Source organism: Pauljensenia sp. UMB9872 (genome assembly GCF_030212665.1).
Classification (GTDB): Bacteria; Actinomycetota; Actinomycetes; order Actinomycetales; family Actinomycetaceae; genus Pauljensenia; species Pauljensenia turicensis_B.
In genome coordinates this window covers 1-57,671 of sequence record NZ_JASOER010000011.1, presented here as the reverse complement: position 1 = coordinate 57,671, position 57,671 = coordinate 1, and the positions used below count along the sequence as shown (strand labels likewise).

51 protein-coding genes and 1 tRNA gene are annotated in these 57,671 nt (G+C 55.8%); 48 read left to right on the top strand and 4 right to left on the bottom strand.

The window, feature by feature from the left end:
* Positions 1-14 precede the first annotated feature (14 nt).
* The 7 genes from QP109_RS05815 to QP109_RS05785 all read left to right on the top strand — a co-directional run bounded on the left by QP109_RS05815 (position 15) and on the right by QP109_RS05785 (position 7,571).
* Positions 15-1,262, top strand: coding sequence for a carboxylate--amine ligase (locus QP109_RS05815; protein ID WP_285023952.1), 1,248 nt, complete (start codon positions 15-17; stop codon positions 1,260-1,262).
* Between the two features lie 43 nt (positions 1,263-1,305).
* Positions 1,306-2,343: a lipid II:glycine glycyltransferase FemX gene (locus QP109_RS05810; protein WP_270772815.1), complete on the top strand. Its 1,038-nt coding sequence runs from the start codon at positions 1,306-1,308 to the stop codon at positions 2,341-2,343.
* A 146-nt stretch (positions 2,344-2,489) separates the two neighbouring features.
* A complete protein-coding gene (thrS, locus tag QP109_RS05805) occupies positions 2,490-4,517 on the top strand; it encodes a threonine--tRNA ligase (protein ID WP_285023950.1) in 2,028 nt (675 codons plus the stop codon).
* A 5-nt stretch (positions 4,518-4,522) separates the two neighbouring features.
* Positions 4,523-5,083 (top strand): HIT family protein, encoded by a 561-nt coding sequence (locus QP109_RS05800; RefSeq protein ID WP_285023948.1) that lies wholly within the window; start codon positions 4,523-4,525, stop codon positions 5,081-5,083.
* Entirely contained in the window at positions 5,083-5,715 is a 633-nt protein-coding gene (pgsA, locus tag QP109_RS05795; protein ID WP_285023946.1) for a phosphatidylinositol phosphate synthase, read from the top strand. The genes QP109_RS05800 and pgsA overlap by 1 nt, the downstream gene beginning before the upstream one ends.
* 38 nt (positions 5,716-5,753) lie before the next feature.
* Positions 5,754-7,010 (top strand): PrsW family intramembrane metalloprotease, encoded by a 1,257-nt coding sequence (locus QP109_RS05790; RefSeq protein ID WP_285023944.1) that lies wholly within the window; start codon positions 5,754-5,756, stop codon positions 7,008-7,010.
* A 3-nt stretch (positions 7,011-7,013) separates the two neighbouring features.
* Positions 7,014-7,571 (top strand): NUDIX hydrolase, encoded by a 558-nt coding sequence (locus QP109_RS05785; RefSeq protein WP_285023942.1) that lies wholly within the window; start codon positions 7,014-7,016, stop codon positions 7,569-7,571.
* A 90-nt stretch (positions 7,572-7,661) separates the two neighbouring features.
* Here QP109_RS05785 and serB read toward each other — a convergent pair whose 3' ends face one another.
* Complete coding sequence (gene serB / locus QP109_RS05780; RefSeq protein ID WP_502929282.1) at positions 7,662-8,372, bottom strand: phosphoserine phosphatase SerB; 711 nt, start codon at positions 8,370-8,372, stop codon at positions 7,662-7,664.
* Positions 8,369-9,607 carry a glucose-1-phosphate adenylyltransferase gene (gene glgC, locus QP109_RS05775; protein WP_285023940.1) on the bottom strand — a complete coding sequence of 413 codons (1,239 nt, stop codon included), beginning with the start codon at positions 9,605-9,607 and terminating at the stop codon, positions 8,369-8,371. The genes serB and glgC overlap by 4 nt, the downstream gene beginning before the upstream one ends.
* A gap of 176 nt (positions 9,608-9,783) precedes the next feature.
* Here glgC and glgA point away from each other — a divergent pair, with 176 nt between their 5' ends.
* The 23 genes from glgA to QP109_RS05655 all read left to right on the top strand — a co-directional run bounded on the left by glgA (position 9,784) and on the right by QP109_RS05655 (position 36,615).
* Positions 9,784-11,007: a glycogen synthase gene (glgA, locus tag QP109_RS05770; protein WP_285023938.1), complete on the top strand. Its 1,224-nt coding sequence runs from the start codon at positions 9,784-9,786 to the stop codon at positions 11,005-11,007.
* Positions 11,008-11,049: 42 nt separating this feature from the next.
* The gene (locus QP109_RS05765) at positions 11,050-11,835 is read left to right on the top strand and encodes an ABC transporter ATP-binding protein (RefSeq protein WP_285023936.1); all 786 of its coding nucleotides are present in this window, start codon (positions 11,050-11,052) and stop codon (positions 11,833-11,835) included.
* 49 nt (positions 11,836-11,884) lie between these two features.
* A complete protein-coding gene (locus QP109_RS05760; protein WP_270772805.1) occupies positions 11,885-12,349 on the top strand; it encodes an NfeD family protein in 465 nt (154 codons plus the stop codon).
* 8 nt (positions 12,350-12,357) lie between these two features.
* On the top strand, positions 12,358-13,236 hold the full coding sequence (locus QP109_RS05755; RefSeq protein WP_195224444.1) for an SPFH domain-containing protein: 879 nt from the start codon (positions 12,358-12,360) through the stop codon (positions 13,234-13,236).
* Positions 13,237-13,308: 72 nt separating this feature from the next.
* Complete coding sequence (locus QP109_RS05750) at positions 13,309-14,643, top strand: glutamine synthetase family protein (RefSeq protein ID WP_285023932.1); 1,335 nt, start codon at positions 13,309-13,311, stop codon at positions 14,641-14,643.
* Entirely contained in the window at positions 14,643-17,582 is a 2,940-nt protein-coding gene (locus QP109_RS05745; protein ID WP_285023930.1) for a bifunctional [glutamine synthetase] adenylyltransferase/[glutamine synthetase]-adenylyl-L-tyrosine phosphorylase, read from the top strand. The genes QP109_RS05750 and QP109_RS05745 overlap by 1 nt, the downstream gene beginning before the upstream one ends.
* A gap of 47 nt (positions 17,583-17,629) precedes the next feature.
* Positions 17,630-18,319 (top strand): histidine phosphatase family protein, encoded by a 690-nt coding sequence (locus tag QP109_RS05740; protein WP_101627795.1) that lies wholly within the window; start codon positions 17,630-17,632, stop codon positions 18,317-18,319.
* Between the two features lie 224 nt (positions 18,320-18,543).
* Complete coding sequence (locus QP109_RS05730) at positions 18,544-19,038, top strand: SixA phosphatase family protein (protein WP_285023925.1); 495 nt, start codon at positions 18,544-18,546, stop codon at positions 19,036-19,038.
* Between the two features lie 134 nt (positions 19,039-19,172).
* On the top strand, positions 19,173-19,934 hold the full coding sequence (locus QP109_RS05725) for a YebC/PmpR family DNA-binding transcriptional regulator (protein WP_101627792.1): 762 nt from the start codon (positions 19,173-19,175) through the stop codon (positions 19,932-19,934).
* Between the two features lie 2 nt (positions 19,935-19,936).
* The gene (pdxS, locus tag QP109_RS05720; protein WP_285023923.1) at positions 19,937-20,839 is read left to right on the top strand and encodes a pyridoxal 5'-phosphate synthase lyase subunit PdxS; all 903 of its coding nucleotides are present in this window, start codon (positions 19,937-19,939) and stop codon (positions 20,837-20,839) included.
* Positions 20,833-21,426, top strand: a complete 594-nt coding sequence (gene pdxT, locus QP109_RS05715; protein ID WP_285023921.1) for a pyridoxal 5'-phosphate synthase glutaminase subunit PdxT — start codon at positions 20,833-20,835, stop codon at positions 21,424-21,426. Before pdxS ends, pdxT begins: the two co-directional genes overlap by 7 nt.
* 3 nt (positions 21,427-21,429) lie before the next feature.
* Complete coding sequence (ruvC, locus tag QP109_RS05710) at positions 21,430-22,059, top strand: crossover junction endodeoxyribonuclease RuvC (protein WP_285023919.1); 630 nt, start codon at positions 21,430-21,432, stop codon at positions 22,057-22,059.
* A gap of 57 nt (positions 22,060-22,116) precedes the next feature.
* Positions 22,117-22,716: a Holliday junction branch migration protein RuvA gene (gene ruvA, locus QP109_RS05705; RefSeq protein ID WP_285023917.1), complete on the top strand. Its 600-nt coding sequence runs from the start codon at positions 22,117-22,119 to the stop codon at positions 22,714-22,716.
* A gap of 25 nt (positions 22,717-22,741) precedes the next feature.
* Complete coding sequence (gene ruvB, locus QP109_RS05700) at positions 22,742-23,752, top strand: Holliday junction branch migration DNA helicase RuvB (protein ID WP_270772833.1); 1,011 nt, start codon at positions 22,742-22,744, stop codon at positions 23,750-23,752.
* 139 nt (positions 23,753-23,891) lie between these two features.
* Positions 23,892-24,266: a preprotein translocase subunit YajC gene (yajC, locus tag QP109_RS05695; RefSeq protein ID WP_285023915.1), complete on the top strand. Its 375-nt coding sequence runs from the start codon at positions 23,892-23,894 to the stop codon at positions 24,264-24,266.
* Between the two features lie 33 nt (positions 24,267-24,299).
* Positions 24,300-26,324, top strand: coding sequence for a protein translocase subunit SecD (secD, locus tag QP109_RS05690; protein WP_285023913.1), 2,025 nt, complete (start codon positions 24,300-24,302; stop codon positions 26,322-26,324).
* The gene (secF, locus tag QP109_RS05685) at positions 26,321-27,409 is read left to right on the top strand and encodes a protein translocase subunit SecF (protein ID WP_285023910.1); all 1,089 of its coding nucleotides are present in this window, start codon (positions 26,321-26,323) and stop codon (positions 27,407-27,409) included. The genes secD and secF overlap by 4 nt, the downstream gene beginning before the upstream one ends.
* A complete protein-coding gene (locus QP109_RS05680; protein WP_270772789.1) occupies positions 27,406-27,951 on the top strand; it encodes an adenine phosphoribosyltransferase in 546 nt (181 codons plus the stop codon). Before secF ends, QP109_RS05680 begins: the two co-directional genes overlap by 4 nt.
* A 66-nt stretch (positions 27,952-28,017) precedes the next feature.
* Positions 28,018-30,309, top strand: coding sequence for a RelA/SpoT family protein (locus QP109_RS05675; RefSeq protein ID WP_285023908.1), 2,292 nt, complete (start codon positions 28,018-28,020; stop codon positions 30,307-30,309).
* Between the two features lie 197 nt (positions 30,310-30,506).
* Positions 30,507-31,844: a DUF349 domain-containing protein gene (locus tag QP109_RS05670; protein WP_502929281.1), complete on the top strand. Its 1,338-nt coding sequence runs from the start codon at positions 30,507-30,509 to the stop codon at positions 31,842-31,844.
* A gap of 3 nt (positions 31,845-31,847) precedes the next feature.
* On the top strand, positions 31,848-32,564 hold the full coding sequence (locus QP109_RS05665) for an MBL fold metallo-hydrolase (protein ID WP_101627782.1): 717 nt from the start codon (positions 31,848-31,850) through the stop codon (positions 32,562-32,564).
* Positions 32,565-32,729: 165 nt separating this feature from the next.
* A complete protein-coding gene (hisS, locus tag QP109_RS05660) occupies positions 32,730-34,082 on the top strand; it encodes a histidine--tRNA ligase (protein WP_101627781.1) in 1,353 nt (450 codons plus the stop codon).
* A 241-nt stretch (positions 34,083-34,323) separates the two neighbouring features.
* A complete protein-coding gene (locus QP109_RS05655; protein ID WP_285023905.1) occupies positions 34,324-36,615 on the top strand; it encodes a DEAD/DEAH box helicase in 2,292 nt (763 codons plus the stop codon).
* A gap of 149 nt (positions 36,616-36,764) precedes the next feature.
* Here QP109_RS05655 and QP109_RS05650 read toward each other — a convergent pair whose 3' ends face one another.
* Positions 36,765-38,141, bottom strand: coding sequence for an MFS transporter (locus QP109_RS05650; RefSeq protein WP_285023903.1), 1,377 nt, complete (start codon positions 38,139-38,141; stop codon positions 36,765-36,767).
* A 121-nt stretch (positions 38,142-38,262) separates the two neighbouring features.
* Between QP109_RS05650 and aspS the strand changes: the two genes are divergently transcribed.
* The 17 genes from aspS to QP109_RS05565 all read left to right on the top strand — a co-directional run bounded on the left by aspS (position 38,263) and on the right by QP109_RS05565 (position 56,683).
* Positions 38,263-40,080 (top strand): aspartate--tRNA ligase, encoded by a 1,818-nt coding sequence (gene aspS, locus QP109_RS05645; RefSeq protein WP_285023901.1) that lies wholly within the window; start codon positions 38,263-38,265, stop codon positions 40,078-40,080.
* A gap of 221 nt (positions 40,081-40,301) precedes the next feature.
* Complete coding sequence (locus QP109_RS05640) at positions 40,302-40,919, top strand: L-threonylcarbamoyladenylate synthase (RefSeq protein ID WP_285023899.1); 618 nt, start codon at positions 40,302-40,304, stop codon at positions 40,917-40,919.
* A 201-nt stretch (positions 40,920-41,120) separates the two neighbouring features.
* On the top strand, positions 41,121-42,056 hold the full coding sequence (locus QP109_RS05635; RefSeq protein ID WP_285023897.1) for a hypothetical protein: 936 nt from the start codon (positions 41,121-41,123) through the stop codon (positions 42,054-42,056).
* A 5-nt stretch (positions 42,057-42,061) separates the two neighbouring features.
* Positions 42,062-43,405, top strand: a complete 1,344-nt coding sequence (locus QP109_RS05630) for a replication-associated recombination protein A (protein WP_285023895.1) — start codon at positions 42,062-42,064, stop codon at positions 43,403-43,405.
* Between the two features lie 123 nt (positions 43,406-43,528).
* The gene (gene rpsD / locus QP109_RS05625) at positions 43,529-44,152 is read left to right on the top strand and encodes a 30S ribosomal protein S4 (RefSeq protein ID WP_270772772.1); all 624 of its coding nucleotides are present in this window, start codon (positions 43,529-43,531) and stop codon (positions 44,150-44,152) included.
* 107 nt (positions 44,153-44,259) lie between these two features.
* Positions 44,260-46,962 (top strand): alanine--tRNA ligase, encoded by a 2,703-nt coding sequence (gene alaS, locus QP109_RS05620; RefSeq protein ID WP_285023893.1) that lies wholly within the window; start codon positions 44,260-44,262, stop codon positions 46,960-46,962.
* On the top strand, positions 46,959-47,441 hold the full coding sequence (gene ruvX / locus QP109_RS05615) for a Holliday junction resolvase RuvX (protein ID WP_101627772.1): 483 nt from the start codon (positions 46,959-46,961) through the stop codon (positions 47,439-47,441). The genes alaS and ruvX overlap by 4 nt, the downstream gene beginning before the upstream one ends.
* Entirely contained in the window at positions 47,438-48,715 is a 1,278-nt protein-coding gene (gene mltG, locus QP109_RS05610) for an endolytic transglycosylase MltG (protein ID WP_285023891.1), read from the top strand. Before ruvX ends, mltG begins: the two co-directional genes overlap by 4 nt.
* 4 nt (positions 48,716-48,719) lie before the next feature.
* Positions 48,720-49,547 carry a shikimate dehydrogenase gene (locus tag QP109_RS05605; RefSeq protein ID WP_285023890.1) on the top strand — a complete coding sequence of 276 codons (828 nt, stop codon included), beginning with the start codon at positions 48,720-48,722 and terminating at the stop codon, positions 49,545-49,547.
* A complete protein-coding gene (locus tag QP109_RS05600; RefSeq protein WP_285023889.1) occupies positions 49,544-50,251 on the top strand; it encodes a prepilin peptidase in 708 nt (235 codons plus the stop codon). Before QP109_RS05605 ends, QP109_RS05600 begins: the two co-directional genes overlap by 4 nt.
* 133 nt (positions 50,252-50,384) lie before the next feature.
* Positions 50,385-50,750 carry a phosphoribosyl-AMP cyclohydrolase gene (gene hisI / locus QP109_RS05595; protein WP_006681083.1) on the top strand — a complete coding sequence of 122 codons (366 nt, stop codon included), beginning with the start codon at positions 50,385-50,387 and terminating at the stop codon, positions 50,748-50,750.
* Between the two features lie 84 nt (positions 50,751-50,834).
* Positions 50,835-51,680: an indole-3-glycerol phosphate synthase TrpC gene (gene trpC, locus QP109_RS05590; protein WP_285023888.1), complete on the top strand. Its 846-nt coding sequence runs from the start codon at positions 50,835-50,837 to the stop codon at positions 51,678-51,680.
* A gap of 1 nt (position 51,681) precedes the next feature.
* Positions 51,682-52,983: a tryptophan synthase subunit beta gene (gene trpB, locus QP109_RS05585; RefSeq protein WP_285023887.1), complete on the top strand. Its 1,302-nt coding sequence runs from the start codon at positions 51,682-51,684 to the stop codon at positions 52,981-52,983.
* On the top strand, positions 52,980-53,789 hold the full coding sequence (gene trpA / locus QP109_RS05580; protein ID WP_285023886.1) for a tryptophan synthase subunit alpha: 810 nt from the start codon (positions 52,980-52,982) through the stop codon (positions 53,787-53,789). The genes trpB and trpA overlap by 4 nt, the downstream gene beginning before the upstream one ends.
* Entirely contained in the window at positions 53,786-54,715 is a 930-nt protein-coding gene (gene lgt / locus QP109_RS05575) for a prolipoprotein diacylglyceryl transferase (protein ID WP_285023885.1), read from the top strand. Before trpA ends, lgt begins: the two co-directional genes overlap by 4 nt.
* 9 nt (positions 54,716-54,724) lie before the next feature.
* Positions 54,725-56,170 (top strand): pyruvate kinase, encoded by a 1,446-nt coding sequence (gene pyk, locus QP109_RS05570; protein ID WP_101627764.1) that lies wholly within the window; start codon positions 54,725-54,727, stop codon positions 56,168-56,170.
* A 297-nt stretch (positions 56,171-56,467) separates the two neighbouring features.
* Positions 56,468-56,683, top strand: coding sequence for a hypothetical protein (locus QP109_RS05565; RefSeq protein WP_101627763.1), 216 nt, complete (start codon positions 56,468-56,470; stop codon positions 56,681-56,683).
* Between the two features lie 114 nt (positions 56,684-56,797).
* On the opposite strand, the gene QP109_RS05560 is transcribed toward QP109_RS05565, so the two are convergent.
* Positions 56,798-57,391: an ANTAR domain-containing response regulator gene (locus QP109_RS05560; protein WP_101627762.1), complete on the bottom strand. Its 594-nt coding sequence runs from the start codon at positions 57,389-57,391 to the stop codon at positions 56,798-56,800.
* A gap of 66 nt (positions 57,392-57,457) precedes the next feature.
* Here QP109_RS05560 and QP109_RS05555 point away from each other — a divergent pair.
* Positions 57,458-57,531, top strand: a tRNA-Leu gene (locus QP109_RS05555).
* Positions 57,532-57,671 lie beyond the last annotated feature (140 nt).

The window sequence follows — 57,671 nt, the reverse complement described above, 5'->3', positions numbered from 1 at the left end:
GGTGGTTTGAATTCATGGTCTCTTCTCGCTCACGAGTGATTCTTCCCGTGATCTTGGGTGGCGATTTTGGTGTTTACGGAATCGGTCGCTCTTTCAACGAGGCCTTTGGATGTCGATGCCTGTGCGTATCAAATGAGCCCACCGTGTCCATCACAGGCTCGAACTTCTTCGACGTTCATCACATCGAAGCAGACGCATCTGACGACGTTCTTCTTCACGAACTTCGTGCAATTGCCAAAGAAAACGCTGATAAAGCATTGATTTTGATGGCAAACCACGACCTGCATTCAACCTTCATCGCTCGCAACTACGACCAGCTCGGCGAATACTACGCGCTCCCGTTCCCATCCCTGGAAACGATTGAGGTTCTTACAGACAAAGTCGCTTTCGCGCAGGCATGTGAAGACGCTGGCATTGATGCCCCTCGAGGTATCGGTGTCGACATGTCTGACTATTCCGATCAGTGGGTTGCACCTTCGATTCCCTTCGACTTCCCGATTGTTGCCAAGGCTGCCAGAGCAGATGCCTATGATCGTCTGCACTTTGAAGGCAAACGTAAGATTTGGTTCCTCGAAGATGAGGCCGAATTGGCACAGATGTGGAGAATGCTCGGAGAAGCCGGATTCCGCGATCTTTTTCTTGTCCAGGAACTGATCCCTGGCGATAACACCGCGATGCGTTCCATTACCGCATACGTCGATAGCCACGGCGAGGTAACGTTGATCGGCTCGGCGCGAGTACTTCTTGAAGATCATGCACCGACCATGATCGGTAATCCGGTTGCCATGATCACTGAAGAATTCCCTGAACTGTGGCAACAAGCTGAACGCCTGCTGACACGTGCCGGATATCGCGGTTTTGCCAACTTTGACGTGAAGATCGATCCACGTGATAACCGCGCCGTATTCTTCGAAGTGAATCCTCGAATTGGACGCAACAATTGGTACATGACCGCAGGCGGAGCCAATCCGATGCTCGTCATGGTGGGCGATTTGATTGATGGTCAGCGCATGGAACAAAAGCGCATTTCGCGTGAAATTCTCTATTCGATGGTTCCAGACCGACTGCTGTTGCGATACTTGCGAGATGAACCTTTGAAGAAGCGTGTGAAATCGTTAATCAAGAACCATCGTCGCTTTGATCCGCTGATCAATCCGCACGAGGACAATGCAAAGCGGAACATGATTGTTCGCTTGCAACGTTTGAACCACTTGAGAAAATTTGCTCGCTACTATCCTCGACCGACTGACCGTTCATTCTGAGCCAGTGACTACGTGCTGGATTAATAAAGACGAAAGGCTTTACATGACTTCCACGAGTCTGCGACCGATTAGTGCACGCGACATGCAACATGCTGTTTCCGGCGTGGGCGGACTTCCTATCGAACAGTCGCAGCAGTGGGAAGAGTTTTCAGCTTCACAAGGACATCCTCTCTGGGCAGGGGAGCTTGGTCGCCTTGCTTGGTATGAGAACGACAAATGCATCGCCGTCATCGCGCTGTTTGAATACAAGCTTCGCGCGTTGCGCTACTTGTGGGCAAAATCAGGTCCCGTCTGGATTCGTGAGGCTACTCCTGAACGCGAGGAACGCCTGCGCAAGGACCTACTGAAGTTTGTTCGCAGTCGTGATCGCGGAATTGTCTTCATTCGTCTGCATTCGTGGTTTGCTGCCAAGGATTTAGAAGAACCGTTGCAGATCGTGACATATGACCGCACCGTTATCATCGAAACCGGACGCGGGGATCGCGATGCAGTGCTCGAATCATTGACTTCTGATGGCAGGCGCACGCTTCGTCGTTCAACGAAGAAAGCCGATGAGTCCGGCGTTCAGATCCACGAGGAAACCGAGGCTGCCTCAGCTGATTTTTCACCGTACTACGAGGTCCTGAAGCAAACAGCTGAACGTGATGGATTCCGTCCGCACCCCATCGGCTATTACCAGTCGCTGTTGCGCATCCTAGGGTCGCAGCACGCTCGCGTGTTCACTGCTCGCACGCAAGACAACGAGATCCTTTGTTGGGATCTGGTGTTGCTTAACGGTAAGAATGCTCAAGCTGAGTATGGTGCTTCTTCGGATCACGGTCGCCGCTTGGGAAGTCCTGCGCTCTTGGACGTTGAGGTTGCAATCCTCCTTGGCAGTGAAGGATTTAAAGGATTCGATCTTCGAGGCATTCATTCTCCGCGTAATTCAACGCTGTTCCACGTTGGCCGTTACAAGCTTGCTTTCGCGACTTCGTACACGGATGTTGCTGGCGCTTGGGATCTGCCGGTGTCGCGCCCGCAGTACACCATGGTGCGTTCGTTGCTGAATGCGAAGCGAAAGTTGCGTCGAGTTTCCCGTTAGTCACTTCTTTCGTTTCCGTCGGTTGTACACATTTCCGTCGAGATTTGTCCGTTGGTCGGTTCACTGAGGTGTTCGGGTGCGGTGATGAGGTGATCGGGCGAGTAGACTGTCAGCGGTATATTCATCGTTTGATCAAGGAGACATTCGTGTCCAGCATCGACCTCGTCATTGACCAAGAGAAGCAGACCGTGGAAAGTGGAACCACGGGTACTACTTGGTATGAGCAGCGTCGTGAGGTCGTTGCCCTCATGATTGACGGCACTCCTCGCGACCTGTTCACTGAATTTGAAGAGGGAATGACGGTCGAGGCAATCACTATTGATTCGCCCGCTGGCTTGGACATTCTTCGCCACAGCGCCACTCACGTGCTGGCTCAGGCAGTTCAGGACACCTTCCCGGATGTCAACCTTGGTATTGGTCCGTTCATTACCGATGGTTTCTATTACGACTTTGGCAATATCGATTCCGTGACCCCCGAACTGATGCGTGAACTCGAAAAGAAGATGAAGCGCATCGTGAAGGAAGGCCAGTTGTTCGTCCGTCGCGTCATTTCTGAGGACGAGGCGCGCGTTGAGCTCGCAGACCAGCCGTACAAGCTGGAACTTGTCACCACGAAGGGCTCGGGTGCAGAAGGCGCTTCAGTTGAGGTCGGTGGCCACGAGCTCACCATGTACGACAACGTTCGCAGAGACGGCACCGTTGCATGGAAAGACCTCTGTCGCGGACCGCACCTGCCGAACACCCGCCTGATCGGCAACGGCTTTGCACTCACCAAGGCATCAGCCGCCTATTGGAAGGGCGACCAGTCCGGAGATCACCTGCAGCGTATCTACGGCACTGCGTGGGCCTCGAAGGACGACCTCGTCGCCTACCAGGAGCGTATCAAGGAAGCCGAACGTCGCGATCACCGTCGCCTGGGCGCAGAACTTGATCTGTTCTCCTTCCCGGAGGAAATTGGCCCCGGCCTTGTCGTCTTCCACCCCAAGGGGGGCATCCTGCGTCACGAGATTGAGAAGTATGTGATCGAACGCCACGAGCAGTTTGGCTTCGACTTCGTTCACACCCCCGAGATCTCTAAGGGCGGTCTGTTCCACACTTCCGGCCACCTGCCGTACTACGCGGACACGATGTTCCCACCCATGCAGGTTGACGAGGAACGCGACGAAGAAGGCAACATCACGAAGGCTGGCCAGGAGTATTACCTCAAGGCCATGAACTGCCCGATGCACAACCTGATCTTCCGCTCACGCGGTCGGTCCTACCGTGAACTTCCCGCACGATTCTTCGAGATGGGCCACGATTACCGCTACGAGAAGAGCGGTGTTGTCCACGGCCTGACCCGTATGCGTGGCTTCACTCAGGATGACTCGCACACGTACTGCACGCCCGAGCAGGCAGGCGAAGAAATTCGCTCGCAGATCAACTTCTTCCTGTCCATCTTGGAAGCATTTGGCCTGAATGACTTCTACCTTGAACTGTCGACGCGCGACGAAGACGGCAAGAAGAAGGACAAGTTCATCGGTTCTGATGAAGACTGGGCGAACGCCACGAAGGCTCTTGAAGACGCCTGCTCGGCAACCGGTCTGCAACTGGTTCCAGATCCGGGTGGCGCAGCATTCTACGGTCCGAAGGTTTCCGTGCAGGTCAAGGATGCTATCGGCCGTACGTGGCAGATGTCGACCATTCAGTACGACTTCAACCAGCCCGAGCGTTTCGACCTCGAATACACGGCTGCTGACGGCTCACGCCAGCGCCCGGTCATGATTCACTCGGCGAAGCTTGGCTCCGTCGAACGCTTCATCGGTGTTCTAACCGAGCACTACGCGGGTGCATTCCCAGCATGGCTTGCTCCAGTCCAGGTGAAGATTGTCCCGGTTGCCGAGGCGTTTGCTGACTATGTCGACCAGGTCGCCGCCAAGCTCAAGGCCGAAGGCATCCGCGTAGAGGTTGACCACTCCGACGATCGTTTCGGTAAGAAGATCCGAAACGCATCGAAGGAAAAGGTCCCCTTTACCCTGATTGCTGGTGGCGAAGATGTTGAAGCCGGTGCGGTGTCCTTCCGTTTCCGTGACGGCTCGCAGGACAACGGCGTGGCTATCGACGATGCTGTTGCGCGTATCGTGAACCACGTCCGTAAGCGCAATAACTCGGACCTTTTTGCCGAGCAGGACTGAACATCATGAGTGACGTTGAGCCACTGGTTGAAGATTCCCGTGAAATAGCGGGCACTCCGGATGCCTTCAAACGTTTCTGGACGCCGTACCGCATGGCATATATCAATGGCGAAGGCAAACCATCAGACTCAACAGATCACACCTGCCCGTTCTGCGTAGCTCCATCGAAGAGTGATGAAGACGCCTTGATCGTCTATCGCGGTCGCCGTGCGTTCGTGCTGATGAACCTGTTCCCTTACAATTCTGGGCACCTTCTGGTCTGTCCGTACCGTCACGTCGCTGACTACACGGATTTAACCGATGAAGAACGCATTGAAGTGGGGGAGCTGGCGGCTACCTCTATGCGAGTTCTTCGCGCTACCAGTGGGCCGCAGGGCTTTAACCTGGGGATGAATCAGGGTGATGTCGCTGGAGCGGGAATTGCTGCTCACCTGCATCAACACATCGTTCCGCGCTGGCTTGGGGATGCTAACTTCCTGCCGATTATTGCTCAGACGAAAGCTGTTCCCCAGCTTTTATCAGATGCGCGCCAAATGCTCGCTGACGCTTGGCCGAAGGAATCCTAATGCTTGGAAATCACGGTCGTTCACTGACGAAGACGATCTTTACACCGCTTGCACGCCTCCTAGCCAAACTTGGGGTCAGTGCGAATGCGGTGACGATCATCGGAACAATTGCCAGCGTTGGTGTCGCGTGCACGACTATTCCATTCGGCTACGTCTGGCAAGGTGGCATTGCGCTGGGCCTCGTTCTTTTCGCAGACTCAGTTGACGGCACACTGGCACGTATGACGACAGGCGGGTCGCGCTTCGGCGCCTTCCTTGACTCAACGCTGGACCGTATTTCCGACGGCGCAGTATTCGCATCCGTGTGCGCGTGGTTGATCTTCGGATGGGAGCCCTCAACCGCGCGCACGGTTGGACTGGTTGGAGGACTCATCGCCATCGTCGGTACCGGAGCCGTTCCCTACGCTCGAGCACGAGCCGAATCCATCGGAGTTCTGGCCAAAGTTGGTATCGCGGAACGAACAGATCGGTTGATCGTTGTCCTCGTCGGGGCTGCTTTGACCGACTGGGGATGTGGACAGTGGTGGGGAGTCGCAGGCCTCATCTGGGTCGCCTTCGCCTCTCTATTCACCGTCGGCCAGCGAATCGCATTTACTGCCGGTGCACTGAAGAAGATCGACGGCCATATCTGAGAAGCCCCGCGTCTACGTAGGCAATTAACGGAGAATCAGTGACATACGAAAGTGCATCATCCGGTCCTGGAGAACAGTTCCGACTTTCGCGTATTCGCCCCGACGTGCCCAGAGCAAACATGGTTTCTCCGACGACGCATTATTCAGCGCCAATGTGGAACGTACCCCAGCCTCAACATTTTCGCCTTCCGCGTTTCGAAACGTCAATCATTACTGTCTCAGCGATCTGTATCGCGCTGAGCATTTACGGATACATTTCGCTGAGCGACGCATCAACCACCGCCTACTTAGCATTCCTTGCTTCCTTCCCTCTGGTCGTTGTTCTGGGGTTCTTCATTCACTTGGATCGTCACGAGCCAGAACCCTTGTGGACGAAAAGTGTTGCTTTCGTCTGGGGTGCGGGCGTCGCCATTGTTGGGGCATCCGTATTGAACTCTGCACTGCTCCTCAACGCCACGCTGGTACTTGGCGACGAAATGGAAGCAATGCGGTGGACAGCCGTATATGTTGCTCCTCCGGTCGAAGAAACACTCAAAGCACTCGGTGTTCTGTTCATCATCCTCGCCCGTAGAAGCACCATTCACTCCCTGATTGACGGTATTGTCTATGCCGGCTTTTCCGGCGCAGGCTTCGCTTTCATCGAGAACATTCAATACTTCCTGCAGGCAAGCCAAGAAGGATCAGCGGCCCTGACCGTCACTGTCATCCTTCGTGGGGTTTTCAGCCCATTCCTGCACCCGATGGCCACATCATTCACCGGCCTTGCTCTCGCTTTTGCGCTGATTCGCATACGCTCCTGGCTACCCCGTACCATCGTCAGTCTTCTGGGATTAACCATCGCAATGTACGTTCACGGATTGTGGAACTATGCGGGAACCTCAGAAGCTGCCAGTTTTATTACCAACTATCTTTTTGTCGAGATTCCACTGTTCGTTGGCTGGATGATTGTGCTGACCTGGATTTCACGACGCGAATTGAAGACCGTCCGTGAAGGGCTCATTCCCTACGTTCAAGCCGGATGGGTCCTTCCCGCCGAGGTGGTCATGGTCAGTGAGAAAGCCGGTCGCAGAACCGCAATGAACTGGGTGAAGCCTGCGGGCAAGGACGCGCAAAAAGCAATGAGACGATTCCTTTCTCATCTTGCCGCCCTGGGGCTTGATCAAAAGCTCCAAGAACGTTTGGGCGCCGATGATTCTCGCATCGAACTCGACCGACAATTGGTTGCTCAGGTTAGTCAAGATCGTCAGTTCTTCCTCAATGCGATGACGCAGACGACATTGAATAACGCGAGGTAATCCATGTCTGGTCTTGATGAAAACGAATGGCCTGTGGATGTAGACGGCTACCCGCACCGACAAGCGGCTCGCGTGATCCTTTTTGATGAGAATGGCAGATTGCTCCTTGCCAAAGGACATGATCGCGATCAGCCGGAACGCCAGTGGTGGTTCACCATCGGTGGCGGAATTATGGAGGGGGAGAATCCCGCAGAAGCAGCATGTCGAGAGCTCTTTGAAGAAACGGGGATTGTCTTAGAACCTGATACTCTTGTTGGCCCCGTGATCTATCGTGAAGCAACCTTCGACTTTTTATCCATCACCGCCAAACAGGACGAGTGGTTCTTCATCGCTCACACTCAATGTGTCACACTGAACGATGATGGGTGGACCGACCTAGAACGCGACGTGATTGACGAACAGCGCTGGTGGGATCTAGATGAGCTTGCTCAACGGGCGCTGAACGGTGAGGTCTACCCCCTCAATCTTGCGACTCTTGCCCAATCATGGGTGAACGGTTGGGACGGTCAGCTTCACCGTATTCGCGAATCAAGTGCCTGCTCAGGAAGCGGCGAAGAGTGAACGTATCAGATCGGATGAACATTTCCGATCCGATACGCCTTTAATCAGAAGCTCCGACAATTGAGAATCTGTTGGTACTCAGTGTGCGCCTTAGGTGCGAGGAACCCCAGATAGTCCCAATGGCTCAATCAAGAGATCCAGTTGTGCAACGTTCAGTGAATACTTTACTTGCTCACGAACTGTGGGCTTCGCGCAGAAAGCGATTCCCACACCTGCCTGTTGGAGCATTGGAATATCGTTTGCTCCATCTCCGATGGCGACTGTCTGGTTAACATCCAGTCCGTGCAATAGACGCCACTCTTCCAACGCCTGAACCTTGGCGTCCGCGGTCACGATTGCCCCCAGGACCTTACCCGTCAAGAAGCCGTTGGTGACCTCAAGTCGGTTAGCCAAGTAATGATCGATGTTCAGCTGGTGACAAAGAGGAGAAACAACTTCCTCGAAGCCACCTGAGACCACACCGAAAAAACCGCCGTGGGCATGAACCGCATCAATCAGATCGCGAACACCGGGGGTGGGAGTGATCGAATGAAGAACCTCGTCGAACACCGTAGCGGGAACACCCGCCAAGGTGGAGACACGGAGGCGCAAAGATTCGGCGAAGTCTATCTCGCCGTTCATTGCCCTCGCGGTGATGTCAGCAACCTGCCCGCGCGTCCCAGCGAAATGCGCCAACTCTTCGATGACCTCTTGGGCGATCAAAGTCGAATCAACATCGGTGACGATCAGGCGAGGCAGGGGTGAAAATGCGTCTCTCCCGAACGCCGAAGCGTCCGGGAGAGAACAGGGTGTATTACTCAACGGGTAACAACCGTTCCCTTGGGGACAACGGTGATACCGGAATCCGTGACCGTGAAGCCACGTTCCCGGTCGCGCGTGTGGTCAAGACCAATGACAGCGCCTTCTTCAAGAACAACGTTCTTGTCGAGGATTGCCTTGGATACCACTGCATGGCGACCAATACGGCAGCCATCCATGACAACCGAGTCAGTGACTTGAGCCCAGGAGTGGATGTAGCAACCGGGGGAGATAACCGAGTGGTAGACCTCGCCACCGGAAATGATGACGCCGGGGGAGACGAAGGAGTCAACCGCGTGACCCATTCGCGAGTGCTCTTCGCCGTACACGAATTTAGCCGGTGGCAGGGAACCGTCGATCATCGTCATCGTCGGCCACTTGTGGTTGTACAGGTTGAACACGGGGTGGACTGAAATCAGGTCCATGTTGGCGTCATAGTAGGCGTCGAGGGTACCAACGTCGCGCCAGTAGTTACGGTCGCGGTCGGTCGAACCCGGGACGTCGTTGTCTTGGAAGTCGTATACACCGCACTCGCCACGCTCGACGAACCACGGGATGATGTTGCCACCCATATCGTGCTTGGACTCGGGGTTGTGTGCGTCTTCGCGGAGAGCCTTGATCAGGTCCTTCGTGGTGAACACGTAGTTGCCCATGGAAGCGAGCACCTTGGTGGGATCATCGGCAAGGCCGACAGCGTTCTTTGGCTTTTCGAGGAACTGGTTGATCTTGCCGTCTGCCGAGTCGATCACGCCGAGAGCGGAAGCAAGTTCGATCGGCTGACGGATACCTGCGACCGTGGCCGGGAGTCCGGAATCGATGTGGTGCTGAACCATCTGAGAGAAGTCCATACGGTAGATGTTGTCGGCACCAATGATGACGATGTAGTCGGGTTGCTCATCATCGACGATGTTCAGGGACTGGTAGATAGCGTCAGCGCTACCCAAGTACCAGTGAGGCCCGCGACGCTGCTGAGCCGGAACAGGGGCGATGAAGTTACCGAGAAGAGGAGACGTGTACCAGGTCTTGGTGACGTGGCGGTCAAGCGAGTGGGACTTGTACTGGGTCAACACGATGATCTTCAGATAACCGGAGTTCACGATGTTGGACAGAGCAAAGTCGATCAAACGATAGTGTCCGCCGAAGGGAACAGCGGGCTTAGCGCGGTCGTCGGTCAGCGGCATCAGTCGCTTTCCCTCACCACCTGCAAGAACAATTGCGAGAACATGATTTTTGGCCATGGACTAAGCCTATGAGAGTCAGTGTGATCTTGCACGCACATTCCACTGTGTGGCGCCCATCACATATGGTCATTGAATTCGCAACTATGTGCACGCATGTGGGGGTTCGCCGGTGAGTGCTCTGTGCTCGCGGTAGGCTAGCCCAAGAAGTTTGTGCCTTCCCTGAAAGGACCATCATGCGCGTTGACCTGCTGACCCGCGAGTATCCGCCCTTTGTTTATGGAGGTGCAGGTGTTCACGTTACCGAACTTGCTAAAGTTCTGCGTCCCCGCCTCGACGAGGTTCGCGTTCACGCGTTTGACGGGCCTCGTGAACCCGGAACCGAAGGAGCCGAAACTGGAGTTGTCGGCCACGCTGACCTAGCGGAACTGGCAGGAGCGAACGCGGCACTGAAAACGCTCGGCGTAGATCTTTCCATCGCTGCCCAGACCGAAGGCGCAGACCTAGTTCACTCGCACACCTGGTACGCAAACTTTGCCGGCCATCTTTCGGCTCTGCTTAACGATATTCCGCACGTCATTTCAGCACACTCTCTGGAGCCCTTGCGCCCCTGGAAAGCCGAGCAGCTGGGTGGTGGCTACCGCATTTCTTCCTACATCGAGAAGACGTCGTACGAGGCCTCGGCCGGCATTGTTGCAGTTTCGAACGGTATGAAGGCCGACATTCTGCGCTGCTACCCGAACATTGACGACGCGAAGGTTCACGTCATTCACAACGGCATTGATCTGGCGAAGTGGCGTGCTCCGTCTACCGACGCTGAACGCGAGAACCAAGAACGCGTTCTGAAGACGTATTCGATTGATCCGACCAAGCGAACCGTTGTGTTCGTTGGACGCATTACGCGTCAAAAGGGTCTGCCCCATTTTCTGCGCGCAGCGAACCTGCTTCCCGATGACGTTCAGATTGTTTTGTGTGCGGGTGCTCCCGATACTCCGCAGATTGCAGCCGAAGTTGATGCGCTTGTGAAGGATCTGCAGGCGAAGCGTCAGGGCGTCATCCTCATCTCTGAGATGCTCCCGCAACCTGACATTGCAGCAATTCTGGATGCATCGACCGTGTTCATCACCCCGTCGGTCTACGAGCCACTCGGTATTGTGAACCTCGAAGCGATGGCGCTGAGTCTGCCCGTTGTTGGTACGGCAACGGGCGGTATTCCCGATGTCATCGTCGACGGCGAGACCGGGTATCTGGTTCCGATCGAACAAATGGATGACGGCACCGGCACTCCTCTGAAGCCCGATACCTTCGTTCATGATATGGCCGAGCGCCTGATCGCAGTCCTCGATAACCCTCAGGGCGCCAAGACGATGGGAGTGGCAGGCCTGACGCGTGCTCGCGACCACTTCTCTTGGGATGCCATCGGCCAGAAGACCGCGGCTCTGTATCGCACACTGGTGTGAGTCAGCCGATTATATTTCGGCGACAAAGGTAGGCTTATAGGTATGACTTATGTCCTTGAATGTGTGGATGCAACTGTAAGGAAACGTGGAACTGCGATGCTTGATTCGGTGTCTTTTAGCACCGAACACGGCCAGCATTGGGTGATTCTTGGCCCGAATGGCGCGGGTAAGACAACTCTTATCCGAGCGCTAGCCGGTCGTGAAGCATTGGCGCAGGGCGGGGTGAAACTTGATGGCGAAGACGTTTCTGCTCTCGACCGTCAAGAACTTGCTTCCCGCGTTGCACTTGTTTCGAAGTCTCTTGCCTCCTCCATTCGTGCACACCAAACTGTTCGCGACCTTGTTCGCACGGCAGCGTGGGGTATCGCAATTCATCGCGACGAAGAATACGAAGCTCAAGATGATGCGCGTTGCGACAATCTGCTTGTCGCGTTCGGTATTGACCATTTGGCGGATCGTCAGTTTGGAACTCTCTCTGAGGGCGAAGCGCAACGCGTGTTGCTTGCTCGAAGCCTGATGACAGACCCGGAGATCCTGATTCTTGATGAGCCTACCGCTGGCTTGGATCTTGGCGCCCGCGAACTATTAATCGGAGCTCTTGAAGAGATCATTTCCGGTCCGCATGCTCCGCAGGTCATTTTGGTTACACACCAGGTGGAAGAAATTCCCAGCGGAATGACGCACGCGGTCTTGATGGATGGAGCAAAGGTCGTCCAGTCGGGCGCAATTGATTCCATCATTACCGGAGTGAATCTGTCAGCGACGTATTGTCTGCCTCTGAGTGCCGGTAACGACAACGGACGCTGGTGGGCTCGCGCCGTCAGGTAAGTCTCTTAATAGGTATCACCGTGGACACGTCGAGTGAAGGGGAGTGTGTATGACGCACGCTTTGTGGTGGGTGATTGTTGCCATCGTTCTTGGACTGATTGAGATGGCAACGGTTGACCTTGTGTTCCTCATGCTCGCCATCGGTGCTTTGGCAGCGGCGTTAACCTCTCTTGTTGTTCCTGGGCTCTGGCCCGAAGTCGGCGTTTTTGTGGTCTGCTCGCTGGTCTTTCTTTGTGCGCTTCGTCCGTGGCTGAAAATGCGTATGCTCTGGTCGCAAACGAACGTGAAAACCAATGTGCACGCCTTGATTGGGCGACAGGTCGATGTGATTGAAACCGTGAACGCCAGCAGTGGTCGCGTGAAACTTGAAGGCGAAGTCTGGTCTGCCCGCACAATCGACGAAAAGCCCCTTCTTGTGGGCGAACATGCGTATGTGTGCGAGATCGACGGTGCTACGGCGGTTGTTACCTCCGTCGAGAACCGTAGTAAATCATTCGAAGAACAGAAAGGTTGAGTGTCGCCGTGGACATTAGTATTGGTCCCTTCGTTGCTGGGCTCCTGCTGATCCTTGTTGTAGTCATCCTTGCCAAGAGCGTCCAGATTGTTCCCCAGCCTCGCGCGTTGGTGATCGAGCGCCTCGGTCGTTTTCACACGGTGATGTACGGTGGTTTGCATGTGCTGATTCCGTTCTTTGACCGTATTGCAGCACGCGTTGACCTGCGTGAACAGGTCACCAGCTTTCCTCCACAGCCGGTGATTACCGCCGATAACGTCGTGGTTTCCATCGACTCGGTGATTTACTACCAGGTTACGGATCCAATGCACGCGACCTACGAGATTGCGAACTTCATTCAGGCAATCGAACAGCTGACGGTGACGACGCTCCGTAATGTCATTGGCTCGCTCGACCTCGAGCAGACGCTGACGAGTCGCGACTCGATCAACACTCAGCTTCGTGGTGTTCTTGATGAAGCAACAGGACGCTGGGGTATCCGCGTGAATCGCGTTGAGCTGAAGGCAATTGATCCGCCACCGTCGATTCAGCAGGCAATGGAACAGCAGTTGCGAGCCGAACGTGATAAGCGTGCAGCGATTCTGACTGCCGAAGGTGTCCGTCAGTCGCAGATCCTTCAGGCTGAGGGTGAAAAGCAGTCCGCCATCTTGAAGGCTGAAGGACAAGCTCAGGCGGCTGTCACTCGCGCCCGCGGTCAAGCAGAGGCTATCGGTACCGTCTTCCAGTCGATCCACGAGGGCAATCCAACGCCCGATCTGCTGAGCTACCAGTACTTGCAGATGCTTCCGGAACTTGCCAAGGGGGATTCGTCGAAGGTGTGGGTTGTTCCCACCGAACTGACGGCTGCTCTGGATTCCATTGCGAAGGGTTTTAACCCGAACAAGTAAAACTGTCCGGTGTGGACCACGTGTTCTTAGCTATCACCCCTCACCGTCGCCCCCGATTGAAAGAAGAGACTCATGGACCCCATCCAGGAAAAGGTTCTGCGCGAGGTTGCTGCCCGCGACATTCGCTTTATTCGCCTGTGGTTTACAGACGTCGCTGGTGTCTTGAAGTCTGTAGCAATTGATCCGGGCGAGTTGGAAGATGCCTTTACTGAGGGTATCGGTTTCGACGGTTCGGCGATTGAGGGCATGACCCGCGTACACGAGTCCGACATGTTATTGCGTCCGGATGCTTCGACGTTCCAGATGTTGCCGTGGCGAGGGGAAGAAGATCCCGTTGCTCGAATGTTCTGCGACGTGTTGACCCCCGATGGTCAGGCTTCACGTAGCGACCCGCGCGGCGTGTTGGAACGCGTTGTTGAACGAGCCCAAGAGCGCGGCTTCACTGTGATGGTTCACCCTGAGATTGAGTTCTATCTGCTCCAACAGCCGATCAGTGTCGACAACTTGAAGCCTGTTGATTCTGCGGGTTATTTCGATCATGTTGCGCGTGGGCATTCGAATGATTTCCGTCGTCGCGCGGTTCGCATGCTTGAAGATATGGGCATTGCGGTCGAGTTCTCCCACCACGAAGGTGGCCCCGGTCAAAACGAAATCGACCTGCGTGCAGTCGATGCGGTGAGTGCTGCCGACAACATCATGACCGCTCGAACCGTCATCGAAGAGGTCGCGTTGCGCGAGAACCTCGCCGCACTGTTTATGCCCAAGCCCTTCATTGACCACCCGGGTTCGGGTATGCATACGCACCTTTCGCTGCTCGAAGGTGAAGAAAACGCTTTCTACGATCCGTCAGGTGAGTATCAGCTGTCACGCACGGGACGCCACTTCATTGCTGGGCTCTTGGAACATGCTTGCGAGATCGCTGCTGTCACCAATCAGCACGTGAACTCCTATAAGCGCCTCTGGGGTGGGGGCGAGGCTCCGTCTTACGTGTGCTGGGGTCATAACAATCGCTCCGCGTTGGTTCGAGTCCCGCTGTACAAGCCTGAAAAGCGTACGGCAGCGCGCATTGAATACCGTGCCTTGGATCCGGCTGCGAACCCCTATCTTGCACTCGCCGTTCTGATCACTGCAGGTCTTGACGGCATTGAACGTCGTCTCGAACTTGTCGACGAAGCTGAGGACAATGTGTGGGATCTGACGGATCGCGAACGTCAGGTGATGGGGATCGAGGCTCTGCCGACCTCATTGGCTTCCGCGGTTCGTTTGATGCGTGAATCTGACTTGGTTGCCGATGCTCTTGGTGAAGAGGTCTTCGACTACGTTGTGCGCAACAAGGAAAAGGAATGGCGTGAGTACCGCCAGCAGGTGACGCCTCAGGAGATTCGCCAGTTCCTGAAGGTCTACTGATGGAGGTCGCCCCTAAGGACCTCCGCGGTAGCGGTTTCTTGGATCCGGTGCGAGCAGCGTCATTTTTCGCTGACCTGCCCGGCGAGCTAGGCGAGTGGCTACCGCTGTTCAACGCCTGCGCCGATCCAGATTCCGCGTTGGTAAGCTGCCTGCGTTTTCACGAGGCCGCCCCCACTCAATTAGCCACAGTCGCTGAACAAGGGGGCGATGGGCTTCGGCGCCTGGTCGCGGTTTTTGGTGCATCTTCCTGGTGGGGCGATTACCTGATTTCTGACCCTTCACGCATTGATGGCTTGCTTGTTGAACCCGGCGAACCGTTGACGGAGCTCCTTCACGCAGTGGGGGCTGATCCAGCGTCGAAGACGCCCGTTGCGGGTCCCGGCTACAATGGCGACGATCTGCGTAGTGCGTATCGCAGAGTTTTGTTGGACCTCGTTGCTGACGATGCTACGCACCCGAACCCGCCCGAATATATGCCGGAAGTCGGTGTGCGCCTTGCAGCGCTTGCTGACGCTGCACTCGAAGCTGCCCTCGCACTGGCACGACGAGATATTGATCCGCAGGGCAATGCTCGTCTTTCGATTATTGCGATGGGAAAAACGGGCGCTCAAGAACTCAACTACATTTCCGACGTTGACGTAATGTACGTTGTTGCCCCGGCTGAGGGTGTTGATGAGCGTAGTGCCATCGAACTGGGTACGCGCATGGCGGCGCTTTCGGCTCAGGCATGCTCAGGTCCGGGTAATGAACAGCCACTCTGGAGCGTGGATGCGAATCTGCGTCCCGAGGGGCGTCATGGCGCGCTTGTGCGAACACTTGACTCGTTCAAACAGTATTGGGATAAGTGGGCTGAAACGTGGGAGTTCCAGGCTCTTCTTAAAGCTCGCCCGGCAGCTGGTGATACGGAGCTTGGTCAGGCCTTTTTCCGTGTTGCTTCCCCGTACATTTGGAATGCTACGGGGCGTGATGGCTTTGTTGAAAATGCTCGAGCAATGCGACGTCGCGTTGAAAACACGATTCCCCGTCGTGAAGCTGACCGTGAACTGAAGCTCGGGCGAGGTGGCCTGCGTGATGTCGAGTTCACCGTGCAACTGTTGCAACTGGTCCACGGTCGTACCGATGATTCGCTTCACGTCAGATCAACGTTGGATGCGCTGTCTCGCCTTGGCGACGGTGGTTATGTGGCGCGTAGTGATGCTCAAGAACTGCGTGAATGCTACTGCTTTCTGCGTGCTGTTGAACACCGTATTCAGCTTCAACGCATGCGTCGCACCCACCTGATCCCTACGTCAGCGAACGAACTTCGAGCGGTGGGCAGGGGAGTTGATCTTGAGCATTGCGGTAGTTCCGAGGCTCTGGCGAAGGAACTGAAACGCATCCGAGATCGCGTTCGAATGCTCCATGAGGACGTGTTCTATCGTCCGATTGTTCAGGCAACTGCGGGCCTGAGCCCAGATGAAGCTACGCTGGACTCCGATGGTGCTCAGGCTCGTCTTCACGCCATCGGCTATCGCGATCCGCGAGGAGCTCTTGCCCACATTACGGCGCTCTCGCAGGGCACAAGCAGGCGTGCGAAGATCCAGCGTCATCTTCTGCCCGTTTTTATTTCGTGGCTTTCCAACGGTGCAGATCCAGACCTTGGTCTGCTGAACTTTAGAGCTCTATCGGAGCAAATCGGTGATTCTCACTGGTATTTGGCTCTCCTGCGTGATTCCGGAGTTGCCGCATCCAGGCTCTGCGAGATGCTCCCGAACTCGAAGTGGATCGCTGAGGCTCTGTCACATCGCCCTGAAGCAGTCGCCTGGCTGGATCTTGATAAAGACCTCGCCCCTCGTGAAGCTGAGGCTTTGAAAGTCGAGGCGGCCTCGTTGATTGACCGCCACGGAGATTCGGATAAGGCCGCATATCGCGTGCGGGCCATGCGTTCGCGTGAACTTACTCGTGCTGCGATGAGCGATTTGGTGGCTGGAATCGGAGCCAGGCGGCAGGCAATCTCCGATGCTACGGACGCAGCAGTTGTCGGCGCATTAGCGATTGCAACGCGCGAAGAAGAACTCAAGAACGGTCACCGCGTCGACGTTGGGTTCGTGGCGATGGGACGTTACGGTGGACGCGAATCAAACTATGCCTCCGACGCTGATGTCATGGCTTTTCATCGCGCGGCCAATGGTGTGAGCGATAGCGACGCTGCGAACGCTGCAACGGCAATCATCAACCGCGTGAAAGCATTGCTGGGGACGGTCACAGCGCAGATGAGTGTCAGCGTTGACCTAGACCTACGCCCAGAAGGACGCAACGGACCGATGTCCAGAACCGTCGAATCGTACGCGGAGTATTACGACAAGTGGGCATCGACCTGGGAACGCCAAGCGCTCCTTCGGGCGCGCGTATTCGCCGGCCCCGATGATCTGATGCTTTCGATGGGGGAGTTAATCGACCGCGTGCGCTATGGTAGCGCGATTGACGAGGCCCAGATCAGAGACATTCGTCTGCTCAAAGCAAGAATGGAAAGCGAACGCCTGCCTCGTGGCATCGAACCCGCGCGTCACGTGAAATTGGGGCCGGGTGGCCTGTCAGACGTCGAGTGGATTGTTCAGCTTCTTCAGCTGAAACATGCTCATGCCGATGACTCTTTACGCACCTCGTCAACGATTGATGCACTCCACGCATTAACTCGTTCGGGATGGATTGCTCCTGATGATGCGAAGACGTTGGAAAATGCATGGAGCCTCGCATCACAAATCCGGGCGGCGAACGTGCTGACAACCGGGCGAATGTCGGGAGTTAAACTCGATACCGTTCCCAGAGACTTCAAGGACCTTATCCCGCTGGCACGCGTTCTTGGATATGGTGTGACAAGCGAGTTTGAGCTGGAAGAAGAATGGCTTCGTCGATCGCGCAAAGCGCGCGCATTGATGGATACCTACTTTTGGAACTGAATACTGCCTTGCACACCAGGGCATGAAGAAGAAACGGAAACACACAGGTGAAAATCGTCCTCGTGCGTCACGGACAGACCTACGCCAATGAAGCACACGCTCTTGACACCTCCAGGCCTGGACTACCGTTAACCGCCGGTGGGTTGGCTCAAGCCGCCGATCTTGCTTCGCGCTGGGAATCTGAAGTCGGGCAGGCTCCAACAGTGGTTGCTGTTTCACCTCTTTTCCGCACTCGTCAAACCTGCGCACCCCTATGCGCTAAGTACGCCCTGACTCCGCTGGTCAGACCAGGAATTCGTGAATTACGCTCAGGTGACGTTGAGATGAACGCTGACCCGTTCTCAGACTCCGTTTACGTTGAAGGAACGGGAAACTGGTCGCACGGTGCAACTCACATTCGTATGTCTGGCGGTGAAACGGGGGAGGACGCACTTGCGCGTGCGTTGCCTGTTATCGCCGAAGTGGCTGGCCTCGTACTTGAGGAAGATCCGGACGGCGTGGGTGTGATCGTCGCCCACGGAGCCCTACTGCGCCTGCTGGCATCGACGCTTGCGCACAACATCTCCGGCACTCTTGTGATGACTCACTTCATGTCGAATACGGGAACCGTCATTTTGCAGTGGCCCACCGAACGATTCGGCACCTCCGTTCCTCACAACCCCGACGACCTGCGAGGTGCATTCACTGGTCTGACGTGGAATAGGCGTCCGGTTGATCAGTGGGATCTAGAGGATTGATCTCAAAAGGGAAACCCCGGTATTTCATGTAATCGGACAGAAATTCGCGGTGTTCGTTGCATGACAGCCATGTCTTGGAATCCGCCCACGGGATTTTCGGGTTTGACCAGGTGATGGTCCACACCGCCTGCGCATTACACTCGCGCGCCTGACACACACCGTCAGCGCGGCCTCGTCCCAATGCCATTGAACCTCCTCGATCCCTCACACTGTAATCTTTTCGCATGAGTCAATGCACGCTGATCCTTGTTCGCCACTCTGACCCGGAGTATTTCGCAATGTCGGATCACTTGCGCCCGTTGACTGATTGTGGTCTCCGTCGGGCGCACGAGCTTGGTATCAAACTGCGAGCCGAAGTTGGAGACATCGAACTAGGGGTCAGTTCAACAGCAGTGCGTGCATGGCAGACCTTCGACGAGATCGCGAAGAACCTGCCAATGAGGACCACGTACAAGGATCGTTCAATCTACGATGCCGGGGCAGAGTCACTCATCGAAACGATTCACTCCCTGCCTGGAGAATCTGCACTGATTGTCGGACATCAGCCAACAATCGGCCATGTTGGATACCTGATCGGAGACGATAGCGCGAAAGCCGATCTTGGCCTTGGGGTCGGTAAAGCGACTGCTCTGATCATTCAAAGCGAAGGAAGCTTCGCTGATTTTCGTCCCGGCGCGAACCTACCAGTACGGATTGTCACCGTCCCGCGCGTGCTGTAATCGCTAAGTTCAAGGCTGACGGGCATTGGCATCGAACGTTTACTGTGTCCCATAGCCCACCTTTGAAGACGGTGACCTTTTACTAATCCCGCTAAGATATACGGGTACGCAATCCACCCTTCAAGGGAGCAGTAATGTCGGGACACTCTAAATGGGCGACCACCAAGCACAAGAAGGCCGCCATTGACGCGAAGCGCGGAAAGCTCTTCGCTCGTCTGATCAAGAATATTGAAGTTGCAGCACGCACTGGCGGTGGCGATCCCGCAGGTAACCCGACCCTGTATGACGCCATCCAGAAGGCAAAGAAGAACTCCGTTCCTGCTGACAACATTGATCGTGCTGTCAAGCGTGGCTCCGGTGCAGAAGCCGGTGGCGCGAACTACGAAACCATCATGTACGAAGGCTACGGCCCGAACGGTGTTGCATTCCTTGTCGAATGTTTGACCGACAACCGTAACCGTGCAGCTTCCGACGTCCGCCTTGGCTTTACCCGTCAGGGTGGTTCGCTGGCGGACCCGGGTTCGGTTTCCTACCTCTTCTCCCGTCGTGGCATCGTCGAGGTCGGCGCAGCAGACGGCGTTGACGAGGACACGATCATGGAAGCCGTTCTGGATGCGGGTGCTGAAGAAGTGACCGACACCGGTGATGGATTCGTCATCGAATCCGCAGCCTCTGATGTTGTCGAGGTCCGTAAGGCGCTCCAGTCAGCAGGTATCGATTACGATTCCGCTGAAGTTCAGTTCGTCGCATCGACCGACGTTGAGGTCGACCTTGAAGGCGCACTGAAGGTTCAGAAACTGATCGACGCTCTGGAAGAATCTGACGACGTTCAGAACATCTACAACAACATGACGTACTCGGATGAGGTCCGTGCGCAGCTGGAAGAAGAGGAGTGACGATGGCTGACTCCACGTCGACTCGCGAAGTTGGTACCCCGCAGGTTAAGCGCGGTATGGCTCAGATGCTCAAGGGTGGCGTCATCATGGACGTCGTTACTCCCGAGCAAGCAAAGATCGCTGAAGATGCGGGCGCAGTTGCCGTCATGGCGCTTGAGCGCGTTCCTGCTGACATTCGTGCACAGGGTGGCGTTGCACGTATGTCTGACCCGGATCTGATCGATGGCATCATCAACGCTGTCTCTATCCCGGTCATGGCAAAGGCTCGCATCGGCCACTTCGTTGAGGCTCAGGTCCTGCAGTCCCTCGGCGTCGACTACATCGACGAATCCGAGGTTCTCACCCCGGCCGATTACACCAACCACATCGACAAGTGGAACTTCACCGTTCCCTTCGTTTGCGGTGCAACCAACCTGGGTGAAGCACTTCGTCGCATCACCGAAGGTGCAGCAATGATTCGCTCCAAGGGTGAAGCTGGTACCGGCGACGTATCCAACGCGACGACGCACATGCGTAAGATCCGCGACCAGATCCGTCACCTCACCTCGCTTCCCGAAGACGAGCTCTACGTTGTCGCCAAGGAACTCCAGGCTCCCTACGAGCTGGTCGCCGAGGTCGCTCGCGAAGGTAAGCTTCCTGTCGTTCTGTTCACCGCCGGTGGCATTGCCACCCCGGCGGACGCTGCAATGATGATGCAGCTCGGCGCTGAGGGCGTTTTCGTTGGATCCGGTATCTTCAAGTCCGGCGATCCGGCGAAGCGTGCAGCTGCCATCGTCAAGGCAACCACCTTCTACGATGATCCGTCCGTCATTGCTGAGGTCTCGCGTGGCCTCGGTGAAGCAATGGTCGGTATCAACGTTGATGACCTTCCGGTTTCTCACCGTCTCGCGGAGCGCGGATGGTGACGATCGGCGTTCTCGCCCTTCAGGGTGACGTTGACGAACATGTGCGGGCGCTAGAGAATTCTGGCGCCCGCGCCGTTAAGGTGCGTCGTCCCTGCGAATTGGCGAAAGTGGATGGTCTGATTATCCCCGGTGGCGAGTCAACGACCATGTCGAATCTGTTGGTCTCCTTCGACATGTTTGAACCTTTGAAAGGCCGTCTCGATGCTGGACTTCCCGCGTGGGGCACATGCGCTGGCATGATTATGCTTTCATCTACGATCCTAGATGGTCGCGATGATCAGAAGTGCTTCGCCACCCTCGACATGGTTGTTCGACGTAATGCCTTTGGGCGTCAGGTTGATTCCTACGAAGAAGACCTCGTGATTGACGGTATCGAAGGCGACGATTTCCGCGCTGTCTTTATCCGCGCACCGTGGGTTGAGTCCGTTGGCGACACCGTGTCTGTGATCGCGCGCGCCGGAAACGCTGAAGACGGTCCGATCGTGGCCGTACGTCAAGGTAACGTCATGGCAACTAGCTTCCACCCTGAGGTTGGTGGCGATGACCGCCTGCATGAACTGTTCGTTTCAATGGTGGAGAACCGCTGACCCATGCGAGTCATGGGAATTGACCCCGGCATTACACGATGCGGTTTGGGTGTTGTTGACGTTGATGAGTCAAGGCGTGCCACGCTCGTGTATGTCGGGGTTGCTCGTTCCAACAAAGACATTGCGACGCATTTCAGGCTTCGGACGATTGCAGATGCGATTGATAATGTGATCGCGCAGTATCAGCCTGAAGTTGTGGCGATTGAGCGAGTCTTCGCCCAAGACAACTTGCAGTCAGTGACGACGACGATGCAGGTCATGGGTGCTGCCATGACGTGCGTGGCGCGTGCTGGTCTGCCGATGGCGGTTCATACCCCGTCAGAAGTGAAGTCTGCTGTTTCCGGAAACGGCAATGCGGATAAAGCGCAGGTTCAGGCAATGGTGTCGCGTATTCTTCGCTTGTCGAAGCCTCCGAAACCCGCCGATGCTGCAGATGCGCTTGCAATCGCAATTTGTCATGCGTGGCGGGGGACAGGTCTGCTGGGTGTCGGCGATGATTCGTCAGTTTCTGTTTCTATCTCTGGCCGCTTGACTTCCAAAGGGTCAATGACACCCGCGCAACGTGCGTGGGCGGAAGCTCAAGCTGCGCAACGCCGGACAGGTGCTGTTGATCCGCGACTGCGTCGCAAGTAAAATAGAACAGGTGTTCGCATTGGGTGTGGACGCTATCGATCCAATACAGGAGAACAATTGATCGCACAGTTGAGTGGAACAGTGGCCTCAGTTGGCTTGGATTCAATTGTCGTGGTTGTCTCCGGCGTTGGTTTTGATGTGAAGGTTGTGCCCACATACGCTCAGCAGGTGCGCGTCGGTGACGAGGTCACTGTTGCAACATCGCTTATTGTTCGCGAGGATTCCTTGACACTCATGGGCTTTGAAACGGCTGATCAGCGCGATGTATTCACCATCTTGCAGACCGTGTCCGGTATTGGACCTCGTATTGCCCTTGGTGCGCTTGGCGTTCTTAGTCCCGATGATCTTCGTCGTGCCGTTCGCGATCATGATCTTTCAACCCTGGGTAAGATCCCCGGTGTTGGAAAGAAATCAGCGCAACGCATGGTGTTAGAGCTAGGAGAGAAGCTCGGTCAGCCCGCACACCTTGGAAAGGAAGGAACCGGAGCCACTCTCAACATGGGCGCTGTCGAAGAAGATGTTGTGGCAGCTTTGGTTTCGATGGGCTGGAAGCAATCCCAGGCGCAAGCGGCAATCGATACGCTGGGCGGACAGGGCTTGGGTGCGTCTGATTTGCTCCGTGCCGCTTTGCTGAAGTTGGGAGGTTCTCGTGGCTGATTCTTTCGATTCTCCCGCAGAGGCAATGCGCATTGTTGCTCCTGATGCCGGTGAGCTTGAACGTGCCGCAGAAGCAGCTCTGCGTCCCAAGCGCCTCACTGAATTCGTCGGACAAGAAACTGTTCGTGAACAGCTTCAGCTTGTTCTCGATGCGGCACGTGGCCGTGGCGTGAGCCCCGACCATGTTCTTCTTGCCGGTCCTCCCGGGTTGGGTAAGACCACTTTGGCAATGATTATTGCCGCCGAAATGGGGACAGCGCTCCGCCTGACCTCCGGTCCGGCAATCCAGCATTCGGGTGACCTCGCTGCAATCCTTTCAGGGCTTCAAGAAGGCGACATTCTTTTTATTGACGAAATTCACCGTCTTGCTCGCACCGCAGAAGAAATGCTGTATCTGGCAATGGAAGACTTCCGCGTCGACGTTGTCGTGGGTAAGGGGCCCGGCGCAACCTCGATTCCCCTGACACTTCCGCCTTTTACCGTTGTCGGTGCGACTACGCGCACGGGCCTGCTACCGGCTCCTCTGCGTGACCGTTTCGGTTTTACCGCTCATCTTGAGTTCTACGAGACACACGAACTTGAAGCAGTCGTCACGCGTTCCGCTGACCTTCTTGGTGCCCCCTTGGATGCTCAGGCGGCTCACGAAATCGCCTCCCGTTCAAGAGGCACTCCGCGTATTGCCAATCGCCTTCTTCGTCGCGTTGTCGACTACGCTCAAGTACGTGGAAGTGGCGCTTTGGATCTTGAAGCTGCCCAGGGCGCACTCACCCTGTTCGAGGTTGATCGCTACGGTCTAGATCGTCTTGACAGAGCGGTACTTGACGCAGTCTGTCAGCGTTTTGCTGGGGGACCGGTTGGATTGACCACTCTTGCGGTCACGGTAGGTGAAGAAGCAGAGACGGTCGAAACCGTCGCTGAGCCCTACTTGGTTCGTGAAGGATTCCTTGTCAGAACCAACCGCGGACGTGCCGCCACGCCCAAAGCTTTCCACCATTTGGGGCTGACACCGCCCGCCGAATCTATGCTGTTTAGCTGAATCACAGTGTTATTCGCCTGATTTGACTGCCTTTTTCGCTAAGAGAGCCTTCTTCGCATTAGACTGACCAAGGTGCGCTCTACGCGCGTTCATGACTAGAAAGAGGCAATCCGTGGGTAACTTCCTCCAGGGCGGCAACATGACCTTTGTACTGCTTGCGCTCATCCTGATCGCGATGATGTGGTATTCAAACCGTGGTCGCAAGAAGATGGCTGAGCGTCAGGCTCAAATGGAACGAGATATGAACGAGAAACTCGTTCCCGGCGCTTGGGTGAAGACCGGTGTTGGATTCTGGGGTCGCTTTGTCGATCAGGACGGCGACATCGTCGTACTCGAGACGATTGATGGTACAGAGATGTACTGGGATCGTCAGATGATCCGTTCCGTTGGGGACGAACCTCCTTTCGCTTCAGATGAGCCCGCTGTCGAACTGACCGAAGAAGAACCGAAAGAACCGATTCTTGGCCTCGATGATCCCGCTACGGATGATGCATCGACCGACGAAAAGAACTGAGTATCCCGAGCTAGGGACTGGGAGTAGTTAAAAGTGTCTACACGTAAACGCCGACCTGTGCGTTCACTTGTCACCCTCATTGTTGCAATAGTGGTGGCAGCGGCCACACTGGTGATTGGCAACGTCACTAAGGGGACCTCGTTGGTTCCCTCGCTCGCCCTCGACCTTCAGGGTGGCACCCAACTGATCTTGACGCCGAAGTCGACCGAAGAAGGCGACCGAGCGATCACTGAAGACGACATCACGCAGGCGATTTCAATTATTCGTAATCGTATTGATGCCTCCGGTGTTGCCGAATCAGAGATCACTTCGATGGGCTCGGACAACATTGTTGTTTCAATCCCAGGTACGCCTTCGCAGGAAACTCTCGACCTGATTCGTTCGTCCTCGCAGATGAACTTCCGACCTGTTCTGCGTATCGGTCTGGCTTCCCGGAATGTTGCGACCGCCTCAACCGCCGAAGCTTCAGGCAAAGATTCTGCACAGTCAGCTCAGTCTGCTGACGAAACTCAATCAGCTCAGTCCGGTGATGAAACTCAATCAGCGACAGAACAGGCCTCGGCTGATGGCGCCCAGTCAGCAGACGGCGCTCAGTCGGTTCAGCAGGTGTCGACCGCACTGGATGAAGAATCCGCGATGAGGGTCGCTGATCTGAATCAGGACGGTGTTCTGTCAGACCAGCCGAATTCGACTCCTGCTAATGGAACGGATCTTGCATGGATCACAGAGCAGGTTCTCTACGATTTCTCCGTGCTTGATTGCACCAGCCCCGAGGTTCGCCAGCAGACCGAAGGTGCTGCAGACAAGCCCTACGCTGCCTGCGATAGTGATGGTCAGCTGAAGTACATCCTTGGTCCGGTTTCGGTTGCCGGTTCGAATCTTTCGAACGCAACTGCCGGACAAGTCACCAACTCGACCGGTCAGGCAACTGGCCAGTGGGGTGTCGACCTGCAGTTCGATTCTGAAGGTACGAAGGCATTCGCGGATTCTTCCAAACTGCTCTACTCCTACAAGGATTCTGACGCCGAAGGAGAGAGCTTCTTCGACTCGCCGGACCGCAACCACTTTGCCGTTGTTCTTGACGGTTCGGTGATTACTGCTCCTTCAATGAATGCTGTCATCTCTGATGGTCGTGCTCAGATCACCGGTAACTTCACCGCAAAGTCAGCCACCGCGCTGGCAAACCAGCTCAGCTTCGGTTCGCTTCCTCTGAACTTTGAAGTTGAGTCCGAACAGCGTATTTCCGCCACACTGGGTTCTGATCACCTGCAGAAGGGCATGTTGGCTGGTGCCATCGGTTTCCTGCTGGTCATCCTGTACCTGATCTGGCAATACCGTGGTCTGGCGCTTATTTCTGCCGGTTCGCTATTTGTTGCAGCGGCACTCACCTACATCGTGATCGCGCTTCTGTCGGCGACGATGGGATATCGTTTGTCGCTCGCAGGCGTTGCAGGCTTGATTATGGCGGTCGGCGTCACCGCTGACTCGTTCATCGTCTACTTCGAACGCGTGCGTGACGAGGTCCGTGACGGTCGTCCGCTTGTTGCCGCAGTCGACGAAGGCTGGGATCGCGCTAAGCGCACGATCCTCGTCTCCGATGCCGTGAACCTGGTTGCAGCTATCGTCCTCTACCTGCTGGCAGTCGGTGGCGTGCAGGGCTTCGCGTTCACTCTCGGTGTGACAACCGTGATCGATATTGCTGTTATCTTCTTGTTCACTCACCCGATGATGGAACTGCTGATTCGTACTAGATTCTTCGGCGAGGGACATCGTTTTTCCGGTCTTGATCCCGAGCACCTCGGTGCAAAGAACTCGCTGATTTATGCCGGTCGTGGCCGTGTTGTTATGCCGAAGCAAAAGCAGGACAAGGGTGCGACGGCTCAGCCTGTGGCTGAAGGCAAAGGTATGAGCCTTGCTCAGCGTCGTCGCGCGCAGCGTCTTGCTGAAGCTGAAGCGCAAGTGGAAGAAGCTCGCGCATCTGCGGATAGTGAAGCGACGAAGACTGAGGGTAGCGCAGTCGATGGTGAGGCTGCCGAGCAGAAAGGGGACGCGAAATGATGTCGTTCGCCCAGTGGGGTAATGCTCTGTACTCGGGGGATAAGTCCTACCCGGTTGTCCCCAAGCGCAAGATTTTTGTTGGTCTTGCTGCAGCCTTGATTGGCGTTGCTTTTGTTCTTTCAGCAGCCATCGGCCTCAATGCTTCCATTGAGTTCACAGGCGGTGCGCAGTTTGATGTGACCCGAGTCAGCGATCAGTCTGAGGAAAAGGCCTCGGATATCGTGACTGGCACCGGAATTGTTTCCAACGCGAAGGTGACGAAGGTTGGTACGGATTCTGTTCGTATTCAGACTGAATCTGTTGATTCGCAGCAGGCGACGACGATTCGGGATGCGCTGACCAGCGCGTACGGTGTTGATTCGGCCGATGTTCAGTCGTCAACGATCGGCCCGTCCTGGGGTGCTTCGGTGACTTCGAAGGCTGCTCAGTCGCTTGTCATCTTCATGTTGCTCGTCGCGATCTTGATGACCCTGTACTTCAGGTCATGGACTATGGCATTGGCTGCTCTGCTGGCACTTGTCCACGATATTGCCGTAACGCTTGGTGTTTTCGTTATCACCCAGGTTGAGGTTTCGCCTGCAACGGTCATCGGCTTCCTGACGATTCTTGGTTATTCGCTGTACGACACGGTCGTTGTATTCGACAAGGTCCGCGAGTTGACGAAGGGCATCTACGACCAGAAGCGGTTCACTTTTGCCGAATACGTGAACTTGGCTGTCAACCAGACCATGGTTCGTTCGATTAATACGTCGGTTGTTGCATTGCTTCCGGTCGGTTCGATTCTGATTATTGGTGCTTTGCTTCTTGGTACCGGTACTCTGACTGATATTTCGCTGGCGCTGTTCGTCGGTATGATCGCCGGCACCTATTCGTCGATCTTTATTGCGTCCCCGCTTCTTGTTCTGCTTCAAGAGCGTTTGAAGAAGACGAAGGAGCACACGGAGTCGGTTGAAAAGGATCGTGCGCGTCATGTGGCTTTGGGTAAGGGTGACGAGGGTGCCTCCACTGTGAAGGTTGCTCCTGTTCGTCCGGGGCAACGCCTCTCGAATGCTCACCAGCCGAAGAGGAAGAAGGAGCATCGATGAGTGGTGAACTTGGCGCGCATATCGGTGAACTTGTTGACTCGAATCTAGGTCTTGTTCAAGATTTCCCAGAGCCCGGTGTTCTGTTTCGCGATATCACTCCGCTGATTGCAAACGGTCCGGCGTTTAAAGAGCTCATTGAGATGCTCGCCGAGCGCTATAAGGGCAGTGTCGACGCAATTGCAGGTCTGGAGTCGCGTGGCTTCATTCTTGGAGCGCCACTTGCCGCTGAACTCGGTGTCGGTATGCTGACCATCCGCAAAGCAGGCAAGCTTCCCGGTCACGTTATCGGTGTCGACTATGACCTTGAATACGGTAGTGCTCGCATGGAGATCCGACCCGAGTCGGTGACTCCAGGGTCGCGTGTGCTGGTCATCGATGACGTTCTTGCAACAGGAGGCACTGCTGCTGCGTCGGTTGATCTGCTCCGTCAGTGCGGAGCGCAAGTGAGCACCGTTGCTGTTCTTCTGGAGCTTGAGGCTTTCGACGGGCGCGAAAAGCTTGCCGAACATGATGTCGTCACTGAATCTGCATTGGTAGTCTGACCTGCAGTTCCTCGTTTAGTTGTGGTCAAATATGTTTGACACGTCACAGGTGCGTATCATAGGAGCATGACTGACCAGGCTAACTCCGCTCACTCAAAACCAGGCGTGGCCGGATCTCGTGTGAGGTCCGGCCTCGTATGGTTTGGCGCACGCACGCGCCCGACGATTCCTGAGATCGAACCGTTGGTTCGAGCACTGCGTGCGAACCATCCGAAAGCCGATGTGAGCGTGATCGAGCGCGCCTATCGCACGGCCGAATTGCATCACCGGGGGCAGGTTCGTAAATCGGGTGAGCCGTATATTACTCACCCAGTTGCGGTGTCAACGATTCTTGCTGAAATGGGTATGACCACCCCGACACTGGTGGCTGCTCTTCTGCATGACACGGTTGAAGATACGGACTACACGGTTGAAGAGCTAGCAGCGGAATATGGTGAGCCGATTGCGGCGCTCGTTGACGGTGTGACGAAGCTGGACAAGGTGCGTTACGGCGAATTTGCTCAATCTGAAACACTGCGCAAGATGCTTGTTGCGATGAGCCGCGATATTCGAGTTCTTCTCATTAAGCTTGCTGACCGTCTTCATAATGCGCGCACGTGGCGTTTCGTCCCCTCATCGTCAGCGAAGAACAAGGCGCGCGAAACGCTTGAGATTTATGCGCCTCTTGCTCATCGTCTGGGCATGAACATGGTGAAGTGGGAACTCGAAGAGCTCTCCTTTAAGACTCTGTACCCTCAGATTTATGAAGAGATCGATCACTTGGTTGCAGAGCGCGCTCCCCAGCGCGATGTGTATCTGCGAGATGTGATTGGCCAGATTGAAGAGGATCTTCGTCATTCAGGGACGAAGGGCACTGTCTCTGGTCGTCCCAAGAACCATTATTCGATCTATCAGAAGATGATCGTCCGTGGTAAAGCGTTCGATGAGATCTTCGATCTGGTGGCCGTTCGCGTCCTCGTAGAGTCAGTGAAGGATTGTTACGGCGTTCTGGGTTCTTTGCATGCTCGGTGGAATCCGATTCCTGGGCGTTTCAAGGACTATATCGCCATGCCGAAGTTCAATCTGTACCAGTCGTTGCACACGACGGTAATTGGACCCGGTGGTAAGCCTGTCGAAATCCAGATTCGTACTTTTGAAATGCACGAGCGTGCCGAACACGGTGTTGCCGCGCACTGGAAGTACAAGCAGAATCCGAATGCGACTGGCGTCGATACAGATCGAATGAGCCACGATGAACAAGCCAACTGGCTTCGCTCCCTTGTCGAGATGGAACGTGAAACGGGTGACCCTGAAGAGTTCCTCGATTCTTTGCGCTATGAGATCGCCGGTGACGAAGTTTATGTTTTTACACCGAAGGGGCAGGTTGTTGTTCTGCCAGCGCATGCAACACCCGTTGATTTCGCCTATGCGGTGCACACTGAGGTTGGGCACCATACGGTTGGTGCGAAAGTGAATGGGCGCCTCGTTTCGCTTGATACTCAGCTTGAGTCGGGCGAAACGGTTGAGGTTGTGACCTCGAAGTCCGACAAGGCTGGTCCGTCACGTGACTGGCTTGCTTTTGTGGCATCTCCGCGTGCGCGTTCGAAAATTAAATCGTGGTTCTCTAAAGAACGTCGCGAAGAAGCGATTGAAGAGGGCAAGGAAGCGCTTGCGAAGGCAATGCGTAAGCAGAATCTTCCTCTTCAACGCTTGATGAGTCATGAGACGATCCTGTCGGTGGCAACGTCGTTGGGCTATTCCGATGTGTCCAGCCTGTATGCGGCTGTCGGTGAGAGCCAGGTTTCGCCTCAGAACGTTGTGTCAAAACTTGTCGAGAACCTAGGTGGGGGAGACGGCACCGAAGAAACTCTGTCCGAAGGAGTGACTCCGGGTGCAAATCGGATTCGCACTCAATCGGGTTCGTCCGATGCGGGTATCACCGTTGCCGGTATGGAGTCCAAAGATATTTGGGTGAAGCTGGCAAAGTGCTGTACCCCGGTTCCGGGCGATGATGTTGTTGGTTTTATTACTCGTGGCCAGGGCGTGTCCGTCCACATTGCTTCGTGCCATAACGCTGTTCGACTGAAAGAATTGCAACCTGAGCGCTTTGTCGACGTTTCTTGGACACAGGGAGTCAGCGGACAGGTGTTCCGTGTTCAGATCCAGGTCAAGGCTTTGGATCGTGCGGGATTACTGTCGGATCTGACGAAGGTGATGTCGGACTATCGCGTCAACATTGTGTCTGCGTCAACGAATACGACGTCCGATCAGGTTTCGCTTGCTCGATTCTCGTTTGAGTTGGCAGATATGGCGCATTTGAATGCGGTTCTTTCCGCTCTGCGTCGCGTCGATGGGGTGTTCGAGGCCGTTCGCGTGTGACATCTCTGCGCGTTAAAGGACGAGACAATCGGGGCAAAACAGCCGTAATCGTCCATGTCGTAAACACCAGTTTATGAAATGGGGGCCAAGGTCGTAGACTGACAGAGGTGCACCACATCGGCGCACTGAGAACCACGCTCCGTGGAGACTCTTCCACGCATCGGCGCATAGCGCCCTCGCCATGAAAGGCAATTATTGTGACAACGACGCCGACCCCCACCCCTGCTCCCTCTTCTGACGAGCAGAACATCACCCCTTCGGCTCCGGCCAAGGAAAATCCCGTGTCCGCGTCGAGTACGCCACTCACTCACGAGTTCGGTCGTATCGATGAAAATGGCACCGTGTACGTTGTCGATAACGGCACTGAGCGTGTTATTGGTGGCTACCCCGAAGGTGTGCCTGCAGAGCCTTTCGCCCTTTACGAGCGTCGTTTTGCGGATATTGAGGCAACCGTCAAGTTGTTCGAACATCGTCTTGCAACCTTGGCTCCCAAGGATATTGATCTGACTCTTGCGACGATCACCGAAGCTCTTGAATCTCCGAATGCTCTGGGTAACCTTGCTGCGTTGCGCGAACGTGTTGAGAGCGTGAAGGTGCGCGCTGAAGAGCGTAAAGAAGTAGCAAAGATTGAACGCCAAGCTGCTCGTGAGGAAGCTTTGAAAGCTCGTAGGGCAGTCGTTGAGGCCGCTGAAGCCATCATCGCTCAGGCTCCTGAGCGTATTCACTGGAAGCAGTCTGGTCAGAAGCTCCGTGATCTGCTCGACGAATGGAAGTCGTTGCAGCGCAAGGGGCCGCGCATCGAAAAGACTGTTGAAGATGAGCTCTGGAAGCGCTTCTCTTCGGCGCGTACTCAGTTTGATCGTCAGCGTCGTCAGTACTTCTCTGCTCTCGATCAGGCACAGTCTGAGGCGAAGCGAGTGAAGGAAGCCATTATCGCCGAGGCTGAAGCTTTGCAGACTTCGACCGATTGGGGCGCCACTTCGGGTGCATACCGTGAGCTGATGAATCGTTGGAAGGCGGCTCCTCGCGCATCCCGCAAGGAAGATGATGCTCTGTGGGCACGCTTCCGTGCGGCACAGCAGGTCTTCTTCGACGCACGTCGCGCGAAGGACGAGGCCACTGATTCTGAGTACCGCGAGAATCTTGCTGCCAAGGAAGCGCTTGCCGACGAAGCAGAGAAGATCCTGCCTGTGGAGGATCTTGAGGTGGCGAAGAATGCCCTGCGTTCGGTCCAGGATCGCTGGGAAGAAATCGGTCGAGTTCCTTCCTCTGACTTGCATCGCATTGAAGGTCGTCTGCGCGCGGTTGAATCTGCAATCCGCGAGGCAGAAGAAAATGAATGGCGTCGTACCAACCCTGAAACACGTGCACGTGCTCAGGGTATGCTCGGCCAGCTCGAGGCTCAGGTTGAGTCCCTCGAATCGGATCTTGGCGTTGCCAAGGCGAAGGGTGACGAAAAGAAGGTCAAGTCCCTTACTGAGGCTCTGGAGACAAAGCGCACCTGGCTTGCTCAGATTCGCACCTCTATGGAGTGATGAGTGAAAATCACTGTTATTCCAACGCCGTACTACGCAGCCAACTGCGTGGTGCTGGTTGCCGATGGTGAGCCGGCGGCGCTGGTCGTCGATCCGTCAGCGGGAGTGCAGGATAAGATTCGCGAGGTCTTGGTCGCGTCTGAAGCTCATGTCGGAGCTGTTCTTGCAACTCACGGTCATCCTGATCATGTCTGGGATTGTGCCGAGGTTGCCTCGTGGGCCCCTGAAGCTCCTGTCCCTACGTGGATCCCGGCTCCTGATCGATACCGAATGGATGATCCGGCATCGCATATTCCGATGCCCGTGCCCCCGAGCATCGGCCCGTGGGTGAAGCCCACCGATCTGCGCGATTTTCCGGGTGGTAGCGTTGAGGTGCTTCCCGGTATCTGGATGAAGATGATTCCAGCTCCAGGTCACTCTGAAGGTTCTGCCGTGTTTATCGGTCACTGCGATATTGAGGTTGAGATGAAGGGACAGACTGTCTTCTCGTCTTCAACCCCGGTTCCGTGGGCTCTATCTGCTGATGTGCTTTTTGCTGGTTCGGTTGGTCGTACGGATCTTCCCGGTGGCGATGAGACTCAGATGCGCCATTCGCTACGCACTATTTCACATGCTTTGGATCCTGCAACCCTCTTGATCCCGGGGCACGGTCCAACGACGGTTTTGTCGCATGAGATTGAGACAAATCCGTATTTGAGGCGGGCTCGTACACTCGGCTGATACCTATCAAGAACTGGCGTTGCGCCTTGGGGATTCCCAAGGCGCAACGTGTTTTTCGGCTAGTGGTTTTTCGAGTGTCTGCCTGGGCTCGACCTTAACGAAGATCAGAGCCCGAATATCGTTGCCCGTTTTAGGCAATACGCCTAGGCGTGGAACAATAGAGCCATGGCACGTACATCTCTTTCCGGTTTCCCCGAATGGCTCCCCGAAGGTCGAATCATCGAACAGTTTGTTCTTGACCATATTCGTCAGGTCTTTGAGTTGCATGGTTTCTCTGGGATTGAGACTCGTGCGGTTGAAACGCTTGAGCAGCTTGAAGCAAAAGGGGAGACCTCGAAAGAGGTTTATGTCCTTGACCGCCTGCAAGCGATGAAGGACGTCGAAGCTGGTCGTCATTCATCTAAGGAACGCAAGATGGGTCTGCACTTTGACCTGACGGTTCCTTTTGCTCGGTACGTCATCGAGAATGCGAACGAGCTTGATTTCCCATTCAAGCGCTACCAGATCCAGAAGGTCTGGCGTGGTGAGCGCCCGCAGGAAGGGCGTTTCCGTGAGTTCACTCAAGCTGACATTGATGTTGTTGGCAACGGTGATCTTCCCTTCCACTTCGAGGTCGATCTTCCTCTTGTGATGGCCGAGGCTCTTGCAACGCTTCCGATCCCGACAGTGCACGTGCTCGTGAACAACCGCAAGGTCGTTCAGGGTGTGTGCGAATCTCTCGGTGTTACCGACGTTGAGGCTGCATTGCGTGGCCTCGACAAACTGGACAAGATTGGTCCCGAGGGCGTTACGGCCGAACTCGCACAGTCGAATATCAACGGTGAGCAGGCCGAGAAGCTTCTCAAGATGGCCCAGATCCGTAGTAATGATCCCGATGAGATCCGTTCTAGAATTGCTGAACTCGGTTGCGATGGCGAGCTTCTTGCCGAGGGTGTGGATCAGCTGTGTGCGCTCCTCGAGGAAGCGCATCGTCGTATGCCCGGCGCTGTCATCGCTGATCTGAAGATCGCGCGTGGCCTGGACTACTACACCGGCTCCGTTTACGAATCGGTGATTGAAGGCCACGAGGACCTCGGCTCCATTTGCTCCGGTGGGCGTTACGATTCGCTGGCAAAGGATGGGAAACGCACCTACCCGGGCGTTGGTCTCTCGATTGGCGTCTCGCGTCTGGTTTCCCGCATGATTTCAGCACCGATGGTTCAAGCTACCCGCAAGGTTCCTGCCGCGGTCGTTGTTGCTGTCATCGACGAGGCAGATCGCGCTCGCTCGGAAGATATCGCAATGCAGTTGCGTAGCCGTGGAATTAGCACCGATGTTGCACCGAACGCGGCCAAGTTCGGCAAGCAGATTAAGTTCGCTGATAAACGAGGCATCCCATTCGTCTGGTTCCCGGGAATGGAAGATGAAGCCGACACGGTCAAAGACATTCGAAGCGGAGAACAAATCGAAGCTGACGCTTCGACGTGGACTCCGCCTGCCAAGGACTTGAACCCGCGTGTCATCTCGGTTGGAGCGTGATTGTCGAAACGGGTCGTGGCTGATGCTTTTGGGGGCGGTGAGTGATCTCACCGCCCCCAAAAGCATCGTTTCGCGAGGGAGCAACGTAGGCTTGTTTGAGCGATGAGGCGCGCCTTGAATGAAAGTGATGGGCACCGCTAAGCGGTGGATGTTGTGGGATGAGGTTGCGCCGAAGGCCCCACAGTGGCCCGGCTTGATAGAAATCAGCCTCGAATGAAACACACAATCCGATAGGAATACTGTGCCTGAAAAACAGGAAATGAACCTCAACACCTTCGACGAATTGAACAAACCTGCCGAAACGACTGGCGCCGTTGAAGAGCTTCCGGCCGAAGAAAACGACACCCTGGACTTAGAATCCGGCCTCGTCGATGATGAACTCGAGAATGCCGAAGATGGCGGCGAACGTGAAGACGACGAAGAAGAGATCGAGGAAGAGGAAGCAGAAAAAGAGCCTTCCGTCACCTTTGCTGACCTTGGTCTTCCCGATGAGATCCTCGATGCTGTCACCCAGATGGGGTTTGTGACACCGACTCCGATTCAGGAAAAGGCGATCCCTTCCCTGCTCGAATTGAATGACGTTGTCGGTATCGCCCAGACCGGTACCGGTAAGACCGCCGCTTTCGGTCTGCCTATGCTCGCGATCGTGGATGCCGATGAGAAGCTCGTCCAGTCCCTCGTGCTTGCTCCCACCCGCGAACTTGCCATGCAGTCCGCGCAGGCCATTGAGGATTTCGCAGCCCGTACACGTGGCCTTGAGGTTGTTTCCGTCTACGGTGGTTCACCCTATGGCCCGCAGATCAACGCTCTGAAGAAGGGGGCGCAGGTCGTCGTCGGCACCCCTGGGCGTGTCATCGACCTTATTGAAAAAGGTGCGCTAGATCTGTCCGGCGTGCGCATGCTCGTCCTCGACGAGGCCGACGAAATGCTGCGCATGGGCTTCGCTGAAGACGTCGAAACGATTACCTCGTCCGTGCCTCAAGACCGCCTGACCGCACTGTTTTCCGCCACGATGCCCCAGGCGATTGAACGCATTGCGAACACTCACCTGAATAACCCCGTGAAGATCGCTGTCTCGGAAGAATCTTCGACTGTTGACACGATCCACCAGACCTACGCTGTCGTGCCGTTCAAGCACAAGATCGGCGCCTTGTCTCGCGTGCTCGCGACGCGTGCCCAGCACATCGCTGCCGGCCAGGAAGACGCCGATGCTGCGATTGTGTTCGTGCGTACCCGCGCCGACGTTGAAGAGGTTTCCCTCGAAATGTCAGCACGAGGTTTCCGCGCAGCCGGTATTTCCGGTGACGTCGCGCAGACTGAACGTGAACGCATGGTTGCACGTCTGCGTGCCGGCACGCTCGACGTGCTGATCGCAACCGACGTTGCGGCTCGTGGCCTCGACGTTGAGCGCATCTCACTGGTCGTGAACTTCGATGTTCCTCGTGAACCGGAAGCCTACGTGCACCGCATCGGTCGTACCGGTCGCGCCGGTCGCGAAGGTCGCTCGCTTACTTTCTTTACTCCACGTGAACACGGTCGCCTGCGCCGCATCGAGAAGCTGACCGGCACCCCGATGGAAGAGATTCAGATTCCGTCGCCCGCAGCAGTCTCCGAGTTCCGTTCGCGTCGCATGCTCGAAGGCCTCAACGCTCGCATCGAACGTGGTCGTCTTGAAATGTACAAGAATCTGCTGACCGAGGTTCAAGAAACGTCTGAAACCGACATTATGGACATCGCTGCCGCGCTCATGGCGAACGCTGTTGGTGACGAGGGGCCGGCTCCGCGCGTTGAAAAGGACCGCCGTGGCAAGGGCAGGGTCCGTAACGAAGAAGAAATCGACGAGTCCGGAGAATTCGTTGGTGCTTCATTCGAGGGCGGTCGTGATAAGGATCGTCCGCTGAAGCCAGGCCACCAACGCGGTCGTGGTCGCAAGGCATCCTTTGGTGCCGGTACCCGATACCGCGTTGAGGTTGGCAAGAAAGACCGCGTGAAGCCCGGTTCGATTGTCGGAGCGATTGCTGGTGAAGGTGGCGTTGACGGTCGCGACATTGGCAATATTGAAATCTTCCCGACCTTCTCGCTGGTCGAAATTTCCGGCGACCTGACCGACGATCAGTTGCACCGCATTGGCAAGGGCTACGTTCAGGGCCGTCCGCTGCGCATTCGCGTGGACCAGGGCCCCGGTAAGGGCGGGCACCGCTCTGACCGCGAACGTAGCTTTGACAAGGCTAAGAAGTTTGATCGTTCAGGACGCCCCGAACGTGACCGTGGCGAACGCGAATATGCGCGTCGTTACGAACACCGCGATGACAAGCCACGTCGTGCGCACAAGGACCGCAACGACCGCTTTGATCGTCATGCGCACCACGAGTCGTCCGACCGTCGCTCATCGCTACGTGTCGCGAAGCGTTCCGGCTCTTCTGATCGTTTTCGCGCGAGTGGCCGTGGCAAGTCCGCCGATCGTTTCGACCGCGATGGCAAGTCAGGTTCAAAGGGTACGAGGTCCTTTGGTTCTCACCGTCACTCACGCTGAATGTAGCGGTGGCGCGATCTGACACAGGGTGTTGACAAGGCCCAGAATGAAGCGCTTAAACGCAAAGGGATGGCGGATGAAATCATCTGCCCTCCCTTTGGTGTATCTGCCTACGGGCTCGTGATGAGCCTCGTTAAATGGCGAAATAACTACGAAGCCGAAGGGGCATCGCCACCCTTGATTCGCAATGATGCTACAAGAGCGACCACGGTGACGATCAGGGTGATAACGGGGGAGGCCAAGTAGGAGAGGGGCCCTACTGGCATGACCAGCGCGAAGAGAGCGAAGGCAATCGACACTAACGCGAGTTCGATTGATGCCCCTGCGGCGTCGGCGACCTGAAGCCACGATGCAACTTTACCGTGCTCCGAAGTATCGGTAAGCCCCAGCGTCAGCACTGAGAGTGTCGAGTGCATGAGTCCCGTGCCAAACCCGGCAACAAACCAGCCGATGAGGGCCGGCCACACGGGCCACGACGCAATCACAAGGAACAGAATCGGGACAAGACCAAGCGTCAGCAGAGCCATGCCAATCGCGGGCAACTGCATACGACGGTCAGGGTCGTGGACTCGAGCCTGGTAAGTCGCACCGGCAGACCACGAGATCGTACCGATGGTGACAGCGAGAGCGGCCTGATCTGCATTCCACATGTGAACGCGTTGCAAGACAAGTGGCAGGAACGCCGCCGCACCGGCCTGCGCGCCCATGGCAAGCAGGCGCGTCATAATCGCCGCGGGCATCCCACGCTTCAAACGCATCGCGCCCTTGGGGAGAAGCTGGGGGAGAGCCCACCCGGTTAGCACAAGCCCCACAATGATCAAAATAATCAGTTCAATACCACCGAGAGCCCCCGACAGCTGAAGCATCAGAACACCGGTGCCCGCGACCAAAGCGAGCAATCCCAAGTGCTTCAGATTCTTCACCGGGTGCGTTTTGGACGAACCGAGCTGGCGAAGAACAGAAATCAGGGGAAGAACGGCAAGAAGAGCCAAGAACGGAACCGCCCAAAAGACCGGGCGCCAGCCGAAGTACTGCGTGACATACCCAGCAATCGCAGGACCAACGAGGCCCGGCAAAACCCACGACAGAGAGAACGCGGCGAAGAAGAAAGGTCGATGATTAACGTGGGCAATCGAACCAATGAAGACATACAGCGGAACAATAATGAGTCCGCCACCCAAGCCCTGGATCAGACGACCGACAACGAAAACTGCAATGTGAGGAGCGAATGCTGACGTGAGCAGACCAGCGACAAAACAGATAAAACCTGCAAGAAGAACCGTCCGAGGCCCTTTTGAATCCGCCAGCGCTCCTGCGATGACGGTCGCACTGAGCTGAGCTGAAAGAGCTGCGCCAGAAGCGACTGAGAACCACGCTTCGGAATCCAGATCCGCAACAACATTCGGCATGATCGTTGTTGTGGCAAGCCCCTCAAACGCTGCAAGGGTAATCAAAAGAACTGAGCCTACGAGCAAAGAAATCTCAATAGGTTGCCATGTGAGGCGTGTGGAATCTTCAGCAGTCACCTGCGAATCTTCCCACTCCTAGAGCCCAGCAAGCAAAGCAAGTGAACAAGAGCGCATAAAGGGGAGTAAAATCGCGGTGCCGCCGCCCGTCTCGCGGATGGCCACAATGAAAGGAAGACACGTGCTGCGCACTCATAACATTGGCACCCTCAATACCGACCTTGTCGGTCAGACCGTTACTCTGACCGGTTGGGTGGATCGCCGCCGTGATCACGGTGGCGTTGCATTCGTCGATCTCCGCGATGCATCCGGTATTGCACAGGTTGTCGTCCGCGACGAATCCGTCGCCCACGAGCTCCGCTCCGAATTCGTCCTCAAAGTCACCGGCGAGGTGTGTGCTCGCCCCGAGGGTAACGAGAACCCTAACTTGCCCACCGGCGCCATCGAAGTGATGGGCGACGACATTGAAATCCTCAATACGTCCGCACCTCTTCCTTTCCAGGTCTCTGCGCACGCAGAAGACTCCGGCAACGTTGGCGAAGAAACTCGCCTGAAGTACCGTTACCTCGACCTTCGTCGCGAACCGGAACAGTACGCGCTGCGTCTTCGTTCCAAGGTGTCGCGCGCCGCTCGTGACACTCTCTACACACACGACTTTGTCGAAATCGAAACCCCGACCCTGACGCGTTCGACCCCCGAAGGTGCTCGCGACTTCATCGTCCCGGCTCGTTTGTCGCCCGGCTCTTGGTACGCACTTCCGCAGTCCCCGCAGCTGTTTAAGCAGATGCTCATGGTTGCCGGTATGGAACGCTACTTCCAGATTGCACGGTGCTACCGTGACGAGGACTTCCGCGCTGACCGTCAGCCGGAATTCACCCAGCTTGACATCGAAATGAGCTTCGTTGACCAGGATGACGTCATTGCCGTTGCCGAAGATGTCATGACGAACGTCTGGAAGCTCATCGGCTACGACCTGCCGACCCCGCTTCCTCGAATGACCTACAAGGACGCGATGGAAAAGTATGGCTCTGACAAGCCCGACCTTCGTTTCGGCCTCGAACTGGTTGACCTGACCGAATACTTCAAAGACACCACGTTCCGAGTCTTCCAAGCTCCCTACGTCGGCGCAGTCGTCATGCCCGGCGGTGCTTCCCAGCCGCGTCGCACCTTTGACAAGTGGCAGGAATGGGCGAAGGCACGCGGTGCAAAGGGCCTCGCTTACGTCACCATTGGTGAAGACGGCACCCTCGGTGGCCCCGTTGCCAAGAACATCACCGATGCTGAGCGCGAAGGACTGGCGGAAGCAACCGGTGCTCAGCCCGGCGACTGCATCTTCTTCGGTGCGGGTAAACCGACCGCCTCGCGTGAATTGCTTGGCGCGGCGCGCCTCGAAATTGGCAAGCGTTGCGATCTGATTGACCCCGACGCGTGGGCATTCACCTGGGTGGTTGATGCTCCGCTCTTCAAGCCCACCGGCGACGCAGAAGCAGAAGGTGACGTTGCACTTGGCCACTCCGCATGGACCGCTGTGCACCACGCATTTACCTCCCCAAAGCCCGAATGGCTGGACTCCTTCGACAAGGACCCGGGCAATGCACTTGCCTACGCCTACGACATCGTCTGCAACGGCAACGAAATTGGTGGCGGCTCAATCCGTATCCACCGCCGTGACATCCAGAACCGCGTCTTCAATGTCATGGGGATTGGCGACGAAGAAGCCCAGGAGCAGTTTGGCTTCCTGCTGGATGCCTTCAAGTTCGGCGCTCCGCCGCACGGTGGCATCGCATTCGGTTGGGACCGCATCGTTTCGTTGCTCACCAAGTCCGAGTCGATCCGTGACGTCATCGCCTTCCCGAAGTCGGGTGGTGGCTACGATCCGCTGACCGAAGCTCCCGCTCCGATTACGCCTCTTCAGCGTAAGGAAGCTGGTGTTGATGTCCAGCCGAAGAAGCGTGGCGAAGAGGAAACCTCCAAAGAAGAGGCCGGTGAAGCACAGTGATAGTGCGCGTTCAATGACGCACCCTATCGTTCCCGTGGAGATTTCATCTCCGGTGAACAACTGAGCACAGAGGGCGGTACTGAAGATTGAGGTCTTCGGTACCGCCCTCTGATTTATCCCGTGGATTTCATCTGTGTCACCAGACTTCTTGCATGGCAGATTCGTCAGGTTGTAGGTCTGTTTCACCTGCATTAGTGCGTGATTTAGGGCACACTGTATGTATGTCGTACGTAGAAATGCACCCAGAGAATCCACAAGTTCGTTTCGTGAACAAAGCTGTCGAGATCTTGAACAACGAAGGCGTGATCGCGCTTCCGACTGATTCGGGATACGCGATTGCCTGCAAGCTCGGCAACAAGACTGGCATGGATACGATTCGTTCGATTCGTCGTTTGGACGAGAAACACAACTTCTCGCTCTTGTGCCATTCTTTTGCGCAACTGGGTGAACTTGTCATCGTCGATAACTCTCAGTTCCGTACGATCAAAGCTTTGACTCCGGGTGCCTACACTTTCATTTTGCCTGGAACTAAAGAGATTCCTCGCATGACGCTGAATAAAAAGAAGCACACGGTTGGTGTCCGCATTCCCGATCATGTCATCACCCAAGAGATCGTTGCAGCGCTTGGTGAACCGCTTCTGTGTTCGACACTGATTTTGCCCGGTGAGAGCGAACCGATGATCGACGGGTTCGAGGTGGATGATCGCATCGGTAAGTTGATTGACCTTGTGATCGTTGGTCCCGTCGGTGGTGACGAGGCCACAACCGTTATCGACTTCACCCAGGGCAGTGGAGTGGTCGCACGTGCCGGCGCGGGGGATACCTCACTTTTTGAGTAAACACTTCGTGTGACCTTCTCATTTCTCTCCTGATAGGCTCAATGAAGCATATAGAGTAAAGGGGAGGAAAGAATGGCGCTACAACGCCATCGTGGTGCTGTTCATGCGCATTTCGTGCGTATGCTTGCACTCCTTTTTGTGCTGGTTGGATTTGTTTTAGGCTGTGTTACCCCGTCATTTGCGCAGGGCGATGGAAAGAACGTGAACAGCCCTTTTTTAAAGGATTCTCTCTTAGACACGTTCACGGTTCTTTCCAGTTGTAGTAGTGCCGATGCAACGTACCTTATTGCCGTCTACCTTGACGGTGACGGAATGCTTTTGCAGCGTAGTGAACCGTTGGTAAACCCGCTGACCGGCGAAAAGCTTGAAGCGAAGGTGTGGGCAGTTGGTACCTATGACGCGCAGAAAGAGCGTTTCGTGGCAACCGTTGAGATCCCTAACGGCACGAACAATGCTGACGGCACTCTTTGGAAAGCTAATATCGGTCATCAACTCACTGTCTCTTATCTGAACAAGGACGGTCACAGTGCAGGAGTGGTTTGCGAGTTCACACGCTGGGTCGGCATTACGCAAAAGGCAATCCCGATTACTCCAGTCGATCCCGTTGAACCTGTTACTCCCGTTCAACCGGTAGATCCGGTGATTCCCGGTGAGCCTGAAAAGCCCGTAACTCCCAGTGAACCTGAAAAGCCCGTAACCCCCAGTGTCCCGGTTGTTCCTGAGCCCGTTACTCCTTCAGCGCCGGCTACACCGTTGACTCATGCCACTTCAGCGCAGACGAACACGGTGGCCGCCCGGCGTGCTTCGAATCCAGCTGTTCAGGCTCCTGCCCAGCAAACGACGGTTGCTTCTCCCGTTCCACTTGCTTCTCCCGTTCCAAGCGAAGCAAGCTCAACGGAAGACCAATCTGACCAGCCAACAGTGAAGCCTCTTTCCTCCCAATCAAGCGAGTCGTCGGCGTCTTCACCCTCGGCGGAAGCCATTCTTACTGCGCACGAAGCTAGCGTCGACAACGGCGCCGCAATGAACGCGGCGATGGCTCTGTCCGCATCAGCATTCGCGGCCGGCGGTGGCATGGTGTTAATCGCTGGTGGCGTCGTTGTACATCTACTGTCCGCCTCAGCGCCCACTCAGTGAACGTCGTGGACCTTTTTAGTTCCGACTCTTTAACTGCCGACGGAGTTCCGCAGTTTAACTCCCATGCTCCTCTTGCAGTGCGTATGCGCCCAACATCTCTCGATGAAGTCATTGGGCAACGCCATCTTCTCTTAGAAGGTTCGCCTCTTCGACGGTTGCTTGCTCCGGTTAAACCGGATGCTCCTCAGGTTTCTTCCGTGATCTTGTGGGGTCCACCGGGCACTGGTAAAACCACACTTGCCTACCTTGTTGCTCAATCGTCCGGTCGTCATTTTGAAGAATTGTCCGCGGTCTCAGCTGGTGTAAAAGATATTCGAGACGTTGTTGTCAGCGCGAAGAGGCGTACCGCGGCAATTGGTGAAGGAACCATTCTTTTCATCGACGAGGTTCATCGTTTCTCGAAGTCTCAGCAGGATGCTCTTCTCCCAGCTGTCGAAAATCAGTGGGTGACCCTCGTTGCTGCAACAACCGAGAATCCATCGTTTTCGGTAATCTCGCCGTTGCTCTCACGTTCGATTGTGCTGGTTCTCCAGCCACTCGAAGAAGAGGCGATTGAGCTTGTAATCCGTCGTGCTCTAGACGATGAACGAGGTCTGAATGGCGCTTACACATTGGATGATGACGCGATGGGGGGCCTCGTACGCCTTGCTGGCTGCGATGCACGAAAGTCACTGACTCTGCTGGAAGCTGCCGCTGGAGCAGCCGACGACCAACAGTCGCAAGCGATCACCCTTGATCACGTGCAGACCGCCGCGAACCAAGCGCTTGTTCGCTGGGACCAGGATCAGCACTACGACGTTGCGTCGGCGTTCATTAAATCGATGCGAGGCTCTGACGTTGATGCGGCGTTGCACTATCTGGCGCGAATGCTAGAAGCGGGGGAGGATCCTCGTTTTATTGCGAGGCGCGTTATGATCGCTGCCTCGGAAGATGTGGGCATGGCAGCTCCCGAGGTCCTATCAACAACCGTTGCTGCTGCTCAAGCAGTGGCAATGATCGGCATGCCGGAGGCACGCATTATTTTGGCTGAAGCGGTCATTGCTGTCGCAACCGCGCCGAAGTCGAACGCTGCCTACCTTGGTATTGACAGGGCGATTGCGGACTTGAGAGCCGGAAAGAGCGGACCTGTTCCCATGCATCTGCGCGATGCTCATTACGGGGGAGCGAAACGACTGGGCCACGGCCAAGAGTACATTTATGCGCACGACGAACCGCATCACGTTGCTACCCAGCAGTACCTTCCCGACAATCTTGAGGGTGCGCGCTACTATGAGCCAACCACGAACGGGCATGAGAAACTCATCACTGAACGCTTGTCCGTGATTAGGAAACTACTGAAACTACGGTAGTCTTAACGGGTTGCCTGTACGGCACACCTGGGGTCTTAGCCGAAAGAAGCAATTCTGGGAGTTGACCCCGTGACCAACGGATAGTCCGTGGTCATGACACAAGAAACAGGAAAGATAGAGGAAATGGCACAGAACCGTTCCCGCAAGCAGGTGCGCGAATCGCGCGCCCTCGGCATTGCACTCACCCCGAAGGCAGTCCGCTACTTCGAGAAGCGTCCCTACGGCCCCGGCGAGCACGGTCGCTCCCGTCGTCGTCAGGAATCCGACTACGCCGTTCGTCTGAAGGAAAAGCAGCGTCTGCGCGCTCAGTACGGCATCCGCGAATCCCAGATGCGTCGCGCCTTCGAAGAAGCACGTCGTACCGCTGGCCTGACCGGTGAAAACCTGGTTGAGCTTCTCGAAATGCGTCTTGACGCCCTGGTTCTGCGTGCAGGCTTCGCCCGCACCATCCAGCAGGCACGTCAGGTCGTCGTTCACCGTCACATCCTGGTTGACGGCAAGATCGTTGACCGTCCGTCTTTCCGTGTGAAGCCGGGTCAGACCATCCAGGTCAAGCCGAAGTCGCAGACCACCGTTCCGTTCGAAATTGCCGCTCAGGGCATTCACCGTGACGTTCTGCCGGCAGTTCCCGAATACCTGAACGTCGAGCTTGAGCGCCTCAAGGCCACCTTGGTTCGTCGCCCGAAGCGCGCTGAGGTCCCCGTGACCTGTGACGTCCAGATGGTCGTCGAACACTACTCGCGCTGATCATACTTTCGCAGAGCCCCGAGAGTTTTCTCGGGGCTCTGTTGTTTTCTTTCACCCCGTTGGTCAGATGTGCTTTATCTGGCCCTCACCTATTACGATAGGGAACCATGCGCACCTCTGAAATTCGTTCACGTTGGCTCGACTTCTTCGAATCGAAAGGCCACCATATTTCGCCTTCGGTTTCGTTGATCTCTCCAGAGCCTTCCATTCTGTTCACCGTCGCGGGCATGGTGCCGTTTATTCCCTACATTCTGGGAACAGAGCCGGCTCCGTGGCCGAGGGCCGCATCGGTGCAGAAGTGCATTCGTACGAACGATATTGACAACGTTGGTAAGACCACGCGGCACGGTACGTTCTTCCAGATGAACGGTAATTTCTCCTTTGGTGATTACTTCAAGGAAGGCGCTATCAGCCATGCGTGGGAACTGCTGACAACTCCGCAGGATAAGGGCGGTTACGGCCTCGACGGCGACCGGTTGTGGATGACCATTTGGGAAAAGGACGAGGTCTCCTTCGACTACTGGACGAAGACGATCGGCCTGCCCGCAGAGCGCATCCAGCGTCTTCCGTTTGAAGAGATCTCCTGGTCGACCGGTCAACCGGGTCCTGCTGGCGCATGCTGTGAAATCCACTACGACCGTGGTCCTGAGTTTGGACCTGATGGCGGTCCCATCGCCGACATTGTTGGCGACCGCTTCCTTGAAATCTGGAACCTCGTCTTCGACGAATTTGTTCGAGGCGAAGGTGAAGGCCACGACTTCGAACTCGTTGGCAAGCTTGACCAGACCGCAATTGATACGGGTGCTGGCCTTGAGCGTCTTGCGTTCATCATGCAGGACAAGCCGAATATGTATGAGATCGACGAAGTCTTCCCGGTCATTGATGTCGCCCAGCAGATGTCGGGCAAGAAGTACGGCTTGGGTGCCTCAGGCCCCAGCGCGGGTGTCGCTTATGACGATGATGTGCGTATGCGCGTTGTCGCAGATCACGTGCGTTCTGCGCTCATGCTGATCAATGATGGCGTGCGCCCGGGCAACGATGGACGAGGCTACGTGTTGCGTCGTCTGATCCGCCGTGCGGTGCGTTCGATGCGTCTTCTGGGCGTCGACGAGGCCACGATGCCGAGTCTGCTGACAGCTTCGAAGAACGTCATGTCCCTGTCCTACCCGGAACTTAACGAGAATTGGGCAACCATTCAGGACGTTGCATACGCCGAAGAGGACGCATTCCGTCGCACGCTGAGTGCCGGCACCACAATTCTTGACACCGCCGTTCGTGATGCGAAGAAGGCTGGATCTAACGTTCTGTCCGGTGAATCAGCATTCTCACTGCATGACACCTACGGCTTCCCGATTGACTTGACGCTTGAAATGGCAAGCGAGCAGGGCCTGAAGGTTGACGAGGATGCCTTCAAAACTCTCATGCAGGAGCAGAAGGATCGTGCACGCGCCGATGCTCGCGCAAAGAAGACCGGCCACACCGACGTTCGCCTCTTTCAAGATATTGAGAAGCAGATGGGTGGCGGTTCGACCTTCCTCGGCTACACCGATCTTGGCTCTGAAGCGACGATCACCGCTCTTCTTGTTGATTCCGTTCCCGCTTCCGTCGCGCAGGCGCCCGCTGAGGTCGAGGTCATCCTTGACCGCACTCCGTTCTACGCTGAGATGGGTGGCCAGCTCGCTGACCACGGCCAGATTCGCCTTGCAGACGGTGGCATTATCGAGGTTCACGATGTCCAAGCTCCGATTAAGGGGCTGTCGGTTCACCGTGGCACGCTGACTGAAGGCTTAGTGACGGTTGGTGCGAAGGCATGGGCGGAGGTTGACTCTGAGCGTCGTCTAGCGATTGCCCGCGCTCACACCGCAACCCACATGGTCTACGCGGGTCTGCGTCGAATCGTTGCCGAAGACGCCGATCAGGCTGGTTCTGAGAACTCACCGTCACGTCTACGCTTCGACTTCCGTCACTCCTCGGCTCTCGAGGGCTCGCAGATTAACGATATTGAAGCTCTCGTCAATGAAAAGCTTGCCGAGGACCTCGTGGTCAAGACTGACGTGATGTCGATCGAAGAGGCCCGGCTTTCCGGCGCGATTGCACTTTTCGGCGAAAAGTATGGTGCTGAGGTCCGAGTTGTCACCATCGGTGACGGCTTCGATAAGGAACTCTGCGGTGGCACCCACGTTCCTACGACCGGCCACATTGGTCGTATCGCGATCTTGGGTGAAGGATCCATTGGTTCGGGCGTACGACGCATTGATGCGCTTGTCGGTAATGGCGCGTATTCGTTCCAGGCAAAGGAACATGCTTTGGTTTCCCAGCTGTCGACCATGGTGGGGGGCCGTAGCGAAGAGCTTCCGGATCGTATTGCTTCGTTGCTTGCTCGAGTGAAGGAATCTGAGAAGGAACTCGAGCGCATGCGCATTGAGCAAGCACTGGCTCAGGCGCAGACGCTTGCTGATACGGCAAAGTCGCTCAATGGCATTGCTGTAGTCGCCAATGATGCAGGCGTTATGCCGTCCGCTGACGCGTTGCGCACCCTGGCTCTTGAAGTTCGTGATCGTCTTGGCGATGCGAATCCGGTTGTTGTCGCTCTCATCGGCCGAGTGAACGACAAGCCGTCGATCGTCGTTGTGACAAACGAGAAGGCACGCGAGCGCAAGGCTAAGGCAGGCGCATTTGTTCGCGCTGTCGGCCAGCACCTTGGTGGTGGCGGCGGTGGCCGTGATGACATCGCACAGGGCGGTGGCACCAAGCTCGACGCGATCAAGGAAGCGCTTGACGCGATCCGTCGCGAGGTTGCTCATTCGTGAGTCTTCGTCGCGGAACGCGCATCGGTGTTGATGTTGGAACTGTCCGGGTTGGAGTGAGTCGCTGCGACCCGGACGGTATCCTCACAATGCCCGTTGAAACTGTTATCCGAGCTGATGACGGTTCCGACGTTGAGCGTATCTGCTCAATCATCGACGAATACGATGCCTTCGAAGTCATCGTAGGCCTGCCGAAACATCTCAAAGGTGGAGAAGGAATTTCAGCAAAAGGCGCTCGGCGCTACGGCAGACGAATTAAGCTAGCTAGGCCACATGTTCGTGTCGCATTGGTTGATGAGAGGCTATCCTCAAATCAAGCGCATGCGCGCTTACGACAGTCAGGCGTTCCAGAGAGGGAACACCGAGCGGTTGTCGATCAGGTGGCTGCTCAGATCATTCTTGAGCAAGCACTTGAAGCGGAACGAATGAGCGATCGAGCCCCGGGGCTCGAGATCACTATTGAAGGGAAGGACCTTTCGTGACGACGCCCAACTCGCAACGCCCTCCATTCCCTCGACGACGAGATGTACAGGGACGAGCAGGCACTCAGGCTTCGCATCAGCGCGCGCAGACACCGCCCGCAACGCCACAGTCGAATGGTCTTCCTCTTTTCGAAACCGTCACTAGCGAAACGACCGGCATGCGTTCTCGACGCCTAGAAGTAGAGCGTCGTCGAGCCCGCCGTCGTAAACGTCATCGTCGTATCCGCGCGTTCGTTATCCTGGCAATCGTTATTGCTCTCCTTGGCGGTGCAGCAGTGTATGCCGTACGCCAGCTGACCGCGCCTTCATCTTCCTTCTCGCAACTGGACGATGACTATCCAGGTCCGGGTTCAGGCTCTGTTGAAGTGACGATCGATGTCGGTGAAACAGGCGCCGAAATCGGTCAGTTACTGGTTGATGCTGACGTCGTCAAGAGTGTCGCAGCCTTTATTCGCTCGTATGAAGCGAATAAAGCAGCCACAATGATCCGTCCGGGCACATACACGCTGAAAATGCAGATGAGTGCCTCTGATGCGGTTGCCGCATTGCTTGATGACGCTAATAGGTCTGATAACACGGTGACTGTCACTCCGGGTCAAACCAAGGCAGAAATTGCCGAGCGTATTTCATCTGTCACCGATTTCAGCGTTGATGATGTCACCGCAGCATTTGAAGATGCCAGTGCTATTGGTTTGCCCGATGTTGCTGGAGGAAATGTTGAGGGGTGGCTTGCTCCGGGTTCATACGAAGTGGCGTCTTCGGATACTCCGGTGACTCTGGTTGCCCAGATGGTTGCCAATACGATTTCCACGCTCGATAGTGCCGGTGTCGCTGAAGACCAGCGCGAAATCGTTTTGAACAAGGCTTCAATTCTCGAACGTGAAGTGAACCTCGACGAGTACCTGCCCAAGGTCGCTCGAGTGATTGAAAATCGTCTTGCTACTACTGAAAACGAGACTCGTGGCTTGCTCCAAATGGACTCGACGGTTCTTTACGGAGTTGGTAAGACCGGTGGCGTACCAACCGCTTCCGATCTGCTGGATGAGAACCCGTACAACACATACCTTCATCAGGGGATTCCTCCGAGTCCGATCGCTCAGCCCAGTGAGGCAGCAATCAAGGCCGTGATGCATCCTGCGGATGGCGACTGGCTGTACTACGTGACCATTGATTTGGATACGGGTGAGACAGTGTTTGCTTCAACTCTGGCCGATCACGAAGCCAATCAGCAGAAATTCAAGGACTACTGCAAAGCTAACCCCGGGAAGTGCTGACACAATGAGTTGGGCTGGCGTAATCGGCTCACCCATTGAGCACTCACTATCGCCTCTTTTGCATAGGGCAGCGTGGGATTCTGTCGGCGTGGGTTCTGACTGGACGTATCGCACAATCGAGGTCACGAAAGAAACGTTGCCGTCTTTCCTGTCCTCGCTCGATTCAGGGTGTCTCGGTCTTTCCGTGACCATGCCGTGCAAACAGGACATCATGTCTTTGATTGACGTCTGCGATCCGTTGGCCCAAGCGGTTGGAAGTGTGAATACCGTTGTCCCATCATCAGGCGTGTTGACCGGTTTTAACACCGATGTGCATGGGATCGTGATGGCTATCGATCAGGCTCGAGCGCGCAGGGGCTGTGATGCGCCGCATTCTGCAGTGATCTTGGGCAGTGGAGCGACGGCGGCCTCGTCCCTTGCAGCCTTGGGCACGCTTGGTATCACTCACACAACCGTGATCGCGCGTCGCTTTGGTGGACCGGGTTCGATTGTTGTGGCAGCAATGCGGTTGGGTGTTGAGATTGACCAAGTTCTCTTCGCCGATCATGAACGAGTGATGCGTGAGATCGCTTCGGCAGACATCCTCATTTCTACGTTGCCCGCACATATTGACGATGATATTGCCAAGCAATTGAGCCCGAGCACCGATCAGTGTCTGCTTGATGTCATTTATTCGCCTCGTGACACGCAGCTTGTACAGGCGTATGAAGCCAATGGCGCGTGCGTTGCCTACGGTGTCGAGATGCTTCTTCATCAAGCGCATCTTCAGGTTCAGCTCATGACGGGGAAGAACGCTGATGTGGAGGCGATGCGTCAGGTGATTCCTCAATGAGCGATTTTTTCAGTCTTCTGCGCGTCCGTGAAGCAACAACGGTCCAGGACTTGTCGCTTGCGTTAGCACTCGCAACCTGGCTCATCATTATCTATTGGCTGTGGCGCTACGGCTGGCGTGTCCAACGCCGATATTTCATTGAAGCAACGCTGACACCGTATAAGCGCACGGGTATCGTGTGGACCTCCGCTTTGTTTGGGGCTGCAACGATTGTGACGCTGCAACTGAAACCGTCGGCACCGGCTATTGTGTCGGTTGCGATGATCGGGGCGCTCTCTGCTTTGGTTGATGCTCGAACGCACAAGCTTCCCAACGCATACACGGCTACGATGGCAATCGGGGTGACCTTCGGTGCACTCTGCATGGTTTTCCACTCGGAAACGCCCTTGAAAGTGTTCTTGCGTATTGTCTTGTCGATGCTAATTTGGGCGGTTCCCTTGTGGATCCTTTCTAGGATCCCGGGCGGTGTCGGTTTTGGCGACGTGAAGATTGCTCCTGTCCTTGGAGCGTTGCTTGGGTGCGTTGGTATCCAAGCTGCCTACGGTGGTTTGATTATTTCCTTCGTTTTGGCCGGCGGCGCCGCGTTGTGGCGATTGGTCGTCGGCAATGCGGGGACCGGGGCGCGGATACCTCTTGGACCGTGGCTGATTCTTGGTGCTGCCGGTGGGTATATCGGTTGGGGCGCGATTCTTCAGTGGCAGTAGGTGGTTCTTTCGCCTACGCAGTTGACTGCATTCTTTTTGGGGTACGAGGCCGGTTACTTCGATGTGCGATGGCGTTATAGCCGGAGAATGAACGGCAGAGGTCGTGTTGAACTGTTCGTGTCAAGATAGGTGAATGACTTTAGATCCTTCGATTGCTCAGCGTTTAAAGCGTGATTCTGCCGGTCTTGTTGCTGCTGTCGTTCAGCAGTGGGATACCCGTGAAGTTTTGATGCTCGGGTGGATGGATGACGAGGCTCTTCATCGGACGCTGACGACAGGGCGAGTGACCTTCTGGTCGCGAAGTCGCCAAGAGTATTGGCGCAAGGGTGATACGTCCGGACACCTCCAGTTTGTGAAGGCTGTCAGTCTTGATTGTGACGGCGATGCGTTGCTCATTGAAGTGGACCAGGTTGGGGTTGCCTGTCACACGGGGAAGCGTTCCTGTTTCGAAGAAGGCGGTGACCTTGGTGCAGTTATCGGTCAGCGAGGTGACGTATGAGCCCACATGATGAGCCCATTTCAGTATCTCTACTAGTAGCCACTAGCATCGAATTGACGACGGCAGTGGCGAAGGAGCGCAATCATGACAGTCTTAGATGACATCATCGCAGGTGTCCGTGAAGATCTTGCCGTGCGCGAGGCCCACGTTCCCATGGACGAAATCAAGCGACGTGCACTGCGTGCCCCCGACGCCCATGACGCATTTGCAGCCTTCAAGGAATGCGAAGGCGCCGTATCGATCATTTCCGAAGTGAAGCGCTCCTCTCCGTCAAAGGGCACTCTTGCTGATATTCCTGATCCTGCGCGTCTTGCGTCGATCTACGAAGAAGGTGGCGCAACCGCCATTTCTGTTCTCACGGAAAAACGTCGTTTCTCTGGCTCCCTCGCGGACCTTGATGCAGTGCGTGCAGCAGTGGATATTCCAGTGCTCCGCAAGGATTTTATTGTTACTCCGTATCAGATTCACGAGGCGCGGGCACATGGAGCGGACCTCGTCCTCTTGATCGTCGCCGCACTTGAACAGCCGGCACTTGTTTCGCTTCTGGAACGCGTCCATTCGCTGGGGATGAATGCTCTGGTTGAAACGCATTCGCGTCTTGAGGCGTTGCGAGCACTCGAAGCAGGAGCACGGATTATCGGGGTCAATGCTCGGGATCTGAAGACCCTTGAAGTTGACCGCGACACCGTTAACCAGGTGATTGATGTGATTCCAGCTGACGTTGTTGCCGTCGCGGAGTCAGGCGTACGAGGTCCCCACGACGTTTTCGAATACGCCAAGTGGGGTGCTGATGCTGTTCTCGTCGGCGAGGCTCTGGTGACCAGTGGTGATCCGTTGTCATCCATTCGTGACATGGTATGTGCCGGCTCTCATCCGGCTCTCCTGACCGACCGTAAGGCGCGCGTCCGCGCCGCTCTAGAGGAGAAGTAACGTGGCACTGTCAAACGTTCAAGGGCCGTACTTTGGCCAATTCGGTGGACGGTTTGTCGCCGAGTCGTTGATGGGACCACTCGAGGTTATTGAACGTGAGTGGAAGCGCCTGTGGCCCGATCCTGCGTTCCAGAAGCGTCTCCGTGACCTGTTTGTTGGGTATGCGGGTCGTCCGTCTTTGCTGACCGAGGCGCCTCGTTTTTCCCGCGAGCTTGGGGGAGTGCGCGTCTTTTTGAAGCGTGAAGACTTGAACCACACGGGCTCACACAAGATCAACAACGTGCTTGGCCAAGCTCTTTTGACGAAGGAACTGGGCAAAACCCGAGTCATCGCTGAAACCGGCGCCGGGCAACACGGTGTTGCGACCGCCACTGCAGCGGCGCTTCTTGGCTTGGAGTGCACTGTCTACATGGGCGAAGAAGACACTCGACGTCAAGCACTGAATGTTGCTCGAATGCAGATGCTTGGGGCGGAAGTTGTCGCCGTAACATCCGGCTCGAAGACTCTGAAGGATGCAATCAATGAAGCATTCCGCGATTGGGTGACGAACGAAGCTACAACCAACTACATCTTCGGTACCGCGGCTGGTCCTCATCCATTCCCGGAACTTGTTCGTGATTTACAGCGAGTGATTGGTGATGAGGCTCGAGCACAGCTTCTGGCAATGGAAGGCCGTTTGCCGGACATCGTCTGCGCATGTATCGGTGGTGGTTCGAACGCAATCGGTACTTTCACCGCATTCCTCGACGATCCCGATGTTGAACTACTCGGGTGCGAAGCCGGTGGAGACGGGTTTGAGACCGGTCGTCATGCTGCCTCGATTACCGCGAATGAAACCGGTGTTCTTCACGGAGCCCGCACGTACCTGCTTCAAGAACGAGACGGCCAAACGAAGGAATCACATTCGATTTCGGCGGGTCTCGACTACCCGGGTGTTGGCCCCGAACATTCGTGGCTCGCTGCGACCGGTCGCGTTTGCTACATTCCTATCAACGATGCCGATGCGATGGATGCTTTCATATTGCTATCACGCACCGAGGGTATTATTCCCGCAATTGAGTCTTCCCATGCTCTTGCTGGTATCCGCCAGTGGGCCACGCAGAAGGTTCGCGAAAACGGCGGTCCCTTTGCTGAAGGTGAAGGTCCGATTGCCGTTGTCACTGTGTCGGGACGCGGAGATAAAGACGTGGACACGGCATCGAAATGGTTCAACTTGGGTCATGCGACTCGTCAAGTGATTGACCCCAGTGCCGGTTCGACCGGCATTTCCCAGTTGGACGATGACGAAGAGGCGGGCAAGTGAGCAAAGAATTGAAAGCTGGGCGTCGCATCGACGAAGCTCATTCACGAGGCGACGCAGCTCTCATCGGATACCTTCCCGTTGGTTTTCCATCGGTTGATCATTCCATTCGAGCGGGCAAAGTCCTTGCAGATTGTGGTCTTGACGTACTAGAACTGGGCTTCCCCTATTCCGATCCAGGAATGGATGGACCCACGATTCAAAAGGCAACAGTTGCTGCTCTTGAATGCGGTACTCACCTTGAAGATCTGTTTCGAGCTGTTGAAGAACTGACCAGCTATGGCCTGACCACCGCGGTGATGACCTACTGGAATCCTGTCGAATGGTGGGGTGTGGAGCGCTTTGCCCGTGATTTTGCCACAGCGGGTGGTTCCGGTCTGATTACTCCCGACCTTCCTCCAGAAGAAGGGGCGCAGTGGGAAGCAAGCGCAGAAAAATACGGCTTGGAACGCACATACCTTGTCGCCCCCTCGTCTCCGAGGCACCGGCTGGAACTGATCAGTGCGCATAGTGAAGGCTGGGTGTACGCTGCCTCGACGATGGGTGTTACCGGTGCTCGCGCATCCGTGGGCGAGCACGTCAAGGACCTCGTTGAACGCACGCGAGATGCCGGGGCTCAGCGCGTGTGCGTTGGTCTTGGTGTTTCGAACGGCCAGCAGGCGAAAGAAATCGGTGCGTACGCCGACGGCGTTATCGTGGGCTCCGCATTGGTGAAGACACTGTTTAACGAGCCAATTGACCGCGGCCTTCGTCTTCTTGAAGAATGTGCTCAAGACTTGGTTTCAGGAGTTAAAGGAGTCCGATTGTGATCAGTGCTTCCATCCCTTCTCCGTCGCAGGGTGTCTGGTACATCGGTCCGCTACCGCTACGCGCCTACGGATTGATCATCGTTGTCGGCATGTTTATCGCCGTCTACTGGACGGCCAAGCGCTACGCAAAACGTGGCGGTGACCCTGAACTGATGTATGACGTGGCCCTTTGGGCGATCCCGATCGGCCTTATCGGAGCTCGCCTGTACCACGTCATCACATCCCCCGAAGCCTACTTTGGCCCAAACGGTGATCCGGCTCGAATCATCCGAGTCTGGGAAGGTGGCTTGGGTATCTGGGGTGGTGTCGCTCTGGGTGCGGTCGGCGCTTGGATTGCAGTGAAACGTTCCGGGAAGCGCCTCGGCCCGCTTGCTGATTCGCTTGCACCAGCATTACTGGTCGCCCAGGCCATTGGTCGCTGGGGGAACTGGTTCAATCAAGAGCTTTTCGGTGGCCCCACGACGTTGCCGTGGGGTTTGCAGATTGACGACGCGCATCTGCCCGATGGTTTTGCCTCGGGAACCCTGTTTCACCCAACATTCCTCTACGAGTGCCTGTGGAATCTGACGATGGCAGCAATCATCGTGTGGTGCGATCGTCGTTTCCGTTTCGCCTCTGGACAGGTGTTCGCGCTCTACCTGATCGCATATCCACTTGGACGAAGCTGGATTGAAATGATGCGCATCGACACGGCTCACACCTTCTTCGGAGTGCGCTTGAACGTATGGACATCGCTCGCCATTTTGGCGCTAGGCCTCGTCGTCTATTTCGTTGCTGGGAAGCTGGGACGATCCACTATCTTGCAGGGCGATGAACGTTTCGTGCCTGTTGAAACCGACGAAAACGCTTCTAAAATCGCTGAACATGGGAACGATCACCTTGAAATTGAATCTCTGAATAAGAGTTCTGAAGCCCAATCGCGGTAGGCTTAGCCTATGCGCCGAGCAAAAATTGTATGTACTCTCGGCCCTGCCACTGATTCTTCGGAGCAAGTCCAAGCACTGGTTGACGCCGGTATGGACGTTGCCCGAATCAATCGATCACACGGCACGGCTGCAGAGCACGAAGCTGTCATTGAAAAGGTCCGTCGCGCTTCTGCGACTTCAGGACGTGCCATTGCAATTCTTGTCGACCTGCAGGGGCCGAAGATTCGCCTGGAGACGTTCGAAGAAGGACCCCAGGTCCTCACTGTTGGTGACACGTTCACCATCACAACCCGCGACGTGCCTGGAACTAAGGAACTCGTTGGTACGACCTTCAAAGGTTTGCCCGGTGACTGTGCTCCCGGCGATCGCCTGCTGATTGACGACGGAAACGTCGCAGTCCGCGTTGTCGAGGTCACCGATACCGACGTCATCACCAAGGTTGAGGTCCCCGGCGTAGTTTCCGACCACAAGGGCTTGAACCTTCCCGGCGTCGCAGTGTCCGTTCCTGCTCTTTCCGAGAAGGATAAAGAGGACCTGCGTTGGGCAATGGAAAACGACGCAGACTTCATCGCTCTGTCGTTCGTCCGCAATGCAAAGGACATCAACGATGTCCACGCGATCATGGACGAATACGGTCGTCGTCTTCCGGTGATCGCCAAGATCGAAAAGCCACAGGCTGTCGAAGCACTCCAGGAAATCGTCGATGCGTTTGACGCGATCATGGTTGCCCGCGGTGACCTTGGCGTTGAAATGCCACTCGAGTCCGTTCCGCTGGTTCAGAAGCGCGCCATTGAATTGGCTCGCCGTGCTGCGAAGCCGGTTATCGTCGCAACCCAGGTCATGGATTCCATGATTAAGAATCCTCGCCCGACCCGCGCTGAAGCTTCTGACTGTGCAAACGCCATCCTTGACGGTGCCGATGCGGTTATGCTTTCCGGCGAAACTTCAGTGGGGGCGTTCCCGATCGAAGCTGTTCGCACGATGGCTCGTATTATCGAGTCCACCGAAGAAAACGGTGGCGAAATGATCGCCGCACTGAACGGTTTCTTCGTCAACGACCGTGCGGCCGTCATCTGTGAAGCTGCCGCTCAGATTGCCGAGCATCTTGATGCTCGCTACCTGGTGACTTTCACTCAGTCCGGTGCTTCGGCTCGCATGATGTCGCGTCTGCGTCGCCCGATTCCAATGCTCGCATTTACTCCGCTGGAATCAACGCGTCGTCGCCTGGCATTGACGTGGGGTATTCAGACCTACCGCGTTCCTGAGGTCCGTCACACCGATGACATGGTGTGGCAGGTCGACCAGGTTACGCAGTCGTCACACCTCGCTGAAATTGGTGACGAACTCGTGATCGTTGCAGGTATGCCACCGGGGACCGCAGGTTCCTCGAACATGCTTCGCTTGCACAAGGTGGGCGATGAGATCGACTACTCAATCGGTGGTGGACTTCGCTGACACCAGCGTGTGAAGGTGGCCAGACTGCTTCGGTAGTCTGGCCATTTTTATTCGTGACACAAACACTTTGATTGTTCTTGACGGACTAGGGGCTTCATTGCGTGCAACACGAAGACGCGTTTTAGGTGGCGGAATACGTCAAACCGTGTAGGGTAGTGAGAGTGCCACGGCGAGTAAGAATGCCGACGAGGGTATTTGAGATTGCTTTCGGCACATACGACCTACCGTATGAGGTTGCCTGCGCGAACAACGCGCATACCTGCATACGGTCTGATGAATGAATGATGGAGAAGAAAAATGAATAAACGTACCCGGACTGTGTCAGTCCATTCTCAGGCACTGGATCGTCAGGCAAACAACCTGGAAATCGACCAGCTGGCCAATGCAGTCAAGCCTTGGTTTGACGAAATGAATGATGCGAATATTGCTCGCGCAATTTCGGATCTTTCCAACCCGTGTTCACGCGGACGCGCAGCTGACTTCCTCGGCCTTGAGCTGATTGAAGCAGCATGACCTGAACGTTGCAGTGACCTCACTCAAATGGTGATGAAGCTGTGACCAGTACAAACTCACGGTGGCGTGCAGTTCGTAGGAACTGCCCGCCACCGTTTGTGTCATCCTGCGGATTTAGTCGTCAACCTGATCGATAACAGCGTCAGCGACCTCGCGCATTGAAAGACGCCGATCCATTGACGTCTTTTGGATCCAGCGGAAGGCCTCGGGCTCGGTCATGCCCATGTTTTTCTGCAACAGGCCCTTCGCGCGGTCAACGCGCTTACGGGTTTCGAAACGGTCAGAAAGATCGGCGATCTCCTCTTCAAGAGATTCGATTTCCTGATGACGCGAAAGGGCAATCTCAATGGCAGGAATCAAATCAGCGGGGCTGAAGGGCTTGACAACATACGCCATTGCCCCCGCATCGCGTGCACGTTCAACAAGCTCTGTTTGGCTAAACGCGGTCAGCATGACGACAGCACACGAAAGCTCCTGAAGGATCTTTTCAGCGGCGGTAATGCCATCCATGCGAGGCATCTTCACGTCCATGACACAGAGATCGGGTTCGAGCTCAAGTGCAAGCTGGACGGCTTCTTCACCGTCTGCGGCCTCACCAACAACCTCAAACCCGGCAGAAGTGAGGGTTTCAACGATATCCAGACGAATCAGACCCTCATCTTCTGCGACAAGAACGCGGCGTGGTTCGTTTTGAACTTCAGTGGTCATAATTGATCCTCGGTTTGTAGGTTTGCTAGCTCTATCATAAACTTAAGCGGCGCCAATTACGGCGACGCCCCGATAGCCCAACTGGCAGAGGCGGTCGGCTCAAACCCGGCTTGTTGTGGGTTCGAATCCCACTCGGGGTACTTTCGAAGTGTGCCACGGTAGTTTTCGTACTACCGTGGCACTTCTCATTTCACTGATTGTGGGGGTTAAGTAGCAGAAAGTGTGTCCGGTCGGCGTGTCGCCGTCGGGCGTATTTTTATTTGAGGGGTCCTTTCCTGAT

Coding starts and splice junctions, on each gene's coding strand:
- QP109_RS05815 (WP_285023952.1), top strand. CDS start 15: ATGGTCTCTTCTCGCTCACGAGTGATTCTTCCCGTGATCTTGGGTGGC.
- QP109_RS05810 (WP_270772815.1), top strand. CDS start 1,306: ATGACTTCCACGAGTCTGCGACCGATTAGTGCACGCGACATGCAACAT.
- QP109_RS05800 (WP_285023948.1), top strand. CDS start 4,523: ATGAGTGACGTTGAGCCACTGGTTGAAGATTCCCGTGAAATAGCGGGC.
- pgsA (WP_285023946.1), top strand. CDS start 5,083: ATGCTTGGAAATCACGGTCGTTCACTGACGAAGACGATCTTTACACCG.
- QP109_RS05785 (WP_285023942.1), top strand. CDS start 7,014: ATGTCTGGTCTTGATGAAAACGAATGGCCTGTGGATGTAGACGGCTAC.
- glgC (WP_285023940.1), bottom strand. CDS start 9,607: ATGGCCAAAAATCATGTTCTCGCAATTGTTCTTGCAGGTGGTGAGGGA.
- glgA (WP_285023938.1), top strand. CDS start 9,784: ATGCGCGTTGACCTGCTGACCCGCGAGTATCCGCCCTTTGTTTATGGA.
- QP109_RS05765 (WP_285023936.1), top strand. CDS start 11,050: ATGACTTATGTCCTTGAATGTGTGGATGCAACTGTAAGGAAACGTGGA.
- QP109_RS05760 (WP_270772805.1), top strand. CDS start 11,885: ATGACGCACGCTTTGTGGTGGGTGATTGTTGCCATCGTTCTTGGACTG.
- QP109_RS05750 (WP_285023932.1), top strand. CDS start 13,309: ATGGACCCCATCCAGGAAAAGGTTCTGCGCGAGGTTGCTGCCCGCGAC.
- QP109_RS05745 (WP_285023930.1), top strand. CDS start 14,643: ATGGAGGTCGCCCCTAAGGACCTCCGCGGTAGCGGTTTCTTGGATCCG.
- QP109_RS05730 (WP_285023925.1), top strand. CDS start 18,544: ATGAGTCAATGCACGCTGATCCTTGTTCGCCACTCTGACCCGGAGTAT.
- QP109_RS05725 (WP_101627792.1), top strand. CDS start 19,173: ATGTCGGGACACTCTAAATGGGCGACCACCAAGCACAAGAAGGCCGCC.
- pdxS (WP_285023923.1), top strand. CDS start 19,937: ATGGCTGACTCCACGTCGACTCGCGAAGTTGGTACCCCGCAGGTTAAG.
- pdxT (WP_285023921.1), top strand. CDS start 20,833: ATGGTGACGATCGGCGTTCTCGCCCTTCAGGGTGACGTTGACGAACAT.
- ruvC (WP_285023919.1), top strand. CDS start 21,430: ATGCGAGTCATGGGAATTGACCCCGGCATTACACGATGCGGTTTGGGT.
- ruvB (WP_270772833.1), top strand. CDS start 22,742: ATGCGCATTGTTGCTCCTGATGCCGGTGAGCTTGAACGTGCCGCAGAA.
- yajC (WP_285023915.1), top strand. CDS start 23,892: ATGACCTTTGTACTGCTTGCGCTCATCCTGATCGCGATGATGTGGTAT.
- secF (WP_285023910.1), top strand. CDS start 26,321: ATGATGTCGTTCGCCCAGTGGGGTAATGCTCTGTACTCGGGGGATAAG.
- QP109_RS05680 (WP_270772789.1), top strand. CDS start 27,406: ATGAGTGGTGAACTTGGCGCGCATATCGGTGAACTTGTTGACTCGAAT.
- QP109_RS05675 (WP_285023908.1), top strand. CDS start 28,018: ATGACTGACCAGGCTAACTCCGCTCACTCAAAACCAGGCGTGGCCGGA.
- hisS (WP_101627781.1), top strand. CDS start 32,730: ATGGCACGTACATCTCTTTCCGGTTTCCCCGAATGGCTCCCCGAAGGT.
- QP109_RS05640 (WP_285023899.1), top strand. CDS start 40,302: ATGTCGTACGTAGAAATGCACCCAGAGAATCCACAAGTTCGTTTCGTG.
- rpsD (WP_270772772.1), top strand. CDS start 43,529: ATGGCACAGAACCGTTCCCGCAAGCAGGTGCGCGAATCGCGCGCCCTC.
- alaS (WP_285023893.1), top strand. CDS start 44,260: ATGCGCACCTCTGAAATTCGTTCACGTTGGCTCGACTTCTTCGAATCG.
- QP109_RS05605 (WP_285023890.1), top strand. CDS start 48,720: ATGAGTTGGGCTGGCGTAATCGGCTCACCCATTGAGCACTCACTATCG.
- QP109_RS05600 (WP_285023889.1), top strand. CDS start 49,544: ATGAGCGATTTTTTCAGTCTTCTGCGCGTCCGTGAAGCAACAACGGTC.
- hisI (WP_006681083.1), top strand. CDS start 50,385: ATGACTTTAGATCCTTCGATTGCTCAGCGTTTAAAGCGTGATTCTGCC.
- trpC (WP_285023888.1), top strand. CDS start 50,835: ATGACAGTCTTAGATGACATCATCGCAGGTGTCCGTGAAGATCTTGCC.
- pyk (WP_101627764.1), top strand. CDS start 54,725: ATGCGCCGAGCAAAAATTGTATGTACTCTCGGCCCTGCCACTGATTCT.
- QP109_RS05565 (WP_101627763.1), top strand. CDS start 56,468: ATGAATAAACGTACCCGGACTGTGTCAGTCCATTCTCAGGCACTGGAT.
- QP109_RS05560 (WP_101627762.1), bottom strand. CDS start 57,391: ATGACCACTGAAGTTCAAAACGAACCACGCCGCGTTCTTGTCGCAGAA.